39 protein-coding genes are annotated in these 40,540 nt (G+C 68.5%); 17 read left to right on the top strand and 22 right to left on the bottom strand.

Annotated elements, in window-relative coordinates; genetic code table 11:
- The first annotated feature begins 265 nt into the window (after positions 1-265).
- Positions 266-616, top strand: coding sequence for a hypothetical protein (locus P3W85_RS26325; RefSeq protein ID WP_276266912.1), 351 nt, complete (start codon positions 266-268; stop codon positions 614-616).
- Between the two features lie 200 nt (positions 617-816).
- Here P3W85_RS26325 and P3W85_RS26320 read toward each other — a convergent pair whose 3' ends face one another.
- The 8 genes from P3W85_RS26320 to gcl form a co-directional block, all read right to left on the bottom strand.
- Positions 817-3,915: a multidrug efflux RND transporter permease subunit gene (locus P3W85_RS26320; RefSeq protein WP_276266911.1), complete on the bottom strand. Its 3,099-nt coding sequence runs from the start codon at positions 3,913-3,915 to the stop codon at positions 817-819.
- Positions 3,916-4,066: 151 nt separating this feature from the next.
- On the bottom strand, positions 4,067-4,795 hold the full coding sequence (locus P3W85_RS26315; RefSeq protein WP_276266910.1) for a TetR/AcrR family transcriptional regulator: 729 nt from the start codon (positions 4,793-4,795) through the stop codon (positions 4,067-4,069).
- 168 nt (positions 4,796-4,963) lie between these two features.
- Positions 4,964-5,857 (bottom strand): KPN_02809 family neutral zinc metallopeptidase, encoded by an 894-nt coding sequence (ypfJ, locus tag P3W85_RS26310; RefSeq protein WP_017223829.1) that lies wholly within the window; start codon positions 5,855-5,857, stop codon positions 4,964-4,966.
- A gap of 101 nt (positions 5,858-5,958) precedes the next feature.
- Positions 5,959-7,437, bottom strand: a complete 1,479-nt coding sequence (gene pyk / locus P3W85_RS26305; protein ID WP_276266909.1) for a pyruvate kinase — start codon at positions 7,435-7,437, stop codon at positions 5,959-5,961.
- A gap of 83 nt (positions 7,438-7,520) precedes the next feature.
- On the bottom strand, positions 7,521-8,834 hold the full coding sequence (locus tag P3W85_RS26300) for a glycerate kinase type-2 family protein (protein ID WP_276266908.1): 1,314 nt from the start codon (positions 8,832-8,834) through the stop codon (positions 7,521-7,523).
- A gap of 75 nt (positions 8,835-8,909) precedes the next feature.
- A complete protein-coding gene (gene glxR, locus P3W85_RS26295) occupies positions 8,910-9,833 on the bottom strand; it encodes a 2-hydroxy-3-oxopropionate reductase (RefSeq protein WP_017226332.1) in 924 nt (307 codons plus the stop codon).
- A 66-nt stretch (positions 9,834-9,899) separates the two neighbouring features.
- Positions 9,900-10,682 (bottom strand): hydroxypyruvate isomerase, encoded by a 783-nt coding sequence (hyi, locus tag P3W85_RS26290; protein WP_017226331.1) that lies wholly within the window; start codon positions 10,680-10,682, stop codon positions 9,900-9,902.
- Between the two features lie 133 nt (positions 10,683-10,815).
- The gene (gene gcl, locus P3W85_RS26285; RefSeq protein WP_276266907.1) at positions 10,816-12,591 is read right to left on the bottom strand and encodes a glyoxylate carboligase; all 1,776 of its coding nucleotides are present in this window, start codon (positions 12,589-12,591) and stop codon (positions 10,816-10,818) included.
- 352 nt (positions 12,592-12,943) lie between these two features.
- Here gcl and P3W85_RS26280 point away from each other — a divergent pair, with 352 nt between their 5' ends.
- Positions 12,944-13,858, top strand: coding sequence for a hypothetical protein (locus P3W85_RS26280; protein ID WP_276266906.1), 915 nt, complete (start codon positions 12,944-12,946; stop codon positions 13,856-13,858).
- On the opposite strand, the gene P3W85_RS26275 is transcribed toward P3W85_RS26280, so the two are convergent.
- Together P3W85_RS26275 and P3W85_RS26270 are read right to left on the bottom strand one after the other, a co-directional pair.
- Positions 13,843-15,054 (bottom strand): M20 aminoacylase family protein, encoded by a 1,212-nt coding sequence (locus tag P3W85_RS26275; RefSeq protein ID WP_276266905.1) that lies wholly within the window; start codon positions 15,052-15,054, stop codon positions 13,843-13,845. The genes P3W85_RS26280 and P3W85_RS26275 overlap by 16 nt on opposite strands.
- 58 nt (positions 15,055-15,112) lie before the next feature.
- Complete coding sequence (locus tag P3W85_RS26270) at positions 15,113-16,426, bottom strand: MFS transporter (RefSeq protein WP_017230591.1); 1,314 nt, start codon at positions 16,424-16,426, stop codon at positions 15,113-15,115.
- A 343-nt stretch (positions 16,427-16,769) separates the two neighbouring features.
- On the opposite strand from P3W85_RS26270, the gene P3W85_RS26265 reads away from it, so the two are divergent.
- From P3W85_RS26265 to P3W85_RS26255, 3 genes are all read left to right on the top strand, one after another.
- Positions 16,770-17,708, top strand: a complete 939-nt coding sequence (locus P3W85_RS26265; RefSeq protein WP_017230590.1) for a LysR family transcriptional regulator — start codon at positions 16,770-16,772, stop codon at positions 17,706-17,708.
- Between the two features lie 109 nt (positions 17,709-17,817).
- Entirely contained in the window at positions 17,818-18,735 is a 918-nt protein-coding gene (locus P3W85_RS26260; RefSeq protein WP_017230589.1) for a LysR family transcriptional regulator, read from the top strand.
- Positions 18,732-19,103 (top strand): DUF2784 domain-containing protein, encoded by a 372-nt coding sequence (locus tag P3W85_RS26255; RefSeq protein WP_276266904.1) that lies wholly within the window; start codon positions 18,732-18,734, stop codon positions 19,101-19,103. Before P3W85_RS26260 ends, P3W85_RS26255 begins: the two co-directional genes overlap by 4 nt.
- 24 nt (positions 19,104-19,127) lie before the next feature.
- On the opposite strand, the gene P3W85_RS26250 is transcribed toward P3W85_RS26255, so the two are convergent.
- From P3W85_RS26250 to P3W85_RS26220, 7 genes are all read right to left on the bottom strand, one after another.
- A complete protein-coding gene (locus P3W85_RS26250) occupies positions 19,128-19,946 on the bottom strand; it encodes a crotonase/enoyl-CoA hydratase family protein (RefSeq protein WP_276266903.1) in 819 nt (272 codons plus the stop codon).
- Positions 19,943-21,622, bottom strand: coding sequence for a long-chain-fatty-acid--CoA ligase (locus P3W85_RS26245; RefSeq protein WP_276266902.1), 1,680 nt, complete (start codon positions 21,620-21,622; stop codon positions 19,943-19,945). The genes P3W85_RS26250 and P3W85_RS26245 overlap by 4 nt, the downstream gene beginning before the upstream one ends.
- A 131-nt stretch (positions 21,623-21,753) precedes the next feature.
- The gene (locus P3W85_RS26240) at positions 21,754-22,530 is read right to left on the bottom strand and encodes an enoyl-CoA hydratase-related protein (RefSeq protein WP_276266901.1); all 777 of its coding nucleotides are present in this window, start codon (positions 22,528-22,530) and stop codon (positions 21,754-21,756) included.
- Between the two features lie 80 nt (positions 22,531-22,610).
- Positions 22,611-23,432, bottom strand: a complete 822-nt coding sequence (locus tag P3W85_RS26235; protein WP_276266900.1) for an SDR family oxidoreductase — start codon at positions 23,430-23,432, stop codon at positions 22,611-22,613.
- A 69-nt stretch (positions 23,433-23,501) separates the two neighbouring features.
- Complete coding sequence (locus tag P3W85_RS26230; protein ID WP_276266899.1) at positions 23,502-23,627, bottom strand: hypothetical protein; 126 nt, start codon at positions 23,625-23,627, stop codon at positions 23,502-23,504.
- 355 nt (positions 23,628-23,982) lie between these two features.
- Positions 23,983-24,672, bottom strand: a complete 690-nt coding sequence (locus tag P3W85_RS26225; protein ID WP_035813265.1) for a GntR family transcriptional regulator — start codon at positions 24,670-24,672, stop codon at positions 23,983-23,985.
- Between the two features lie 44 nt (positions 24,673-24,716).
- On the bottom strand, positions 24,717-26,129 hold the full coding sequence (locus tag P3W85_RS26220) for a C4-dicarboxylate transporter DctA (protein ID WP_276266898.1): 1,413 nt from the start codon (positions 26,127-26,129) through the stop codon (positions 24,717-24,719).
- A 424-nt stretch (positions 26,130-26,553) separates the two neighbouring features.
- Here P3W85_RS26220 and P3W85_RS26215 point away from each other — a divergent pair, with 424 nt between their 5' ends.
- The 6 genes from P3W85_RS26215 to P3W85_RS26190 all read left to right on the top strand — a co-directional run bounded on the left by P3W85_RS26215 (position 26,554) and on the right by P3W85_RS26190 (position 32,207).
- Positions 26,554-27,849, top strand: coding sequence for an allantoate amidohydrolase (locus P3W85_RS26215; protein ID WP_276266897.1), 1,296 nt, complete (start codon positions 26,554-26,556; stop codon positions 27,847-27,849).
- A 62-nt stretch (positions 27,850-27,911) separates the two neighbouring features.
- Entirely contained in the window at positions 27,912-29,180 is a 1,269-nt protein-coding gene (locus P3W85_RS26210) for a M20/M25/M40 family metallo-hydrolase (RefSeq protein ID WP_276266896.1), read from the top strand.
- A 500-nt stretch (positions 29,181-29,680) separates the two neighbouring features.
- On the top strand, positions 29,681-30,157 hold the full coding sequence (locus tag P3W85_RS26205; protein WP_430869623.1) for a carboxymuconolactone decarboxylase family protein: 477 nt from the start codon (positions 29,681-29,683) through the stop codon (positions 30,155-30,157).
- The gene (locus P3W85_RS26200) at positions 30,154-30,609 is read left to right on the top strand and encodes a GNAT family N-acetyltransferase (RefSeq protein ID WP_017228079.1); all 456 of its coding nucleotides are present in this window, start codon (positions 30,154-30,156) and stop codon (positions 30,607-30,609) included. Before P3W85_RS26205 ends, P3W85_RS26200 begins: the two co-directional genes overlap by 4 nt.
- 32 nt (positions 30,610-30,641) lie before the next feature.
- Positions 30,642-31,298 (top strand): FMN-dependent NADH-azoreductase, encoded by a 657-nt coding sequence (locus P3W85_RS26195; protein ID WP_276266895.1) that lies wholly within the window; start codon positions 30,642-30,644, stop codon positions 31,296-31,298.
- Positions 31,299-31,364: 66 nt separating this feature from the next.
- Positions 31,365-32,207, top strand: a complete 843-nt coding sequence (locus P3W85_RS26190; RefSeq protein WP_276266894.1) for a hypothetical protein — start codon at positions 31,365-31,367, stop codon at positions 32,205-32,207.
- Positions 32,208-32,240: 33 nt separating this feature from the next.
- Here the strand turns inward: P3W85_RS26190 and P3W85_RS26185 are convergent, their stop codons facing one another.
- Entirely contained in the window at positions 32,241-32,876 is a 636-nt protein-coding gene (locus P3W85_RS26185; protein WP_276266893.1) for a GNAT family N-acetyltransferase, read from the bottom strand.
- A 189-nt stretch (positions 32,877-33,065) separates the two neighbouring features.
- On the opposite strand from P3W85_RS26185, the gene P3W85_RS26180 reads away from it, so the two are divergent.
- Complete coding sequence (locus P3W85_RS26180) at positions 33,066-33,974, top strand: LysR family transcriptional regulator (RefSeq protein WP_276266892.1); 909 nt, start codon at positions 33,066-33,068, stop codon at positions 33,972-33,974.
- A 153-nt stretch (positions 33,975-34,127) separates the two neighbouring features.
- Entirely contained in the window at positions 34,128-34,487 is a 360-nt protein-coding gene (arsC, locus tag P3W85_RS26175) for an arsenate reductase (glutaredoxin) (protein ID WP_017226370.1), read from the top strand.
- Between the two features lie 112 nt (positions 34,488-34,599).
- On the opposite strand, the gene P3W85_RS26170 is transcribed toward arsC, so the two are convergent.
- From P3W85_RS26170 to P3W85_RS26160, 3 genes are all read right to left on the bottom strand, one after another.
- A complete protein-coding gene (locus tag P3W85_RS26170) occupies positions 34,600-34,827 on the bottom strand; it encodes a hypothetical protein (protein WP_017226369.1) in 228 nt (75 codons plus the stop codon).
- 181 nt (positions 34,828-35,008) lie between these two features.
- Positions 35,009-35,656, bottom strand: coding sequence for an exonuclease (locus P3W85_RS26165; protein ID WP_276266891.1), 648 nt, complete (start codon positions 35,654-35,656; stop codon positions 35,009-35,011).
- A 37-nt stretch (positions 35,657-35,693) separates the two neighbouring features.
- Positions 35,694-36,344 carry an MBL fold metallo-hydrolase gene (locus P3W85_RS26160; RefSeq protein WP_017226367.1) on the bottom strand — a complete coding sequence of 217 codons (651 nt, stop codon included), beginning with the start codon at positions 36,342-36,344 and terminating at the stop codon, positions 35,694-35,696.
- A 328-nt stretch (positions 36,345-36,672) separates the two neighbouring features.
- Between P3W85_RS26160 and P3W85_RS26155 the strand changes: the two genes are divergently transcribed.
- Positions 36,673-37,488, top strand: a complete 816-nt coding sequence (locus tag P3W85_RS26155; protein ID WP_276266890.1) for a septal ring lytic transglycosylase RlpA family protein — start codon at positions 36,673-36,675, stop codon at positions 37,486-37,488.
- Positions 37,489-37,595: 107 nt separating this feature from the next.
- Here the strand turns inward: P3W85_RS26155 and rsmI are convergent, their stop codons facing one another.
- On the bottom strand, positions 37,596-38,522 hold the full coding sequence (rsmI, locus tag P3W85_RS26150) for a 16S rRNA (cytidine(1402)-2'-O)-methyltransferase (RefSeq protein WP_276266889.1): 927 nt from the start codon (positions 38,520-38,522) through the stop codon (positions 37,596-37,598).
- A gap of 39 nt (positions 38,523-38,561) precedes the next feature.
- Here rsmI and P3W85_RS26145 point away from each other — a divergent pair, with 39 nt between their 5' ends.
- The 3 genes from P3W85_RS26145 to P3W85_RS26135 all read left to right on the top strand — a co-directional run.
- Complete coding sequence (locus P3W85_RS26145) at positions 38,562-38,930, top strand: YraN family protein (RefSeq protein ID WP_276266913.1); 369 nt, start codon at positions 38,562-38,564, stop codon at positions 38,928-38,930.
- Between the two features lie 126 nt (positions 38,931-39,056).
- On the top strand, positions 39,057-39,644 hold the full coding sequence (locus tag P3W85_RS26140; protein WP_035813315.1) for a phosphoheptose isomerase: 588 nt from the start codon (positions 39,057-39,059) through the stop codon (positions 39,642-39,644).
- Positions 39,645-39,727: 83 nt separating this feature from the next.
- Positions 39,728-40,540: BON domain-containing protein (locus P3W85_RS26135; protein ID WP_276266888.1), on the top strand; the 813-nt coding region annotated here is incomplete at its 3' end.

Genomic DNA, 40,540 nt, shown 5'->3' with positions numbered 1-40,540 from the left:
CAGGTGGCCTCCAGGCTGGGCTGGCGGCATTTCAGGCAAGGCCTCGGCCACACGGATCCCGCCTGTCGCCCCCCGATCCCCGCCATTCGTCCTCACTTCCAGCGTTTCACGACTCGCAACGCACCATTCGTCGCAGTGGTATTTCTCCTTGCAAGCCCAGGCACTAATCTTCAGTCCGTGCCTGCAGCGCAACATAGATTTGCCGGGGCAGCTTGTACCGCAGTTCAAAAGAAAAAAGACGAATAATCAGTTGAAGGAGTCCCAAATGAACGCCAAACGCATCATTGGCAGCGCGGTAGCTATGCTGATCGTCGCCTCATCGGCCGCAGCCCTGGCCGCCCCCGCCAACAGCAAGGTCGGCAAGTTCGACGTCTATGCCGACGCGCTGCGCGCCGGCAAGTTCGACCCGTACACCGATGGTGCCAAGCAAGGCAAGTTCGACACGTTCACCGACGGCGCCAAGCAAGGCAAGTTCGATACGTTCACCGATGGCGCCAAGCAAGGCAAGTTCGATACGTTCACCGACGGCGCGCGCGCTTTCCGTGGCGAAATCGCTGCCAGCTCGCTGGACAACTCGCGCTCGGGCGACGGTTCGCTGTACGGCTACAGGGTCTGATCCAGACCTGATGTTACCCGGCGGCCACTCGGGTGTTCGCCGCGTATCACTGTTTCTACCGCTTTATCTCCCACCTGCCCGGCTGACCTCCTCCTCCTTCTCTCTCCCGCCGGGCGGGTGATTTTTCCCCGCTTCTCCCCCGCCTTTCCGTTTTTCCCCCGGCAGTCCCGTTACGCCACGCCCTGTCCGTGCACCGGTCGTCATGCCCGCTCGCGCCGGCTACGCCTGCGCCCGATCAAGGCATAGAGCAAGGGGATGGCCAATGCGCCGATCACGGTGGCGCCGAGCATGCCGCCCAGCACGCCGGTGCCGACCGCGCGCTGCGCCGCCGCGCCGGGGCCGGTGCTGATCGCCAGCGGCACCACGCCAAGGATGAAGGCCAGCGAGGTCATGACCACCGGGCGCAGGCGCTGGCGCGCGGCCTGGCCGGCGGCTTCGGCCAGGTCCATGCCGCCGCGGCGCAGTTGCTCCGCGTACTCGACCACCAGGATCGCGTTCTTGGCCGCCAGTCCCATGATCACCACCACGCCCACCTTGAAGTAGACGTCGTTGGGCATGCCGCGCAGCCAGATGGCCGCCAGCGCCCCGAGCAGGCCCGCCGGCACCACCAGCAACACGGCCAGCGGCAAGGTCCAGTTCTCGTAGAGCGCCACCAGGCACAGGAAGATGAACAGCATCGACAGCGCGAACAGCCACGGCGCCTGCGTGCCGCTTTGCAGCTGTTCGAAGGCGCGCCCGGTCCAGCGCGTGTCATAGGCAGTGCCCAGTTCGCCCACCATGGCAGAGAGCCGCGCCATCGCGGTGCCGGTGCTGTGGCCCGGCGCCACATCGGCGTTGATGCGAACCGAACTGAGGCCGTTGAAGCGCTCCAGCGTGGCCTCGCCCCGGCCCCAGACCAGCTCTGCGAAAGCGCCCAGCGAGACCATGCCGCCCTGCTCGTTGCGCACATGCACGCGCGCCAGCTGTGCGGGCGCCATCCGGTAAGGCGCATCGGCTTGCAGGATCACGCGGCGGATACGGCCTTCACGCGCCACTTCGTCGACATAGCGCGATCCCAGCGTGGTCGACAGTGCATGGTGGATGGCTTCGGGCGCCACGCCAAAGCTGCGGGCGCGCTCATAGTCGATGCGCAGGTCGAGCGCCGGTGCCGGCTGCGCGGTGGTGGCGCGCACCTCGCCCAGCGAAGGTTCATGCGCGGCGGCCTCCAGCAGGCGGTCGCGCGCGGCAAACAGGGCATCGCGTCCGGTGCCCGGTTGGGCCACCAGCCGCATGTCGAGCCCGCTGGTGCTGCCGAGTTCCGGCAGCGCGGTACCGTTATAGGCGTACAGCTGTGCCCGGCCGCGGCCAGGCCAGTCCTCCAGCCCGGCCGACAGCCTGGCCAGCACGGCATCGGCGCGGTCCTTGCGCCCACGTTCTTCCCAGTCCTTGAGCGTGAGGTACAGGCTGGCGCGTTGCTCGCCGCTGCCCGAGTTGCTCCAGCCCAGCACGGCGAACACCGAGCGCAGCGGGTAGCCGCCCGCCTGCAGCCATTGCTCCAGGTCCGCCACCATCGCGCGCGTTTCCGCCTGGGTGGCGCCGGCCGGCAGCTCCACGTCGATCACCAGCTCGCCGGTGTCTTCCTCCGGCAGGAAGCCGGCCGGGATCTGCCACAGCATCACGCCGCCGGCGACGGCCAGCGCCAGGTAGATGCCGAGCCAGCGCAGGCGACGGCGCTGCATCGCCTGCACCCAGCCGGCGTAGCGCCCGGTAAAGGCAGTGAAGCGCCGCTCGAACCAGGCCAGCGGGCCGCGTTCGGGCGGCGGCATATGACGCAGCAGGCTGGCGCACATGGCCGGTGCCAGCGACAGCGCGAAGAACAGCGAGAAGGCAATCGAGATCGCCAGCGTCACGGCAAAGTGCCGGTAGATCACGCCCACCGCGCTGCCCATGAAGGCCATCGGCACGAACACCGCGCACAGCACCAGCGTCACCGCCAGCAGGGCACCCGAGACTTCGCGCATCGAACGCTGCGCCGCCTCCAGCGCGCCCACGCCGTCCTCGCGCATGATCCGCTCCACGTTTTCCACGACAACGATGGCATCGTCGACCAGGATGCCGATCGCCAGCACCACGCCGAACAGCGTGATCACATTGAGCGACAGCCCCAGCGCGTACAGGCAGGCCACCGTGCCGAGCAGCGAGACCGGCACCACGATCACCGGGATCAGCGTGGCCCGCAGGTTGCCCAGGAACAGGTACAGGATCAGGAACACCAGCACCGTGGCTTCGGCCAGCGTGGTCAGCACGCGCCAGATCGAGCGCTGCACGAACTGCGCGTTGTCGGTGGAGATCTCGTAGCGCACGCCGGCGGGGAAGCTGCGCGCGGCCTCGTCGAGCGCGGCGCGGACCGTGCGCGAGGTGGCCAGCACATTGGCGCCGTCGGCCAGCTTGAGGCCGATCGAAGCGGCCTCGCGCCCGCCCAGCCGCGAGGCATAGCGGTAATCGCTGGCGCCCAGTTCCACCCGCGCCACGTCGCGCAGCAAGACCACCGAGGCGTCCTTGCCCGCGCGTACCACGATGCGCCCAAAGGCGTCGGGGTCGGACAGCGGCCGCGGCGGGCGCACCAGCGCCTGGAAGGGCTGGCCCGGCACCGCGGGCGCGCCGCCGAGCTGGCCCGGCGTGACGTCGCCGTTGCGCGCCTTGATGGCCTGCTCGACATCCTCGGGCGTCAAGCCGTGGGCATGGAGCTTGTCGGGGTCGAACCAGATGCGCAGCGCGTATTCGGAGCCGTAGGGCTCGGCCTTGCCGATGCCCGGCAGCCGCCGCAGCATCGGCAGCACCGAGCCGGCGGCGAAATCGCCCAGCGCGGTTTCATCCATCTGGCCGGTGTCCGAGACCAGCGAGACGTACATGAAGGGGCTGCTGCTGGCCTGGTCGACGTAGATGCCGCCGCGGCGCACCGTCTCCGGCAGCAACGGCTCGGCTTGCATGACGCGGTTGCGCACGTTGACCTGGGCCAGCTGCGCATCCGTGCCCTGGCGGAAGCCCAGCGTGATGGTGGCGCTGCCGCCCTCGCTGCTGGCATCGAGGTAGAGCAGGCCGGGGATGCCGTGCATCTGCTGCTCCAGCACCGCGGTGACGGCATCCTCCACGGTGCGTGCGGAGGCGCCGGGATAGTCCGTGTAGACGATCACGGTGGGTGGTGCCACCGCCGGATACTGGGCGATGGGAATGCGGGTGAGCGCGATCAGGCCCGCCACCATGGTGAGGATGGCAATCACCCACGCAAAGGCGGGACGGCGAAGGAAGAAGGACGCCATGGCAAGTTGGTTTTCTGGCGCCGGCGCGGCAGCGGGCCGCGGCTCCGGTGCAATGGAACGTGGGACGGCGCGCTAGCTGGACAGAAAGCGCCGTCAGGCGGAACAGCAGAAGCAACAGGAGGGGGAAAGGGGGCTGTGGGGTCCGGCGACCCTAACGCGCCGGCGGCGCGAAGCCGCGCAGCAGCGCCGCCAGCAGCACCCGCTGGCGATGCGCCAAGGGCTGCCATTGCTCGCGCGGCAGGTGCTCGAACGTGATGTCGAGCGCGGCCAGCCCGTGCACGGCGGTCCACAGCGCATCGGTGACGTCGCCAGGCTCGTGGCTGGCGTCGATCAGCGCGGCGGCCTGCCAGTCGGCCACGCAGGCCTGCAGCACGGCGCCCACCGGGTCTTGCGGGAAGCGCTCGCGCCAGCGCTGGTCGATCGCGCGTTCGGCATCGGCCGGCAGGCCCATCATCATCATCAGGTGGTAGCTGTGACGGTTCGCCAGGGCCCAGGCCACATAGGCATCGAGCACGGCGGGCAGCGCCTGCGCCGGCGCGCCGGCGCTATCCCGGGCCTCGGCCAGCGCTGCCGCCAGCCGTACCCAGTCCTGCGCGCACAGCTCGAACAGCAGTGCGGTCTTGTCCTCGAAATGCCGGTAGATGGCGGCCGCGCTATATCCGCACAGCTCGCCGACGCGCCGTAGCGTGACACCGCTGAAACCGGCTTCGGCAAACAGCGCGCGGGCTGCGTCGAAGAAGGCCTGGCGCACGCTCTCGCGGCGCAACGCGGCCCCGCCGGCACGCCCCACGGCGCGCCGGGCCGCACCCGCGTGCGCGGCGGCGCTGGCGATGGCGGGTGCGACTGGCAGCGCGGGCTGCAGGATTCGGGTGGCGGGCATGTGCGCGATTATAAACACCGATCATTTTGTGAACAATGTTTACGTGATGATTCGTGCACGCGCGCATACCATCCCGACGAGGGGTGGCAGGCCGCGGGCGGCCGTCGGGCCGCCCGGGACGCATGGGGAGCGCGCAAAGGCGGAAGCGAGGCCTGTGGCCTCAGGCGCTCACAGCTGCCGGGCCGCGAAGGTGTCGCACTTGCGGATATCGCCGCTGGTCAGGCCCTGGCGCAGCCAGCGCACGCGCTGCTCGCTGGTGCCGTGGGTAAAGGCTTCCGGCACCACATAGCCCTGGGCCTGCTTCTGCAGGCGGTCGTCACCGATGGCGGCGGCGGCCTTGAGGCCTTGCTCGATATCGCCGGGCTCCAGCAGTTGCTGGTTGGCGCGCTCGGCGGTGGCGGCCCACACGCCGGCCAGGCAATCGGCTTGCAGTTCCACGCGCACCGAGAGCTGGTTGGCCTGGGCCTCGCCCATGCGGCGGCGCGCGGCGTCGACCTTGCCCGAGACGCCGAGCAGGTTCTGCACGTGATGGCCGACTTCGTGGGCAATCACATAGGCCTGGGCAAAGTCGCCGCCGGCGCCGAAGCGCTTGCGCAGTTCGTCGTAGAAGGCCAGGTCGATATAGACCTTCTGGTCGCCCGGGCAGTAGAAGGGCCCCATGGCCGACTCGCCGGTGCCACAGGCGGTGGGCGTGGAGCCGGTGAAGAGCACCAGCCTGGGCGGCGCGTACTGGCGGTTGAGATCGGTCTCGAAGATGTGCGACCAGGTACGCTCGGTATTGCCCAGCACCTTGCGCACGAATACCGTCATCTGGTCGTTGGCCGGCGGATGGCTCGGCACATGCTGCTGCTGCGGCGCGTGTTGCTGCGAACCCTGCAGCACCGAAGCGCCCTGCATGATCACCGAGGGATCGATGCCGAAGAAATACGACGCCGCCAGCGCCACCAGGATGGTGCCGATGCCGAGCGTCTTGGGTCCCGCGCCAAAGCCCCCGAAACCGCCGGAACCGTCTCCCCGGCGATCTTCTACATTCTGGCTTTCGGCTTCGTCATCGAGACGCATGGTGGCTCCGCATTGCTGATTGATGGCCGCCGCCAGAGGGTGGCGACGGCGTGCCGATCAGTATAGCAATGGCGGTGCCACCAGCGGATGCGCCCCTTGTATCAGGCGGTAACCGCCGGCACCGCGCTGGCGGCGCCAGCCGCAAGCGCCTTGCCCGGCTCCGCGCCGCCGATTTCGGCCACGCGCAGCAGGTTGGTGGTGCCACCCTGGCCGAACGGCATCCCCGCCGCAATGGTGATCTGGTCGCCCGGCGCGGCATAGCCCTCGGCCAGCGCGGCGCGGGTGGCCGCATTCACCATCTCGTCCACGCTCTGCACATCGGGGCTGACGGTGGAATGCACGCCCCAGGCAATCGCCAGGCGCCGCGCGATCTCCAGGTTCGGCGTGATGCTGACGATGGGCGCATGCGGCCGCTCGCGCGCAGCGCGCAGCGCAGTGGAGCCCGACGAGGTGTAGGTCACGGTGGCGGCCGCGCCGATGATCTGCGTGACCTCGCGCAGCGCGGCGCAGATCGCGTCCTGGCGGGTGGACAGCGGCGTTTCGTGCTGCGCGTCCAGCAGGTTGCGGTAGAGCGGATCGCGCTCTACCTCGGCGATGATGCGGTCCATGATCGCCACCGCCGGCACCGGATGGCGGCCGTTGGCCGATTCGGCCGACAGCATCACCGCATCGGCGCCGTCGTAGATGGCGCTGGCCACGTCGGATGCCTCGGCACGCGTGGGCACCGGCGAATCGATCATCGACTCCAGCATCTGCGTGGCGATGACGATGGGTTTGCCATGCTGGCGGCAGATGCGCAGGATGCGCTTCTGCACACCCGGCACGCGCTCCGGCGGCAACTCCACGCCAAGGTCGCCGCGCGCCACCATCACCGCGTCGGACACGCGCACGATCTCCTCCAGCTGCTGCAGCGCGGCGGGCTTCTCGATCTTGGACAGCACGCCGGCACGGGTGCCGATGATCTCGCGCGCCTCCACGATATCGGCCGGGCGCTGCACGAAGGACAGCGCGATCCAGTCGGCGCCGAGCGCCAGCGCGAAGTCGAGGTCCTTGCGATCCTTCTCGGTCAGCGCCGGGATGGGGATCACCGCATCGGGCACGTTGACGCCCTTGCGATCGGACAGCGTGCCGTGGTTCACCACGCGCGTGGCGATGCTGCCGCTGGCCACCGCCTCGATCTTCAGCTGCACCTTGCCGTCGTCGATCAGCAGCGACTGCCCCGGGGCCGCCACACGGAACAGCTCCGGATGCGGCAGGTGGACGCGGCTGGCGTCGCCCGGGCTGGGATCGCTGTCGAGCACGAAGGCATCGCCGGCCTTGACCGCGACCTTGCCCGCGGCAAAGGTGCCGATGCGCAGCTTGGGGCCTTGCAGGTCGGCCAGCACGGCGATGGGGCGGCCGGTTTCGGCCTCGACCTGGCGTACCGCGTCGTAGCGGCGCTTGTGGTCCTCGTGCGAGCCGTGGCTGAAGTTGAGGCGGAACACGTCCGCCCCCGCTTCGAACAACTGGCGGATCACCGCGATGTCGGTGCTGGCCGGTCCGAGCGTGGCAACGATCTTGGCTTTGCGCTGGCGTCTCATTTTGTCTCCTCTTCCAATCTCGGGCGGCGCGCCGCAACGGACGCGCCTGTGTTCAATCATTGGCCTTGCGCGATTCGCATCGCTTACGCAATCAGGATCGCGCGGAAATCATTGACATTGGTACGGGTCGGGCCGGTGACGATCAGGTCGTCCAGTCCGGCAAAGAAGCCGTAGCCGTCGTTGTTGCCCAGGTGCGCGCGGGCGGACAATCCGCGTGCCGCGGCACGGCTCAGCGTATCGGGCGCCAGCAGGGCGCCGGCGTTGTCCTCCGAGCCGTCGATGCCGTCGGTGTCGCAGGCGAGCGCATGCACGCCGGGCAGGCCGTCGAGCGCCACGGCCAGCGCGAGCAGGAATTCCGCGTTGCGGCCGCCGCGGCCGCTGCCGCGTACGGTCACCGTGGTCTCGCCGCCGGACAGGAGCACGCAAGGCTTCCTGAACGGCTGGCCGAGCCGCGCGATCTGCCGGGCGATGGCGGCATGCACGAGCGCCACATCGCGCGACTCGCCCTCGATGCTGTCGGACAGGATGTGGGCTTCAAAGCCCAGTTCGCGCGCACGTGCCGCCGCGGCCTCCAGCGATTGCTGGGCGGTGGCAAGCGTGACGCTGCGATGGCCATCGAAACGCGCATCACCGGGCTTGGGCGTTTCGCCCGCGCCGCTCGCCAGGTGCGCGTGCACATTGGCTGGCACCTCGATGCCGTACTTGGCGATCACCGCCAGGGCGTCGGCGCAGGTAGTGGCGTCCGGCAAGGTCGGGCCGCTGGCGATCAGCGTCGGGTCGTCGCCGGGAATATCGGAAATCAGCAGGGTCTCCACGCGCGCCGGCGCGCAGTGCAGGGCGAGCCGTCCGCCCTTGAGCGCCGACAGGTGCTTGCGCACGCAGTTCATCTCGCCGATGTTGGCGCCGCTGCGCAGCAGCGCCTTGTTGACCGCCTGCTTGTCGGCCAGCGAGATGCCCGGCGCGGGTGCGGCCAGCAGCGCGGAGCCGCCGCCCGAAATCAGGCACAGCACCAGGTCGTCGGCGCTCAGGCCCTGGACCAGTTCCACCATGCGCTCGGCGGCGCGCTGCCCGGCCTCGTCGGGTACGGGATGCGCGGCCTCCACCACCTCGATGCGGCGGCACGGCGCGCCATGGCCGTAGCGCGTCACCACCAGCCCGGAGATGTCGCCTTGCCAGTGCGCCTCGACCGCCTGCGCCATGGCGGCGGCGGCCTTGCCGGCGCCGATCACCACGGTGCGGCCCTTGGGCGGCGGCGGCAGTTGCGGCGGCAGGCAATGGCTGGCGCTGACAGCGGCCACGGCGGTGTCGAACAGGTCGCGCAGCAGGGCGCGCGGATCGGAAAGCCCGGCAGGGCGCTGGGGCACCAGCGGGGCGGCGTTGGAATCGGTGGCGAGCATGACGGGATCCTGAAAACTGCTTCCCCGGCCGCTTGCGGCCGGGGAGTGTTGCCGGCCTCCGGGAGGCCGCGTTGCTTACTTGGCGCTCTTGGCGATCTCGTGGTTCGACATGATCTCGATGGCGCGGCACAGCGCCGAGTGATCCTGCTTGCCGAGGCCGTTGGCGGCGCAAGTGTTGAACAGCTCCTGCGCGGTGGCGGTATTAGGCAGCGCCACGCCCAGCGCCTTGGCGCCCTGCAGTGCCAGGTTCAGGTCCTTCTGGTGCAGCTCGATGCGGAAGCCCGGGTCGAAGGTGCGCTTGACCATGCGCTCGCCGTGCACTTCCAGGATGCGCGAAGCCGCGAAGCCGCCCATCAGCGCCTGGCGCACGCGCGCCGGATCGGCGCCCGCCTTCGAGGCGAACAGCAGCGCCTCGGACACGGCCTGGATGTTCAGCGCCACGATGATCTGGTTGGCCACCTTGGTGGTCTGGCCGTCGCCATTGCCGCCGACCAGCGTCACGTTCTTGCCCATCAGCTCGAACAGCGGCTTGACCTCGTCGAAGGACTCCTGCGGACCGCCCACCATGATGGTCAGCGACGCGGCCCTGGCGCCCACTTCGCCGCCCGAGACCGGCGCGTCCAGGTAGGCTGCGCCGAGCTTGTTGATGCGCGCGGCGAAGTCCTTGGTGGCGATCGGCGAGATCGAGCTCATGTCGACCACGATCTTGCCGTGCGCGGCTTCCTTGCCGGCGCCCTTGAGCGCGGCGGCCACGCCCTTCTCGGCGAACAGCACGGCTTCCACGTGCGGCGTGTCCGGCACCATGATCACGATGATGTCGGCGCGCTTGGCGACTTCCTCCGCGCTGGTGCAGACCGTGACGCCGGCATCGACCAGCGCCTGCGGCGCCGGATTGACGTCATGCACGAACAGCGTGTGGCCGGCCGCGCGCAGGTGGCCCGCCATCGGTGCGCCCATGATGCCCAGGCCGATAAAGCCGACGTTGCGTTGGTTTGCCATGTGATGTCTCCTTGATGAGATGATGAGTATTGGTTTGTTGATGCGTCGGTGCGACGCGCGCGTGGCTTACTGCACGCCGTGCGCCGCGCGCCAGCCGAGGCCTTCGACCGTGGTCGTGCGCGGCTTGTACTCGCAGCCGACCCAGCCGTCGTAGCCGATCTGGTCGAGCCACTGGAACAGGAAGCGGTAGTTCAGCTCGCCGGTGCCCGGCTCGTTGCGGCCCGGGTTGTCGGCCAGCTGCACGTGCTTGATCTTCGGCAGGTGCGCCTTGAGCGTGGCGGCGATTTCGCCTTCCATGCGCTGCATGTGATAGATGTCGTACTGCACGTAGAGGTTGGGTGCGTTGACCTGCGTGATCAGGTCCAGCGCCTGCTGCGTGCGCGACAGGAAGAAGCCGGGAATATCGAAGGTGTTGATCGGCTCGACCAGCAGGTCGATCTGCTCGGCGGCCAGCGCCTGCGACGCGAAGCGCAGGTTTTCCACCAGCGTTTCCTGCGCCTGTTCACGCCTGGCGTTCTGCGGCTGGATGCCGACCAGGCAGTTGAGCTGGCGCACGCCCAGCACCTTGGCGTACTTGATCGCCTCGCCCACGCCGTCCTGGAACTCGCTCACGCGGTCCGGGTGGCAGGCGATGCCGCGCTCGCCCGCTTCCCACTTGCCGGCCGGCAGGTTGTGCAGCACCAGGTCGAGCTGGAAGCGGTTGAGCCGGTCGGCGATCTGGTCGGCGTGGAAGGCATAGGGAAAGAGGAACTCCACGCCGCGGAAGCCCGCGCGGGCGGCGGCTTCGAAGCGGTCCAGGAAGGCCACTTCGTTGAACAGCATGGTCAGGTTGGCGGCAAGTTTTGGCATAGAAGTCTCCGGACGACTTGTCTTGTGATTCCGCTCGCGCGGATGCGGTGATTGGGGGCGCGTTACCGAGTCGGCGATGCGGGAAGCGCGCGGGCTGGTAGCCCACGCTTGTCAGCCCGCATCGCCTGATTGCTTACGCCGTTTCCACTTCTTCCTTGAGGATGGCTTCCTCGATGTCCTCGATCGGCTCGAACTCGTTGATGTTGTCGATCTCGGTGCCCATCGCGATATTGGTCACGCGTTCCAGGATCACCTCGACCACCACCGGCACCGAGAACTCGGCCATCAGGTCGCGCGCTTCGGCAAAGGCGGGTGCGATGTCTTCCGGCTTGAACACGCGGATCGCCTTGCAGCCCAGGCCTTCCACCACCTTCACGTGGTCCACGCCGTAGCCGTTGAGCTCGGGCGAGTTGACGTTGTCGAAGGCCAGCTGCACGCAGTAGTCCATCTCGAAGTTGCGCTGCGCCTGGCGGATTAGCCCGAGGTAGGAGTTGTTCACCACCAGGTGGATGTAAGGCACCTTGAACTGCGCGGCCACAGCCAGTTCCTCGATCATGAACTGGAAGTCGTAGTCGCCCGAGATGGCCACCACGTCCGATTCCGGCGAGGCCACCTTCACGCCGATCGCGGCGGGAATGGTCCAGCCCAGCGGGCCGGCCTGGCCGCAGTTGATCCAGTGGCGCGGCTGGTTGACCGACAGGAACTGCGCGGCGGCGATCTGCGACAAGCCGATGGTCGACACGTAGCGCACATCGCGCGGGAAGTACTGGTTCATCTCGCGGTACACGCGTTGCGGCTTGACCGGCACGTTGTCGAAATCGCTCTTGCGCTGCATGGTGCGGCGGCGCTTCTGCACGTCCGCCACCCAGCTCTTGCGGCACGGCAGGCGGCCGGCCATCTTCATCTCGCGCGCCACTTCCACGAACTGCTCCAGCGCGAGCCTGGCGTCGGACACGATACCCAGGTCCGGGCCGAACACGCGGCCGATCTGGGTGGGCTCGATGTCCACGTGCACGAACTTGCGGCCCTTGGTGTAGACGTCGACGCTGCCGGTGTGGCGGTTGGCCCAGCGGTTGCCGATGCCGAGCACGAAGTCCGAAGCCAGCATCGTGGCATTGCCATAGCGGTGCGAGGTCTGCAGGCCCACCATGCCGGCCTGCAGCGGGTGGTCGTCGGCCAGCACGCCCCAGCCCATCAGCGTGGGCACAACAGGCACGTTGACCAGCTCGGCGAATTCCACCAGCAGGTCGGCCGCATCGGCGTTGATGACGCCGCCACCGCACACGATCAGCGGGCGCTCGGCAGCGTTGAGCATGGCGATGGCCTTCTCGATCTGCGGACGCGACGCGGACGGCTTGTAAGGCTGCAACGGCTGGTAGGTCTCCGGATCGAATTCGATCTCGGCCACTTGCACGTCGAACGGCAGGTCGATCAGCACAGGACCCGGGCGGCCCGAGCGCATCAGGTGGAAAGCCTGCTGGAACACCTGAGGCACCAGCGCCGGCTCGCGCACGGTCACGGCCCACTTGGTCACCGGCTTGGCGATCGATTCGATGTCGACGGCCTGGAAGTCTTCCTTGTACAGACGGGCACGCGGCGCCTGGCCGGTGATGCAGAGAATGGGGATGGAGTCAGCCCAGGCCGAGTACAGGCCGGTGATCATGTCGGTGCCCGCCGGGCCCGAGGTGCCGATGCACACGCCGATATTGCCGGCTTCGGCGCGGGTGTAGCCCTCGGCCATATGCGAGGCGCCTTCCACGTGGCGGGCCAGGAAATGGTCGATGGTGCCGGCGCGGCGCATGGCCGAGTAGAACGGGTTGATGGCGGCGCCGGGCACGCCGAACGCGGTGGTGATACCTTCTTTTTCCAGTACGGCGATGGCCGCGTCGACTGCTCTCATCTTCGGCATGTCTGTCTCCAATCGTTATGCGACGTTTCGTGAAAGGCGATGAATGGCTAATTGCTGCGAATCACTGTTGGAGGCCATGCTATGCCCGCAAGCGGGTTGGGATAAAGGGAAGGGAGATCAGTTGATTCGATACCTGCGATATCGAATTGACCATGGCGAGCGGTATGGCCACTGCTGTCGCACTGCAGCATCGACCGACGTTGTGTGACGGCAACGATACGTGGGAATTTGCAGCAAATCGTAGGTTGCCGGTCGCGCGGCACCCCCTCCGGCGCGCCAAATGGCGACAATATGCAGTCGGCACGCCAATGCCTGGCTGCCGCAGGAACCACCCATTGCCGACCGAAACGCCATGCTGACCAGGCTCCCTCCCACCCGCGAACTGCTCGATGCGCTCAGGCGGAAGCCGCCCGCCGCACCCGATACCGCTGGTTCGGATCCGGCCGCCACCAAGCTGAAGCGGCTGCAGCGGGGCCTGCTGGGGCTGTTCTGGGCCTGTTCGCTGGCAGCGCTGCTGGTGACCGGCGCGGTGCTGTTCGCCAGGTACCAGTACCGGCATGCGCCGGCGCCATGGCTGCCGCGCCTGGTCTATAGCCTGCTGGCCGGCAGCGTGGCCGGGCTGGCGGCGCTGCTGCTGTCGCACCTGCCCGCGCTGGCGCGCAGGGTGCGCGACCCGCTGGCGCCGCTGGCCGAGCGCATCGACCGGCACGACGAAGCCGAGAGCGCGCTACTGCGCACGCTGACGCGGATACCGGCCCCGGCGCTGCGCGCCAGGGCCCGCCGCGTGGATCTGCATTTGCGGATGTGGGAGGGGATGGCGAAGATGCTCGCCCTGATGATCGCAGTCAGTCCGTTCGCGCTGATGCTGGTCGCCGGCCAGCTTGAACTGCCGCGCAAGGGCGCGAGCCTGGTGCCGCTGCTCTCGCTGTACGGCGTGAGCTTTGTAGCGGGCGGCGCCCTTGCGGTCTTCCTGCAACTGCAGGTCAGCCGGCCATTGCGCCGGCTTGCCTGTGTGCTGGCCGAAGCGGCCGAGATCAGCACGCAACTGGGGCGCGCGTCGATGCCGGCCGCCAGCGCGGCGCCGGCGGCTACGGCCGGGGCCGTGGCGAATGCTCGGGCCGTGCCCTCGCCGGCACCGGTGCCGCCGGAGGTCCGGCTGCACGCCGCGCCGCCGGCCGGAGCGACTGCGGCCGCAGAGGGCACTGAGAAGACGATAGCGGGCGATGCGGACCGAGGCCCGTTTCCGCCATCTCAGGCCACCAGGTAGGTCTGCGCCAGACGCACCCAGCAGGCCGCGCCCAGCGGCAGTACCTGATCGTTGAAGTCGTAGCCGGGGTTGTGCACCATGCAGCCGCCGAATTCGCCTTCGCCATTGCCCAGGATCAGGTAGCAGCCCGGCACCTCGTTGAGCATCCAGGCGAAGTCCTCGCTGCCGTTCAGGCCCTTGGGCGCCTGCGTCACCACCTTGTCGGCGCCGACCAGTTCGGTGCAGACCTGTTGCGCCAGCGTGGTCTCGGCTTGCGTGTTGACCATCGGCGGGGTCAGCTGGCGATAGTCGATGTGCGCCTCCACGCCGTGCGCCTGCGCGCTCAGGCTGACGATCTCGCGGATGCGCTGCTCCACCAGTGCCCGCGTCTCCGGGCGCGCCGCGCGCACGTTCAGGCCCAGCGTGACCGACTCCGGAATCACGTTATGGGTGGCGCCGCCGCGGATAAAGCCCACCGACAGCACCGCGGTATCGTCCGGCGCCACGTTGCGCGCCACCACCGTCTGCAGCGCCGTCACGATGGCCGCCGACGCCGCGATCGGATCGCGCGCGCGGTGCGGCATGGCGCCGTGCCCGCCCACGCCCTTGATGGTCACGTCGGCCACGTCGGACGACAGGCTCACCGGGCCGGGCAGCACGCGGAAGGTGCCCGCCGGCACGCCCGGCATGTTGTGCAGGGCGAACACGGCATCGCAAGGGAAGCGCTCGAACAGGCCGTCCTCGATCATCGCGCGCGCGCCGCAGAGGTTTTCCTCGTCGGGCTGGAAGATCAGGTTGAGGGTGCCGTCGAAGTCGCGGCTATCCGCCAGCGCCTTGGCGGCGGCCAGCAGGATGGCGGTGTGGCCGTCGTGGCCGCACGCGTGCATCTTGCCCGGGATCCTGCTGGCATAGGGCAGGCCCGTTGCCTCGACCACGGGCAACGCATCCATGTCGGCGCGGATGCCCAGGCGGCGCCTGCCGTTGCCCAGCTTCAACTGCCCCACCACGCCGCTCTTGCCGATGCCGGTGTGCACCTCGAAGCCCCAGCTCTCCAGCAGGGTGGCCACCAGCTTGCTGGTGGCGCCAACCTCGAAGCCGAGCTCGGGCTGGGCGTGGATCTGGCGGCGGATGCCGATAAAGGTCTCGGCATCGATCTGGATCGCCGGCAGCAGGTGCGGCAGCAACTGGAAGGGCGTCAGGGTAGGTTCGCGGGTCATGTCTTTATCCTTTGCTGCAGGGTGGCCAGCGTGGGCCAGGTATTGGGGGAGGGGGCGCTCAATGCGCTTGGGCGTTTTCGCGGATCGTCAGCACCGCCAGGATGGTCACCGCGCCGCAGGCCATCATGTAGAAAGCGGGCGCCATCGGGTTGCCGGTCTTGGCCAGCATCCAGGTCACGATGAACTGGCAGGAGCCGCCGAACACCGTCACGCCCACCGCGTAGATCACCGACAGGCCGCTGGCACGCACGTTGGCCGGCAGGAGTTCCATCATCATCAGCAGCATCGGGGTGGAGCCCAGGTAGACGCTCGCGGTCAGCAGCGCCGACAGCGACAGCACCAGCGGCACGCTCGGGTAATGCGTCATCAGCCAGAACGCCGGATAGAGGCACACCAGCGTGAAGGCCATCGAGCCCAGCACCAGCGGCTTGCGGCGCGGCAGGCGGTCGGCCAGCGTGCCCGCCGCCAGCGACATCACCAGGCACACCACGCCCGTCACGCAGCCCGACAGCAACGACAGCGACGGCGGCAGATGCAGTTCGCGGATCATGTAGGTGGGCATGAAATACACCACCAGGTAGGTGGCGGTGGTGCCGCCGATGATGGTCAGGATGCCCTTGACGACGATGTCGCCATGCTCGCGGAACAGCGTGCCGAGCGGGCTCGGTGCGTGCGCCTCGGCCGTGTGGGTCTCGTCCAGGTGCGCGCGGATATACAGCCCCACCGGCGCGATCAGCAGGCCCAGCATGAAGGGCACGCGCCAGCCCCAGCTCTCCAGCGCGGCCTGCGGCAGCACGCCGTAGAGAATGGCGGCCGTCAGCGCGCCCAGCGTCGCCGCGATGCCCTGGCTGCCGAGTTGCCAGCTGACGCGAAAGCCGCGGCCCTTGATGCCGCCGGCCTCCATAAGCATGGCGGTGGAGGCGCCGATCTCGCCGCCCAGCGAGAAGCCCTGCAGCAGGCGCCCGGCCACGATCATCAGCGGGCCGAACAGCCCTGCGGCGGCGTAGGTCGGCGCAAAGGCGAGACAGAGCGTGCCGGCCACCATCAGGCCGATGGTCAGCGTCATCGCCGCCTTGCGGCCATGACGGTCCGCGTAGTTGCCGATCACGAAACCGCCCAGCGGCCGCATCACGAAGCCGATGCCGAAGGTGGCCACCGCCAGCAGCAGCGAGCCGTACGCGCTATGGGACGGAAAGAACAGCTTGCCGATCAGCAGGGCAAAAAAGCTGTAGACGGTGAAGTCGTACATTTCGAGCGCATTGCCGATCGAGCAGGCTGCGATCAGGCGGAACTGGCTCTGGCGTGCGGGGCTGGCGGAGCTTGCCTGGGCGGGCGCCAGCGAAGGCGCGCCAGGCAGGGTGGCATCGTTCATGTCGGATCTCCACGAACTGGTTTGGGGGTTGGGGGGCCGTGGAGGCCGGCGGCTGCCTGCGTCCAGCGTAAGGAATGTGGGAATCCCTGGCGATGAAGTATTCAGGCAAACACGGCAAGCCAAAAATCATATATTTTCATCCTGATAACCAAATAGAATCGCCGTCATAACCACGACCGTGCCGCCATCGGTACAAGTACGGAGAAGCCTTGTGGCAGGCGGCATGGCAGCGCAGCGCCGGGTACGCGCAGGAGTGCCTGGAACGCCTCGCACGCACGGCTCCGGGGCAGGGCGCACCGGAGCGGGGCGCCGCTGGAAGCACGAAACGGAGGGAACGGAGACGATGAAACTGCAGCAACTGCGCATCCTGCTGGCGGTGGCCCAGCACGGCAGCATCCACGAAGCCTCGCGCAGCCTCCATGTGTCGCAGCCGGCGCTGTCCAAGGCGATCGCCGAACTGGAGCGCGAACTCGGCGTCACGCTGATGTCGCGCTCGGTGCGCGGCGTCAGCCTGACCGCCTATGGCGTGGCGCTGGTCAAGCGCGCCAGCCTGGTCGAACAGGAGCTGCGTCACGCGCTCGAAGACATCGAAGCGATCCGCGGCCATGCCGACGCGCAGCTCAACATCGGCTTCACCGCGGTGGCCTCGAGCGGGCCGCTGCCCGATGCCATGGCAGCCTTTCGCATGCGCTTTCCCAATGTGGCGCTGCGCGGCTTCGAGCTGCGCCCGCAGCAGATCCTCGAAGGCCTGCGCGAAGGCCGGCTCGATCTCGGCCTGATCTCGACCAACAGCGGCCCCGGCACCGGCACCTTCCAGTGGGAGCCGCTGTTCTCGACCGGCATGTCGCTGGCGGTGCGCGGCGGCCATCCGCTGCGGCGGGTACGGCGGCTGCGGCCCCTGCTCGATGCCGACTGGCTCGTGCTCGATCCGCTCGATGATCCCGGCAGTCCGCTGGCCAGCCTGATGCGCCTGCACCGGCTCGACATGCCCAAGCGCGTGGTGCAGAGCGCCTCCAACCTGCTCGGGCTGCAGCTCGCCACGCGCACCGACCTGATCAGCATGTGGTCGGATTTCGTGTTCGACGGCACCGGGCCATTACGGCTGGATCCCGCATCGCTGGTGCGCCTGCCGATCAGCGACGAGCTGCCGGAGTTCCGCGTGTTCCTGGTCTACCGCTCGGAAGACCTGATGACGCATGCCTGCGCCGAGTTCAGCAAGGAGGTTCGGCATCGCGCCCAGGGCATGCCGCGCGGCCGGCCCGTGCCATCGCGGCGCGCCTGATTGTCGCGCTCGCGGTGCATGCATGCGCCGCGCCGGATCGCGGCCATAGCCTGGCATACATGCAGGCGGGCCTTCGATGCCGCACAATGACGGCCAGGAGACACACAGTATGGACAAACTCAAACAGATCGAAGCCTTCATCGCCGTGGTGGAACATGGCAGCATGGCCGCGGCCGCGCTGACGCAGGGCGTGACGCCGGTGATGATCGGGCGCCGCATCAATGCGCTGGAGGCGCGCATCGGCGTGAAGCTGCTGCATCGCTCCACGCGGCGCATCGTGGTGACGGAGCAGGGCGCGGCATTCATGGAGCAGTGCAAGAAGGCGCTGGCGGACCTGGACCGCGCCGAGATGCTGATCGCCGAGGGCAAGCACAAGGCGACCGGCCACCTGATCGTGTCGGCGCCGGCGGCGTTCGGGCGCAAGCATGTGGCGCCGCATGCGCCGGCATTCCTGGCGGCGAACCCCGAGGTGCAGATCTCCTTCAACCTGACCGACCGCGTGGTGGACCTGGTGCGCGAAGGCTATGACGTGGGCATCCGCATCGGCGGCGCCATCGATCCGAATTTCGTTGCCATCAAGCTGGCGACCAACAAACGCGTGGTGTGCGGCACGCCGGCCTACTTTGCGCGCAATGGGGTGCCCCAGACGCTGGACGACCTGGCGCAGCACAACTGCCTGGCGTTCAACCTGCAGGGCGGCCAGCAGCGCGGCTGGTATTTCCAGCAGGACGGGAAGACGGTGACGGTGCGCGTCAGCGGCAACCTGGATTGCAACGACGGCGAGCTGCTGCATCGCTGGACCGGCGAAAGCCTGGGGCTGGGCTGGCGCTCCACCTGGGAGATCCTGCCGCAGCTGGAGAGCGGCGAACTGATCACGGTGCTGGACGAGTACGCGCTGCCGGATTACGACATCCTGGCCGTGTACCCGCAGCAGCGTCCGGTGCCGGCCAAGATCCGCTTCTTCATCGAGCACCTGAAGGCGGCGTTCGCGGTGCCGGGCTACTGGACCGGCAGGCAAGGCCGATGATGGCGGCGTGGCTGGCGGACGCGATCGTCCTGCTCCACCTCGCCTTCATCGTCTTCGTGATGCTGGGCGGCCTGCTGGTGCTGCGCTGGCCGCGCTTGGCGTGGCTGCACCTGCCGGCCGTGGCCTGGGGCGTGCTGGTGGAGTGGAGCGGGTGGATCTGCCCGCTCACCCCGCTGGAAAACGCGCTGCGCCTGCGCGCGGGGCAGCAGGCCTACGGCGGGGACTTCGTGCAGCGCTACGTGCTGCCCGTGATCTATCCCGAGGGCCTCACGCGCGAGATCCAGGTGGTGCTGGGCGCGGTGGTGCTGGCGCTGAACCTCGCGGTCTACGCCACGCTTTACCGGCGCATGCGGCGCCGGCGCGCATGAGCGCGCAAGCCGGCGCCGCGCACGCTACGACGCCGGCTTGAACGCGGGTGCCCGCTTTTCCATGTTGGCGAGCACGGCTTCGCGCTGGTTGGCGCCGCCGATCAGGCGGTCCTGCTCCACCGATTCGGCCAGCAGGAGGGCGGCGCCGTCGCCGTCCTCGCTCACCTGCATCAGGCGCTTGGCGGCGCGGATCGCGTCCGGGCTGCGGCTGGCGATGTCGCGCGCGAAGGCCAGCGCGGCGGCGCGCGGGTCTTCCACCACGGCGCTGGCCAGGCCCAGCGCGCAGGCTTCTTCGCCGGTGACGATGCGGCCGCTGTAGATCAGTTCGCGCAGGCGGTCGGGACGCACCAGGCCGCGCATCAGCAGCATGCCGGCCATGTCCGGCACCAGCCCCCACTTGATTTCCATCACCGACATGCGCGTGTCCGCGGTGACGTAGCGCAGGTCCGCGCCGAGCGCGACCTGCAGGCCGCCGCCGAACGCCACGCCGTGCACCGCGGCAATCACCGGCACCGGTAGCTCACGCCACACCATGCAGGCGAACTGCGGGCGGTTGGAGATGCCATGGGTGCGCGCCGCGAGGCGGCCGGCGGCGATGGCGTCGCCCTGGCCGCCGCCCAGCCCGGCCATGCTCTGCATGTCGAGCCCGGCGCAAAACGCGCGGCCTTCGCCCGACAGCACCACCGCGCGCAGGTCGGGCTCGCGCGCGAGCTGCTGGCCGGCGTCGATCAGCGCGTCGAACATGGCCGGGTCGAGCGCGTTCATCTTGTCGGGGCGGTTGAGCCTGACCTCGGCCACGCCATCTTCGAGGGTCAGGACGATGCGTTCGCTGCTGATACTCATGTTGCATTGCTCCTTGCTTGAATCGGGTCCTGCGCGGTGGGCAGGACATAGTCCTTGAATTGTTCGCGCAACTTCACCTTGAGCAGCTTGCCGGTGGCCGTGTGGGGCAGCGAGTCGACAAAGGCGACGTCGTCGGGCACCCACCATCTGGCGACACGCGCCGCGAGAAAGTCGAGCAGCTCGGCGGCGCTCACGTCCTGGCCGGGACGGCGCACCACCACCAGCAGCGGGCGCTCCTGCCACTTGGGATGCGGCACGCCCACGACGGCCGCCTCCGCCACGGCCGGATGGCCCATGGTGGCGTTCTCCAGGTCGATGGAGGAGATCCATTCGCCGCCGGACTTGATCACGTCCTTGGCACGGTCGACCAGTTGCACATAGCCGTCGGCGTCGATATTGGCAACGTCGCCGGTATCGAACCAGCCGTCGGCGTCGAGCGCGCCATGCTCGGCCTTGAAGTACGCGGAGGCGATCCATGGCCCGCGCACCTTGAGCCGGCCGAAGGCCTGGCCGTCGTGCGGCAGCGCGTTGCCCTGGTCGTCCTCGATGCGCAGGTCCACGCCCCACAGCGCGCGGCCTTGCTTGAGCTTGATCTTCAGCTGCTCCTGCGTGCCGAGCGCCTGGTGCTTGGGCAACAAGGTGCTGATCACGCCGATCGGGCTGGTCTCCGTCATGCCCCAGCCCTGGACGAAACGCGCGCCGAACTGCTGCTCGAAGCGCTGGATCATCGCCGCCGGCGCGGCGGAGCCGCCCACGCCGGCCAGCTTCAGCCCGAGCGAGCGCGGATCGAGCTCGGGATGCGCATCGAGGTACTGGAACAGCATCATCCACACCGTGGGCACCGCGGTGGAAAAGGTCACGCGCTCGTCGCGCAGCATGCGGTAGACGTTTTCGCCATCCAGGTGCTGGGCCGGCAGCACCATCTTGGCGCCGGTCATGGCGCAGGCGTAGGGCATGCCCCAGGCGTTGGCATGGAACAGCGGCACGACCAGCAGGATGGCGCTGTCCGCGCTCACGCCGAAGGTGTCGAAGGCGCAGGCCTTGAGGCTGTGCAGCACGGTGGAGCGATGCGAATACAGCACGCCCTTGGGGTTGCCGGTGGTGCCCGATGTGTAGCACAGCGACGATGCGGTGCGCTCGTCGAATTGCGGCCACGCATAGTCCTCGCTGCCGGCCTCGACCAGGTCTTCGTAGCACAGCAGGCTGGGCAGCTGGCCGGCAAGGCCGAGCGCATCGGTGCCGGCGCGATCGGTCATCGCCACGTAGTGCGTGACGGTGGACAGGCGCGGCGCGAGCTGCGCCACCAGCGGTGCGAAGCAGGGATCGAAAAACAGCACGCGGTCCTCAGCGTGATTGATGATGTAGTCGATCTGCTCGGGGAACAGGCGCGGATTGACGGTGTGCAGCACCACGCCCGCGCCCGACACGCCAAAGTACAGTTCCAGGTGGCGATGCGTGTTCCACGCCAGCGTGCCGACGCGCTCGCCTTGCGCCACGCCCAGCCCGGCGAGCGCGCTGGCCAGCCGCCTGGCGCGGCGATGCACCTGCGCGTAGTTGGTGCGCACCGTGCCGCCATCGATCGTGCGCGACACGATCTCCTGCTGCGGATGGTATTGCGCGGCGTACTCGATCAGTGAGGAAATCAGCAACGGACGGTCCTGCATGAGGCCTAGCATGATGCGCGTCTCCTGGTTTCGAAATGGTGGTGCGATGCGTGGTTGGCGGTGGCTGGAGGCGGATTCCCCCGGCTTGCTCTCCCACAGGTGGTGCAGGGGAGCAAACGGACGGGCTCGGAGTGCGAGTATCCTCAGCGGCCCTTGAAGGCCGGCTTGCGCTTTTCCAGGAACGCCGCCACGCCTTCCTTGAAATCCTCGCTGCGCGACGCGCGCGACTGCAGCGTGGCCTCGCGCTCGAGCTGCGCCGGCAGGTCGCTCTCCAGGCTGGCGTTGAGCGCTTCCTTGATCAGGCCATAGGCGAAGGTGGGCATCTGCGCCAGATGGGCGGCCAGCTTGGCGGTCTCGGCGGCCAGGGCGTCGTCCTCATGCACCTTCCACACCAGGCCGATGCGCTGCGCTTCTTGCGCGTCGATTTTCTCGGCCAGGATAGCCAGCGCGCGGGCCCGCATCTCGCCCGCGTAGCGTGGCAGGAAGTAGGTGCTGCCGGCGTCCGGCACCAGGCCGATCTTGGAGAATGCCTGCAGGAAGGACGCCGAGCGTCCGGCCAGCACCACGTCTGCGGCCAGCGCCAGGCTCATGCCGGCGCCGGCTGCCACGCCATTGACCGAGCTGATGACAGGCTTGGGCATATCGCGCAGCGCCAGGATGATCGGGTGATAGCGCTCGCGCAGCAGGGTGCCCGAGTCCTGTATCTCGGACTGGCGCCCGGCCAGGTCGGCGCCGGCGCAAAAGCCGCGGCCGTTGGCGGCGAGCACCACCGCGCGCACCGCTTCATCCTGCGCGGCGCGCTCGATCGCGGCGCGCAATTCAACCATCAGTTCGGCATTCAGCGCATTGAGCACGTCGGGGCGGTTCAGCGTGATGGTGGCCACGCCTTCGGCGGCGTGATAGAGCACGGGTGACGTCATTGATGTCTCCTTGTCGTAGGTGTTCTGATGCGGGAATACGGGAATACGGGAACGCAGGAATGCCCAGGGGCGCGCGGCGCTCAGGCCGCCTTGCCCGGCGCCTCGGGCGGATGCAGCGCATCGGCCGAGGCGTCGCCCAGCTTGCTGCCGCCGTCGCAGTCGACGATGGTGCCGGTGATATAGCGGGCGTTGTCGGTGGACAGGAACAGCGCGGTGTTGGCGATGTCGTCCTTGTCGCCGTAGTCGCGCAGCGCCAGGCGCGCCTTGAAGCGCGCCTCCATCTCCGGCGTGGGCGCGAGTCGCGCCATGCCTTCGGTGCCGGCGATGGGGCCGGGCGAGATACCGTTCACACGCACGCCGGCCGGGCCCCACTCCATCGCCAGGCACTTCACCAGCATATTGATGCCGGCCTTGGCCGCGCATACGTGGGCCTGGAACATCATCGCATTGACCGCCTGCGGCGCGGTGATGGCGATCAGCGAGGCGCCGGGCGCGTTGAGAAAGGCAAAGCAGGCGCGGAAGACATTGAAGGTACCGATCAGGTCGATATCCACCACGGTCTTGAAGCCGTTGGCGGACATGCCCAGCGCCGGCGCGACGAAGTTGCCGGCGGCGCCCGAGATCACGATATCGATCGGGCCGAGTTCAGCGCGCGTGCGCGCCAGCGCCGCCTCCACCGCGGCGTAGTCGCGCACATCGGCGGCCATGCCCAGCGCGCTGCCGCCGGCATCGTTGATGGTGGCAGCGGCGGCCGCGATGCGCTCGGGGTCGCGGCTGACCAGCGCCAGCCTGGCGCCGGCCTTGGCGAAGTGCCGGGCGATGCCCAGGTTGATGCCGGACGAGGCGCCGGCGATAAACACGACCTTGCCGGCCAGTACGTTGTCTTTGAATGCGTTGGACATGGGTTTCCCTCCCTGGGATGGGTTGGATGATGGATTCGGCTGGCCCGGCACCGGAGTCGGGCGGGAAGATCAGTCGTGGCAGCGCTGGCGCACGGATGGCGGCGCTGCCAGGGGCGGCAAGGCGGGCAACGGCATGGCGCGGGCAGGCTCTGGCGATGCCGCGAACGTTGCCACCGGCCGGCTGGAACGGGTCATGTCTGTCTCCTGTCTTCTGCTATTTTTTTATGCGGCCCCTTGATCCGGGCCTCCGACATCCTACTCCGATGCCGCGATTCGATCACGTACGGATCCGGCAATGATGGCGGCCAGGGCGTGCAATAAGCTGGAGGGGACGCGGAACAGGAAAGGAGGGGAAGCAGCGCGCGAAGCAGTGCGCAAACATGGTGCGGCGCAATAGAAAAAGCCCGCACCCAAGCCGGCGTGCGGGCTGCCGTCCGGGGAGGACGGGCCAGTGTGCCATGAAGCGCGCCCCCGCAGCTTCATGACGGGTCCATGATGAGGCAAAGGCGCGCCGCGCGCCTTGACCCAGGTCAAGCGCGATGCGGCAAGCTCAGGCCAGCAGCGCCGTCACCAGGTCCTTGCCGCGCGCCGCCGGCACCTGTTCGAAATGCAGCGCCGCCTCGACGTGGTTCAGGTGTTCCACCATCAGCGTCACGGCACGCTCGGTATCGCCGGCGCGGGCCGCTTCGATGAACTCGCGATGCTCGTCGGACGAACAGGCCGCATCGCGCCGCGACTGGTAGAGCATGGTGATCACCGCGCTGCGCATCGACAGCTCCTGCAGCATCCCGGTCAGCACGCCATTGCCGACCACCTCGGCCAGGATGATGTGGAAATCGCCCAGCAGGCGGGTACGCACCTGCGCATCGGTGCCGGCCAGCGCTTTTTTCTCGGCGGCCAGGTGCCGGTCGATGCGCTTGTAGTCGGCGGCGCTGGCGCGGGCCACGAATTCGCGCGCCAGCGCGGCTTCCAGGATGCGGCGCACCGCGAACACCTCGCGCGCTTCCTCGGCGCTGGGCTTGGCCACGAAGGCGCCCTTGTCCGGCACGATCTGGATGACCTTGTCCTTGGACAGCATCAGCAACGCGGCCCGCACCTTGGTGCGGCTGACGCGGTAGACGCTGGCCAGTGCTTCCTCGCGCAGCTTGGTGCCGGGCGGCAGGCGGTGCGAAACGATGGCCGCGACGATGTCTTCGGCGATCGCTTCGGCGGTCATGTCAGGGTCGATATGCTCAGGCATGGTTGCGCGCTTGCGCGGGTCTCTTTATGAGGAATGCCGAGATTCTAGCGCCCCGCGACCGCGCCGGGCAGCGGGGATGCCCCGGAGCTGGCCGGCGCGGCTTCGTGGGAGGCCGGCGCCAGGCCTGCGTCGAGGTCGCTGGCATCGATCCTGCCGTCGAGCACATCGTGCGCGCGGGCACGGTCGATGTCCTTCTCCCAGGCGGCCACCACCACCGTTGCCACGCAGTTGCCGATCAGGTTGCCGACCGCGCGGGCGATGCCGATGAACCAGTCCACCGACAGCACCAGCACCAGGCCGATGGCGGGAATGGCGGGGTGCGCCGACAGCGTGGCCGCCAGGATCACGATGGCCGAGCCGGGAATGCCGTGCGCCCCCTTGGAGGTCACCAGCGCCACCGCCAGGATGCCGAGCAGGTCGCCCAGCGCCAGCGGGGTGTTGGTGGCCTGGGCGATGAACACCGCGGCCAGCGTCAGGTAGATCGAGAAGGCATCGAGGTTGAACGAGTAGCCGGTGGGAATCACCAGGCCCACCACCGATTTCTTGATGCCCATGAACTCGAGCTTCTTCATGATCTGCGGCAGCACACTGTCCGACGAGGCGGTGCCCAGCACCACCAGCAGCTCGGCGCGCAGGTAGCGGATCAGCTTGATCACCGAGAAGCCGCACAGGCGCATCACCGTGCCCAGCACCACCAGCACGAACAAGACCACCGCGCCGTAGAACACGATCACCAGGTAGCCCAGCTGCTTGAGCGAGCCGATGCCGTACTTGCCCACGGTGAAGGCCACCGCGCCCAGCACGCCCAGCGGCGCCAGCTTGATGATGAAACCCATCATCTTGAACAGCGTGTGCGAGAAGGTATCGATGATCGACACCAGCGGCCGTCCGCGCTCGCCCACCAGGGACAGCGCGCAGCCGAACAGGATCGACACCAGCAGCACCTGCAGCACGTCGCCGCTGGCGAAGGCGCCCATCACCGTGTTGGGAACCAGCTTGAGCAGGAAGTCCGCCATGCCTTCGCTCTTGACCTTGGCGGCGGTGTCCACGTAGGCCGCCATCGCCGAGGCGTCGAGCGAGGCCGGGTTCACGTTCATGCCGGAGCCAGGGTGGAAGATATAGGCCAGCGCAATGCCCAGCGCCAGCGCGATGGTGGTGACCACCTCGAAGTAGAAGACCGCCTTGATGCCGACCCGGCCCACCTTTTTCAACTCGCCGGCGCCGCAGATGCCGGCCACCACCACGCAGAACACGATCGGGCCGATCAGCATCTTGATCAGCTTGATAAAGGCATCGCCGAGCGGCTTGAGCTTGGCGGCGAACTCGGGGAACAGCAGGCCGAGTGCGGTACCCAGCACCAAGGCGATCAGTACCTGACCGAACAAGGAACGCGTGAAGCGGGTGAAGGCGGATTTCGGGCGGCCGGAAGCGGGCCCTTGCTGAACTGCTGGGTGCATCGTTGTCTCCATGCGGGCGCGTCCAAGCCGGCGGCTGGCGCGTCCTGTCATCGCTGCAGGAATGCCGGTTGCCCTCGTGACGGAGCGGCCGGCCTGATTTACCGAGCACCGTGCCGGGTAAGGGCAACGGCGCTTCGTGGATTGGCCCTTCTGTTGGAGCGGAATCCACGCAATTCGCTGTCCGGATCGGATTGTCCGCAGCGCATTGTCGGAACGTGGAAGCCAATATAGTGCATATCATTTTTGTATGCAATTTTTGAATTCACTGTGCTACCATGAATCGCACAGAATAGCGCTCTCGGACGAGAGTCACGGCGCCCCGGGACCGTCCCGGCGGCACCCTCCGGCCTGCCCATGGCAGCGCTGGCGCGGTGCTTGCATGATCCGGCGCCTTCGCATCCGCGCACATCAGCAGGAGACACGCATGGCAGCTTCACCCTCTTCTTCCGTCGCCGAGGCCGCGGCGCCTTCGCCCGCCGCCGAGGCCGGCGCGCGCGTCATGGCCTGGGCCGACGCCCTGGCCGTCCACACCGAGCAGCCCGGCATGCTCACCCGCACCTATCTCACCCAGGCCCATCACGGCGCCGCCGCGCAGCTGACCGAGTGGATGCAGGCTGCCGGCATGACGGTGCGCCGCGACGCCGCCGGCAACGTGATCGGCCGCTACGAGGCCGATACGCCCAACGCGCCCGCGCTGCTGACCGGTTCGCACTTCGACACCGTGCGCGACGGCGGCCGCTACGACGGCAACCTGGGCGTGATCCTGCCGGTCGCCTGCGTGGCGGAATGGAACCGCCGGGGCAAGCGTTTCCCGTTCGCCATCGAGGTGGTGGGCTTCGCCGAGGAGGAGGGCGTGCGCTTCAAGGCCACACTGCTGGGCAGCCGCGCCATCGCCGGCACCTTCGACGCCAATGTGCTGGACAACGTGGACGAATCCGGCAAGACCATGCGCGAAGTGATGCGCGCGGCCGGCTTCGATCCCGCCGGCCTGCCCGCCGCCGCGCATGCGCGCGAGCAGGTGCTGGCCTTCGTGGAAGTCCATATCGAGCAAGGCCCGGTGCTGCTCAATGACGGCCTGCCGCTGGGCGTGGTCACCGCGATCTCCGGCGCCACCCGCTTTATCGTCGAGCTCGAAGGGCTGGCCGGCCACGCCGGCACGGTGCCAATGGACCTGCGCCGCGATGCGGCCATGGCCGGCGCCGAGATCGGCCTGTTCATCGAACGCCGTTGCGGCGGCCTGCCCGGCCTGGTCGGCACGGTGGGCCAGTTCAATGTGCCCAACGGCGCCGCCAATGTGGTGCCCGGCCGGGCGGTCTTCTCCATCGACATGCGCGCCGGCGACGACGCAGTGCGCCAAGCCGCCGTAAACGACGTGCTGGCGGAGATCGAGCGCGTGTGCGCCCGCCGCAATGTCCGCGCGAACGTGCGCAAGACCCACGAAGCCGTCAGCGTGCCGTGCGCGCCCTGGCTGCAGCAGCAATGGGCGGATGCCATCGCCCGCCAGGGCCTGGCGGTGCGGCACCTGCCGTCCGGCGCCGGCCATGACGCCATGGCCATCGCCGCCATCGCCGACGTGGCCATGCTGTTTGTGCGCTGCGGCAACGGCGGCATCAGCCATCACCCCACCGAGACCATGACCACGGAAGACGCTGCCAGCGCGGCAGCCGTGTTCAGCGATTTCGTCGAACACTTCGACCCGCATTCCGCGCGGCAGCAATAAGCGCCACGACCCGGCGCCCGCGCCTCCACTCCTGATACTGAAGACACCATTCGAGAACAGACATGACCGCACGAGACAATGTGAACCCGCTGCAGACCACGCTGACCAACTACATCGACGCGCAGCGCCCCGCGCAGGAATCCTTCCTGGCCGAACTGGTCAAGGTGCCGTCGGACAATCCTCCCGGCGATTGCAACGCCCACGGCACGCGTGCCAAGGCGCTGCTGGAAGGCCTGGGCTTCCAGGTCGAAGCGCACAAGGTGCCCGACGAACTGGTCAAGGCGGCCGGCATGATCAGCGCCACCAACCTGCTGGTGCGCAAGACCTTCGGCACGGGCGGCCCCACCATCGCCATGAATGCGCACGGCGACGTGGTGCCCCCCGGCCTGGGCTGGACCAAGGACCCGTACGGCGGCGAGATCGCCGACAGCGAGCACGGCCCCGTCATGTACGGCCGCGGCGTGGCCGTATCGAAGTCGGACTTCGCCACCTACACCTATGCCGTGCTGGCCCTGATGGAAGCCGAGAAGCAAGGCGCCAGGCTCAACGGCACGCTGGAACTGCAGTTCACGTATGACGAGGAAACCGGCGGCGACATCGGTCCCAAGTTCCTGCTCGACCAGGGCCTGAGCAAGCCCGACTACGCCATCTCGGCGGGCTTCTCCTATGGCATCACCTCGGCCCACAACGGCTGCCTGCACGTGGAAGTGACGGTCAAGGGCAAGCAGGGCCACGCCGCCATGCCGCATACCGGCGTGGACGCGATCGAAGCCGCCACCCACATCCTGCAGGCCATCTACGGCCTGCGCGCGGAACTGGCCACGCGCAAGTCGAAGACGCCGGGCATCGATACCGCCACGCTGAATGTCGGCCTGATCAAGGGCGGCATCAACACCAACGTGGTGCCGGACCTGGTGACCTTCCGCGTCGACCGCCGCATGATCCCCGAGGAAATCGGCTTCGACGCCGAAGGCGAGCTCCGCGCCGTGGTCGAGAAGGCCGCCAGGGACCGTCCGGGCATCGAGGTCAAGGTCGAGCGCATCATCCTGGCCGAACCGCTGTCGGAACTGCCCGGCGTGGAAAAGCTGATCGGCGCCCTCAAGGGCCGCGCCGAGGAAGTGTTCGGCGTCGACATCCCGGTGCAAGGCGTGCCGCTCTACACCGACGCCCGCCACTACACCAAGTACGGCATCCCCACCGTGCTGTACGGCGCCGGCCCGCGCACGCTGATGGAGGCGCGCGGCCATAACTCGGACGAAAACCTGCGCCTGAACGACCTGAACCGTGCCACCAAGGTGGTGGCGCTGGCGCTGTCGGATCTGATGGCTTAAGGCCTTGCATGCCGCCGGGGCCTCGATCCCGGCGGTTTTGCCGCAAGCGGGTGCGCGGCTTCCGCTGATCCGCCCGTAAAATTCATGGAATCGATTCTTTTCTGCATAAAATTTGCAGATGAATTCTTTCCATGAATTTTCTTTTTGTGGACCCGCAACCAAGCGGGAACTATATTTTCCGCAAGGATAGTGTCTTGCAATAAATTGACATGATCATTCATATTGGGAATTTTGTGCGCATCCTTGCACCTGAATTACCAGCATCATTCGCGAAACAAATTTACTCTTGAATGAATCGATCAACACAATTCTTATTCTGAATTCCTGAGGCCGCAGTTTTGAGGGCCGCCTCCCTCCGCATACCTTTCGCCCGCCACGGCCCAGCGTCCCTTGCGTCTGCCTCACCGTAAACCCTTGCTCACAATATCAGTGCTCTTATATTATGTTCGTGCACTGATAACAAATGGACGAATCCGCCCGTGACGCAAGGAGAAACACATATGCAGACCCACGCCCGCATGGAGTACGCCGACTTCAACCAGACCGCGCCGGCCGTAGCCGCCGCCTTGCGCTCGCTCTCCAAGGCGGTGGACGACTCCGGCCTGGACAAGGCCCTGACCGAGCTGATCAAGGTGCGCGCCTCGCAGATCAACGGTTGCGCCTTTTGCGTGCAGTTCCATCTGAATGCGGCGCGCGGCCTGGGGCTGGACCAGCGCAAGCTCGACCTGGTGGCGGCGTGGCGCGACGCGGGCATCTTCAGCACGCGGGAACTGGCCGCGCTGGCCTGGACCGAGGCGCTGACCGGACTGGGCACGGAAGGTACCGACGCCGCCTACGCACAGGTAAGCGAGCAGTTTTCCGACGCGGAAACCGCGCATCTGAGCGCCGCCATCGCCAACATCAACGCCTGGAACCGGATCGCGGTGGGCTTGCGCTTCTCGCCGCCGGCACCGGCCCAGCCCAGGAGCAGCGCGTGAGTACCCGCACGCAACCCGCCACGGCGGAGCCGATCGCCTACGTGGACGATGAGGCCGGGGTGCTGGCCTGTTTCCCGCTGATGCACCAGTTGCGCCCGCAGCTTGCATCGCCCGAGGAATTCGTGGCACGCTGGCGCCGCCAGGTCGCGGCCGGCTATCGCTTGCTGGCACTGTGGCAGGGCGGGCGGCCGGTGGCGCTGGCGGGCTTCCGCCTGCAGGACAACCTGGTGCACGGCGTGCATTTCTATGTGGACGACCTGGTGACGGACGAAGCGGCGCGCAGCGGCGGGTACGGCCATCTGCTGATGGACCGGCTCAAGGACGAGGCACGCGCGCTGGGCTGCGCCAAGCTGGTGCTGGATACGCCGCTGACCAATGTGCTGGGCCACCGCTTCTACTACCGCAACGGCCTGCTGGCCTCTGCGCTACGGTTCAATATCCCGCTGGCCTGACGCCAATGCGACCCCCCGGCAACCCAAGAACCATGACCAGGCTCCTGCATATCAGCGCCAGTGCGCGCGGCGAATCCTCCTTCAGCCGCCAGGCCGCGCAGCGGCTGCTGGCGCAGGTCGCGCGGCAGCATCCGGCGCTGGCGGTAAGCGAGCGCGATCTCGGCCTTGCGCCGCCGCCGCATCCGCCGGCGGCGCTGGTCGAGGCCAGCCTGATGCCGGCGGCGCAGCGCGGCGCCGCCGAGACCGCCGCGCTGGCGCAATCGGAGGCCTGGAGCGCCGAACTGGAGGCAGCCGACGTCGTGCTGATCTCCACGCCCATGCACAACTTCACCGTGCCGTCCGCGCTCAAGGCGTGGATCGATCATGTGGTGCGCATCGACCGTACCTTTCGCAGCACGCCCGGCGGCAAGATCGGCCTGCTGGCGGACCGGCCGGTCTGGCTGCTGCTTGCCTGCGGCGGCCCGCTCGGCGACGGGCCCGCGGCCCAGCGCGACTTCCTCACGCCATACCTGCGATACGTGCTGGCCTGCACCGGTATCGGCCTGGCGCGTTTCGAGGCGCTGCGGCTGGACCAGTTGCGGCGGGGCAGCGAGCATGTGGCGCAGGGCATGGCTCGGGTCGACGCCTGGGCCGGGCACCTCGCGCGGCAGCTGCATGGCGCCGGGGCTGACCGCGGGCGTGGCGTATAAGCGCATGAGCGCTGGCAGCGCAGCGACGGGTATGATGCGGCACATTGCTGATGAATGCCGCCGCTCATGCCGTCACACGCGTCCCGCCGCGCCAAGCCCCGCTCCCCCCTGCCGACCCCCGAGCCGCTTGCCAGGCGGCGCGTGCTGGCAACCCTTGCCGACCGCTTCTTTATCCGTTGCCATGTCGCGCTGATCGCGCTCTGGGGGCTGGCCATCGGCATGCTGGCCAGCAAGCTGCTGTGGATGGCCGGCATCGATGCCCTGCCGCTGCGCTACGGCCTCGCCACGGTGGCGGCCTATCTCGGCTTCCTGCTCGGCGTGCGCTGCTGGCTGATCTATGTGGGCCTGTCGTCCTGCCTGGCACAGCCGCGCCGCAACGAGGCGGGCAACGAGAACACGAGCAACGTGGAACTGCCCGATATTTCCATGCCCGGCTTTGGCGGCTCCGGCAGCGCGGGAGGACGCGCCGGCCCGCTGCCGGCCTCCGGCCGGGGCGGCACCTTCGACGGCGGCGGCGCGTCCGGCAACTTCACGCTCGACGATGCAGCGCCCCTGTCCGATGCCGGCGGGAGCGCCGGAGAAGCGCTTGAGGCAGCCGGCGATGCCGGCGACGCACTGGGTCTGATCCTGCTGGTGCTGGGGCTGCTCGCGGCGGCAGTGCTCGGCGCCTTCTACCTGGTCTCCCAGGGGCCGCTGCTACTGGCCGAGGTCGCCTTCGAGGCGTTGCTGGCCGGGGGCATGGTGAAAGTGGCGCGGCGCGCCGACCAGGCCAGCTGGCTGCTGGCGGCCTGGCGCCGCTCGATCCTGCCCGCGCTGATCGTCGGCGCGCTGGCGGTCGGGCTGGGTTTTGCACTCGAACACTGGTTTCCTGGCAAAGAGAGCCTGGTGCAGGTGCTGCATCGGCAATAGGCACGCGGGATCCGGCGTGCCGGCATCCGGAGCCTACGGCCTGGCCGCACGCTCCGCAGGCAGCGTCTCGTCGCCGTCCCCCAGCGCACGCTGCATCAGCACCGTATCGATCCACTGCCCGTGCTTGAAGCCCACGGACTGCAGCCGGCCGATGGTGCGGAAACCCACCCGCTCATGCAGCGCCAGCGAGCCCGCGCCTTCGCCGCTGGCGGTGCAGGCCACCACCGCCACCATCTGCCGCCACGGGCCGCTCTCGCAGCGCGACACCAGCGCTGCCAGCAAGGCCAGCCCCAGCCCCTGGCCGCGGTAGCGGTCATCGATATAGACCGAATCCTCGATGGCGAAGCGGTAGGCGCTGCGCGTCCGGTACGCAGAGGCATAGGCATAGCCGAGCACCTGGTCACCGCGCGCGGCCACCAGGTAAGGCAGGCCCTGCCGCTTCACCTCGGCATGGCGCAGGCGCATATCGTCCACGCCCGGCTCGACTTCCTCGAACGACGCGCGGCCATGGCGCACATGGTGCGCATAGATGGCCTGGATGGCGGGCATGTCCGTGGCGACGGCATCGCGGATCGACGGGCTGGCGCAGGCTTGCACCGCGGCGGTGGCAGTGGCCACGGCCAGCGGTGTGGCGGAGGCGGCGGAGAGCGTGGCGAGAGAGGCTTTCATGGTGCTGGCGCGGCGGGCGGTCGAGGGCAGGTGGAACGGATCAAGGCAAGCGGGGGCAGAACAATGGCAAAGCGGGCCTGCGGCGGATTTCCCCGTCAAGAGCGCGGGGCCGATGCCACAACCTTACCCCGCCTCGATGCTATAAAGGAAGCTTCGCTGACTTATGCAAAGCATAAGAAATTCTTTGCCATGCGCAACCTGAATCCGGATTTCCTGCAGGCCTTTGCCCTGGTCTGCGAGCTGGGCAGCTTCTCCGCGGCGGCTGAACGGCTCGGCCTGAGCCAACCAGCGGTCAGCCTGCAGGTGCGCCAGCTTGAGCAGCGCTACGGGCTGCGCCTGCTGGAGCGGGTGGGGCGGCATGTGCTCCCCACCGCTGCCGGCGACGACCTGCTGGCCCACGCGCGCGGCGTGGCCGGAGCGCTGGCCGCGGCCGACGACAGCATGGCGCGCCATGCCGGCGGGGTGGTGGGGCGGGTCCGCCTGGGCACCGGCGCCACCGCCTGTATCTACCTGCTGCCGGCGGTATTGCGCGACCTGCGCCGCGCCATGCCGGCGCTGGAGATCGTGGTCAGCACGGAAAACACCGGCGACGCGCTCAAGGCAGTGGAAGACAATGCGCTGGATCTGGCCTTCGTCACGCTGCCGGCCAGCGGCCGGATGTTCGACATCACGCCCGTGCTGGACGACCCCTTCGTCGCCATCGGGCCTCCCGATGACGACGATCCGCTGCCGGCCATCGTGTCGCCCGCCGATCTGGCCGGCCGGCCGCTGGTGCTGTTCTCGCCGGGCGGCAATACGCGCCGGCTGGTGGACGAATGGTTCCTGCGCGCCGGCGTCAGCGCGCGCCCGGTGATGGAGCTCGACAGCGTCGAGGCGATCAAGGAACTGGTCGGCGCCGGCCTGGGATACTCGGTGCTGCCCGGCATGGCGCTGCCGCCCGGCGCATTGCCGACCCCACCGCGGGCGCGCCTCGCGGTACGTCCGCTGGCCCCGCCGCTGGCGCGCACGCTGGCGCTGGTGCTGCGCCACGACAAGCCGCTGCGCGCCGGCCTGCGCGCCACCGTGGCCGCCTTGCTGCGGCTGGCGCCGGCCGCGTGAAGCCGCGCGCCACCCCTGCCAGGCTGGCACGGCGGCTTGTATAGTGCGGATTTGAACCTGGGGCGGGATCTGACCGGCGGGCCATCGCCACGCCGGCGCAGGCCCGGGCCGCTCGCTGCATGGTTACAGCGCTACAGAACAAGGAGTACCGCCATGATCACCATCTATCACAACCCCCGCTGCTCGAAGTCGCGCGAAACCCTGGCGCTGGTCGAGGCCGCCGCCGCCCGGCTGGGCGAGCCGCTCGAGATCGTGGAATACCTGAAGACACCGCCTACGCTGGCCACGCTCAAGCGGCTGCACACCATGCTGGGCGTGCCCGTGCGCGAGATGGTGCGCGACAACGAGGCGCCCTACAAGGAGCTGGGGCTGGCCGACCCGGGCCTGACCGATGCCGAGGTCCTGGGCGCGGTGGCCGACCATCCCATCCTGCTGCAGCGCCCGGTGGTGGTACGCGATCGCCGCGCCGCGATCGGCCGGCCGCCCGAGAACGTGGCACCGTTGCTGGCCTGAGCCGCAGCCCTGGCACTGCTTCATGGAAACCGGCGGCCCCAGATAAAACCGGCCCCTACGCAAGGTAGGGGCCGGCCCGGTCAGACAGACTGAATTGCTTCAGGCGGATCGTCTAAGGAACACCCAGCCAGTGCATGGCCTCCTGACCGAAAGCGATGGCCGCCAGGATCACCAGCAAGACCACCAGCGTCACCACGCTGACATACACCGTGGCCTTGGCGACCTCGGCGTCTTCCTGCAGGGAGTGCGGGTGCGAGGGCTCGCGCCGCGAATGCGCTACATGCGGCCAGTGCAGGCGGCCGGCGATTTGCTTGAGGTGCAGGTCGGGATGGAAACGCATGGTCGACACCTCCTGGGCGTGGCACGCGCCAGCCGGGCACGCGAGGCCGTATATGGCATGGCAGCGCGGCAGCCCGCAGCTCGGGTTGGTACGTCGCCATATACGCTTTAACTATAGCCGGCGCGGCGCAGGATGCGAGCCCGACGCAAGCGGGCAGGGCGGCGAATCCCGCCAGGCCGGCTCAGCCTCCGCCTGCCGGATGCGAGCCGTCGCTTTCGGCGGCGGCTTGCGCGGCGGCCAGCGAGGCTTCCCGCGCGCGCAGCTCGGCGAGCATATTGCAGAACAGCGCGCCCTGTTCCAGCGCATCGTCCAGCGCCACATGGGTGTGCGGCAGCGGATCCTTCCACGCGGCCGGCAGCGCGGGTTTGACGGTCTTGCGGTAAGGCAGCCCGGTCAGGGCGAAACCGAGCGTCTTGATGTCGAGCGCGGCCCAGCCAAACGGCGAGCGGCCGGCAAAGCGCATCATGTACCAGAACATCCAGGTAAAATCGAAGCCCGCCGGGAAGGCCACGAAGACCGGTTTGCCGGGCAGGCTTTCCACCCAGTCCACATAGCGCACCATGGCCTGCGCCGGCGGCTCCAGGTTTTGGCGGCAGGCCGTCCAGGCTTGCGGCTGGGTTTGCCACCATTGCATCTGCGCCGGATGCCCCGCCGCGCCCGGCAGCGTCTCCAGGTTGGCCGAGAACGTGCTCACCACGGTCTTGTCCGCCAACATGGCGGCGGACGCGAACGACAGCATGGAATGCGGCCCGGGGATCGGGCCGTCGGCTTCCACATCGGTGCTGACATAGATCTCGGGACGGGTGTCGGGAGCCTGTCGTTTGGCCATGGCGTGTCTTGTTCTTCCAATAGGAGGAGGGCGGGATTCAGCCTGCGTCGACCAGGTGGTCCGCCACATACGGGTTGTGCTTGCGCTCCTCGCCGAAGGTCGAGACCGGGCCATGGCCAGGGACGAAGGTGACGTCTTCGCCCAGCGGCCACAAATGGGTGCGGATCGAGCGGATCAGGTCAGCGTGGTTGCCGCGCGGGAAATCGGTCCGGCCGATCGAGCCGGCGAACAGCACATCGCCCACGATGGCGAAGCGGTGGGCGCGCGAGAAAAACACCACGTGGCCCGGCGTATGGCCAGGGCAGTGGTAGACCTCCAGCGTTTCGCTGCCGAACTGCACGGTGTCGCCCGTGTCCAGCCAGCGCTGCGGCTCGAATATCTCGGCATGGCCAAAGCCAAAGCGGCGCGTCTGCTCCGGCAACTGCTCGATCCAGAAGCGTTCGTCCTGGTGCGGCCCCTCGATCGGGATGCCAAGTTCACGCGCCAGCGACGCCGCCCCGGCGCAATGATCCACATGCCCGTGCGTAAGCAGGATCTTTTCCAGGGTCACGCCGTGCTCCTTGACCGCGGCGTGGATGCGGTCGAGGTCCCCACCGGGATCGGTTACCGCGGCGCGGCCGGTGGTCTCGTCGATCAGCAGCGCGCAGTTCTGCTGGAAGGGCGTCACGGGAATCAGGAGGACTTGCATGGAGCGTTGAGGGCCAAAGAGAGGGACGAAGAGGGACGAAGAAGCCGGGTGCCTGAATAAGCACAGACAAGAGCGAAGGCACACGCCGTAACGCGATGAGACATCCGGAACAGTGCTGGCATTGTAGCGTCGGGCATAGCGGGGCGCGCCGCACCAACGTGCCTCCGCAAAGCTGCAGGCATGCCCGGCATCACACCGTCAAAGCCTTGCCAGGACTGGCTCCGCGCCCCGCCGCCGCCGATTCGGGTACGCCTTTTGCGGCTTGTTACAGACAATTCGTAACAAAATCAAGGCCATAGCTCCAACTACCTGATGCTAGACTCGCGCGATGTCTAGGTTACCCCCCCACTTTCCCCGCCCCGGGCGGATCCTGCGCCTGTGCGTGCACGCCACGTGCGCGCTGGCCCTGGCCGCCTGCGCAATCCCCCCGGGCGGCGAATCACAGGAGGGCGTGCCCACCGCAGCCACGCCTGCGGCGCGGGCCAGGCAGCCCAAGCCCGCCAGCGTGGCCAAGGGCGAGAAGGGCCACGGCAAGGACGGCGAAACCAGGCGCGATGCGCCGGAACAAGCCCAGAAGGATGGCGGCAATGGCTGGGGCCTGTTCCGCTGGGGCAACGATTCGCTGGGCGAAGGCGCCACCAGTCAGGGCTCGCTCGAGGGCCTGCGCCCCGACCTGGGCTCCTTCGAGCAGCGCGGCGTCGCCTCCTGGTATGGCAAGGGCTTCCATGGCCGCAGGACCGCCAACGGCGAGCGCTTCGACATGCGCGCGATGACCGCGGCGCATCCCTCGCTGCCGCTCGATAGCTGGGTGCTGGTGCGCAATCTGCGCAACGACAAGGTGGCGGTGGTACGCATCAATGACCGCGGGCCCTATCACAGCAACCGCGTACTCGATGTTTCATATGGTGCCGCCCGGCAGCTCGGCTTTAGCGAGCGCGGCTCGACCCAGGTGGAGATCCGCCGCCTGTCGCGCTCCGAGGTTGCCGCGCTGAATCCGCAGATGGCCCCGGGCGGGGACGATGCCGGGGACGGCGGCGACGATGCCCTGACCGCAACGGATCTGGCCGAGAACACCTCCAAGCCGGCCCGGCGCAGCCAGGCCCGCAAGACGCGCAAATCGGCGCCCAGGCGCAAGAGCCGCTGAGCCGGGCGCGGGCCGTGCAGGCATGCCGGGCTCATGTCCTCGCCAGCTTACCGGCCTGCCTGGACGCTGGCCCGGTCGCCGGCGCCTTCCCCATGGCGCGGCGCCGCTTATTCCTCCCCGGCCTGGTCGCCGGCCCCGTCCCCGGCGCGCTGTGCCAGCGCCAGCTTGTAGAGGGCGTCGGTCGGGGCGCCGGTAATGGCGGAAGCCAGCTTGGCAGCCCGCTTGGCCGGCAGCTCGGCCAGCAGCAGCGCCAGCACCTGCTGGGCGCGGGCATCGGGCTGGCCGGCATCCTGCGCCGCGGCCGGCGCGCCTTCCACCACCAGCACGAATTCGCCCTTGGCGCGGGAAGGATCGGCGGCCAGCCAGGCCGGCGCTTCGCCGACGGCCAGCACCGGCGTCTGCTCGAACAGCTTGGTGAGTTCGCGCCCGATCAGCAGCCGCCGGCCAGGTGGCAGCGCGGCGGCCAGCGCCGCCAGCGTATCGGCGATGCGGTGCGGCGCCTCGTAGACCACCCAGGCATGGTCCAGCGTGGCCAGCGCGGCGATGGCTTCGGCGCGGGCGCGTGCCTTGGGCGGCAGGAAGCCGGCGAAGGTGAAACGCCCGCCACCGCTGTCCAGCATCTCGCCCGCGACCGACAAGGCGGCCACCGCGGCGCTCGGGCCGGGCAGCGGCACCACCGCGTGGCCCGCGGCGCGCGCCGCTTCCACCAGCCGCGCACCGGGATCGGAGATGCCAGGCGTGCCGGCATCGGACACATAGGCGATACGCTCGCCCGCGGCCAGCCGTTCGTTGATGCGCGCCGCCGCTTCACGCTCGTTGTGCTCGTGCACGGCCAGCAGCGGGCGATGCAGGCCCACGCGCGCGAGCAGCTGGCCGGTGTTGCGGGTGTCCTCGCAGGCGACCGCATCGGCCAGGCCGAGCACATGCAAGGCGCGCAGCGAAAGATCGGCCACGTTGCCAATCGGGGTTGCCACCACATACAGGGTACCGGGCGGGTAGGACTGGCCGGCTGCCAGGGAGATCCAGTCAGTCATGCTTGAGAACTTCCGTTGAATCCATCATTCAAATCCACGATGTCGCCCGCGCAGGCGCGGGGAGCCCGCGCCGAGGCGCGCGCGCTGGCCTACCTGGAGGGGCAGGGCCTGGCGCTGGTGGTCCGCAATTATCGCTGCAAAGGCGGCGAGATCGACCTGATCATGCGCGCGGCCGACGGCACCCTGGTCTTTGTGGAGGTGCGGCAGCGCGCCAGCCGTGCCTTTGGCGGTGCCGCGGCCAGTGTCACGCCGGCCAAGCAGCGGCGCATCCTGCTGGCGGCGCAGCACTACCTGGCAGTGCAGGCGGGGCCGGGCGGCGAGCCGCGCTGCCGGCTGGATGTGGTGGCGCTGGAGCCGGGCCGGCTCGAGTGGATTCGCGATGCCTTCGACGCCGGCGCCGGGCCATGAAAAGCGCGTGGCAATGTCGCGGCAAGGCCATGCGGAGAAGAGCAAGGCAGCCCCGGCGCCTGCGTCATAATGCGCAGTATCTTGCGGCACGCGCCGCGTTTGGACAACAAGAAGGCCAATCGAGCCATGCATATCGATAGCATCCAGCAACACTTCCTTGACAGTGCCGAGACCAAGCGCCAGGCCGCACCGGTGATGGCGCCCCATATCGCTGCGGCGATCGAGCGCATGGTGGGCGCGCTCACCAGCGGCAACAAGATCCTCGTGTGCGGCAACGGCGGCTCGGCCTCCGATGCCCAGCGCTTCGCGGCCGAACTGATCGGCCGCTTCGAGCGCGAGCGCCCTGGCCTGGCGGCCATTGCGCTGACCACCGACAGTTCGATCCTCACCGCCATCGGCAACGACTACGATTTCAGCGTGGTGTTCTCCAAGCAGGTGGAAGCCCTCGGCCAGCCCGGCGACGTGCTGCTCGCCATCTCCACCTCCGGCAACTCCGCCAACGTGATCGCCGCGGTGATGGCCGCCAAACAGCGCGACATGAGCGTGGTGGCGCTGACCGGCAAGGGCGGCGGCGAGCTGGCCCGCCTGCTCGACGAGTTCGACGTCAGCCTGTGCGTGCCGAGCGAGCGCACCGCGCGCATCCAGGAGGTGCACCTGCTGACCCTGCATTGCCTGTGCGACGGCATCGACGAGGCGCTGCTGGGCGAGGGCTGAGCCCGCCCCAGCAGTGCCGCGCGGTGCCGCCGCCTCCCGCCACCCCGTTTCCATTTTCGTCTCACCGCTACAGCAAGGACCACATGACGACTCTGCCCAACCTGCGTGAATCCCGCGCCGCCCGGCCGGCCGGGCGCCTGGCCCGCCTGGCACGTACCGCTACCACGGTGGCAGCGCTGACGGTGGTAGCCACACAGCTCGCCGGCTGCTTCCCGGTGATCGCCGCCGGCATGGCCAGCGGCGTGACCGTGGCCACCGACCGCCGGCCCACCGCCACCCAGACCATCGACCGCGGCCTGCAGCTCGAGGCCGAAAGCACCATCAACTCGCGCTACAACGACCAGGCCCGCGTGAGCGTGACGGTCTTCAACCGCAAGGTACTGCTGACCGGCGAGGCCAAGGACAACGCCATCAAGCAGCAGATCGACCAGTACGTGCGCGGCCTGCCCAATGCCCGCGAGGTCATCGACGAACTGGAGATCCTGTCCTCACCCTCGTTCGCCACCCGCAGCGAGGACGCCTTCATCACCAGCAAGGTCAAGACGATGCTGGTCACCGCCGAAGGCGTGCCTTCGAACTCGATCAAGGTCACCACCGAGAAGGGCGTGGTCTACCTGCTGGGCGTGGTTACCCCGGCCGAGGGCGACCGCGCCACCGATGTCGCGCGCAATGCCAGCGGCGTCGCCAAGGTGGTCAAGGCGTTCGACTATGTGAGCGAAACCGAGCGCGCCAGGCTCGATGCCGGCGCTACCGGGCGGACCACGACGGCGACCGACAGCGCGTCCGGCACGCCCGCGCCGGTGCAGCAGGCACCGGCCGCCCCGGACGCCGCACCCGGCGCCACCACCAGCCCGGTGACGTCGCCGGTGGCATCGCCCGTGGCACTGCCGCCGGGC

This window comes from Cupriavidus basilensis (assembly GCF_029335485.1).
In the GTDB taxonomy this organism is placed as follows: domain Bacteria; phylum Pseudomonadota; class Gammaproteobacteria; order Burkholderiales; family Burkholderiaceae; genus Cupriavidus; species Cupriavidus basilensis_E.
Note: the sequence above shows the minus strand (reverse complement) of the source record. Positions and strands in the feature narration are given on the sequence as shown.

Excerpts from the sequence above, each read along its gene's own strand:
- P3W85_RS26325 (WP_276266912.1), top strand. The coding sequence starts at position 266 with ATGAACGCCAAACGCATCATTGGCAGCGCGGTAGCTATGCTGATCGTC.
- P3W85_RS26320 (WP_276266911.1), bottom strand. The coding sequence starts at position 3,915 with ATGGCGTCCTTCTTCCTTCGCCGTCCCGCCTTTGCGTGGGTGATTGCC.
- P3W85_RS26315 (WP_276266910.1), bottom strand. The coding sequence starts at position 4,795 with ATGCCCGCCACCCGAATCCTGCAGCCCGCGCTGCCAGTCGCACCCGCC.
- ypfJ (WP_017223829.1), bottom strand. The coding sequence starts at position 5,857 with ATGCGTCTCGATGACGAAGCCGAAAGCCAGAATGTAGAAGATCGCCGG.
- pyk (WP_276266909.1), bottom strand. The coding sequence starts at position 7,437 with ATGAGACGCCAGCGCAAAGCCAAGATCGTTGCCACGCTCGGACCGGCC.
- P3W85_RS26300 (WP_276266908.1), bottom strand. The coding sequence starts at position 8,834 with ATGCTCGCCACCGATTCCAACGCCGCCCCGCTGGTGCCCCAGCGCCCT.
- glxR (WP_017226332.1), bottom strand. The coding sequence starts at position 9,833 with ATGGCAAACCAACGCAACGTCGGCTTTATCGGCCTGGGCATCATGGGC.
- hyi (WP_017226331.1), bottom strand. The coding sequence starts at position 10,682 with ATGCCAAAACTTGCCGCCAACCTGACCATGCTGTTCAACGAAGTGGCC.
- gcl (WP_276266907.1), bottom strand. The coding sequence starts at position 12,591 with ATGCCGAAGATGAGAGCAGTCGACGCGGCCATCGCCGTACTGGAAAAA.
- P3W85_RS26280 (WP_276266906.1), top strand. The coding sequence starts at position 12,944 with ATGCTGACCAGGCTCCCTCCCACCCGCGAACTGCTCGATGCGCTCAGG.
- P3W85_RS26275 (WP_276266905.1), bottom strand. The coding sequence starts at position 15,054 with ATGACCCGCGAACCTACCCTGACGCCCTTCCAGTTGCTGCCGCACCTG.
- P3W85_RS26270 (WP_017230591.1), bottom strand. The coding sequence starts at position 16,426 with ATGAACGATGCCACCCTGCCTGGCGCGCCTTCGCTGGCGCCCGCCCAG.
- P3W85_RS26265 (WP_017230590.1), top strand. The coding sequence starts at position 16,770 with ATGAAACTGCAGCAACTGCGCATCCTGCTGGCGGTGGCCCAGCACGGC.
- P3W85_RS26260 (WP_017230589.1), top strand. The coding sequence starts at position 17,818 with ATGGACAAACTCAAACAGATCGAAGCCTTCATCGCCGTGGTGGAACAT.
- P3W85_RS26255 (WP_276266904.1), top strand. The coding sequence starts at position 18,732 with ATGATGGCGGCGTGGCTGGCGGACGCGATCGTCCTGCTCCACCTCGCC.
- P3W85_RS26250 (WP_276266903.1), bottom strand. The coding sequence starts at position 19,946 with ATGAGTATCAGCAGCGAACGCATCGTCCTGACCCTCGAAGATGGCGTG.
- P3W85_RS26245 (WP_276266902.1), bottom strand. The coding sequence starts at position 21,622 with ATGCTAGGCCTCATGCAGGACCGTCCGTTGCTGATTTCCTCACTGATC.
- P3W85_RS26240 (WP_276266901.1), bottom strand. The coding sequence starts at position 22,530 with ATGACGTCACCCGTGCTCTATCACGCCGCCGAAGGCGTGGCCACCATC.
- P3W85_RS26235 (WP_276266900.1), bottom strand. The coding sequence starts at position 23,432 with ATGTCCAACGCATTCAAAGACAACGTACTGGCCGGCAAGGTCGTGTTT.
- P3W85_RS26230 (WP_276266899.1), bottom strand. The coding sequence starts at position 23,627 with ATGACCCGTTCCAGCCGGCCGGTGGCAACGTTCGCGGCATCGCCAGAG.
- P3W85_RS26225 (WP_035813265.1), bottom strand. The coding sequence starts at position 24,672 with ATGCCTGAGCATATCGACCCTGACATGACCGCCGAAGCGATCGCCGAA.
- P3W85_RS26220 (WP_276266898.1), bottom strand. The coding sequence starts at position 26,129 with ATGCACCCAGCAGTTCAGCAAGGGCCCGCTTCCGGCCGCCCGAAATCC.
- P3W85_RS26215 (WP_276266897.1), top strand. The coding sequence starts at position 26,554 with ATGGCAGCTTCACCCTCTTCTTCCGTCGCCGAGGCCGCGGCGCCTTCG.
- P3W85_RS26210 (WP_276266896.1), top strand. The coding sequence starts at position 27,912 with ATGACCGCACGAGACAATGTGAACCCGCTGCAGACCACGCTGACCAAC.
- P3W85_RS26205 (WP_430869623.1), top strand. The coding sequence starts at position 29,681 with ATGCAGACCCACGCCCGCATGGAGTACGCCGACTTCAACCAGACCGCG.
- P3W85_RS26195 (WP_276266895.1), top strand. The coding sequence starts at position 30,642 with ATGACCAGGCTCCTGCATATCAGCGCCAGTGCGCGCGGCGAATCCTCC.
- P3W85_RS26190 (WP_276266894.1), top strand. The coding sequence starts at position 31,365 with ATGCCGTCACACGCGTCCCGCCGCGCCAAGCCCCGCTCCCCCCTGCCG.
- P3W85_RS26185 (WP_276266893.1), bottom strand. The coding sequence starts at position 32,876 with ATGAAAGCCTCTCTCGCCACGCTCTCCGCCGCCTCCGCCACACCGCTG.
- P3W85_RS26180 (WP_276266892.1), top strand. The coding sequence starts at position 33,066 with ATGCGCAACCTGAATCCGGATTTCCTGCAGGCCTTTGCCCTGGTCTGC.
- arsC (WP_017226370.1), top strand. The coding sequence starts at position 34,128 with ATGATCACCATCTATCACAACCCCCGCTGCTCGAAGTCGCGCGAAACC.
- P3W85_RS26170 (WP_017226369.1), bottom strand. The coding sequence starts at position 34,827 with ATGCGTTTCCATCCCGACCTGCACCTCAAGCAAATCGCCGGCCGCCTG.
- P3W85_RS26165 (WP_276266891.1), bottom strand. The coding sequence starts at position 35,656 with ATGGCCAAACGACAGGCTCCCGACACCCGTCCCGAGATCTATGTCAGC.
- P3W85_RS26160 (WP_017226367.1), bottom strand. The coding sequence starts at position 36,344 with ATGCAAGTCCTCCTGATTCCCGTGACGCCCTTCCAGCAGAACTGCGCG.
- P3W85_RS26155 (WP_276266890.1), top strand. The coding sequence starts at position 36,673 with ATGTCTAGGTTACCCCCCCACTTTCCCCGCCCCGGGCGGATCCTGCGC.
- rsmI (WP_276266889.1), bottom strand. The coding sequence starts at position 38,522 with ATGACTGACTGGATCTCCCTGGCAGCCGGCCAGTCCTACCCGCCCGGT.
- P3W85_RS26145 (WP_276266913.1), top strand. The coding sequence starts at position 38,562 with ATGTCGCCCGCGCAGGCGCGGGGAGCCCGCGCCGAGGCGCGCGCGCTG.
- P3W85_RS26140 (WP_035813315.1), top strand. The coding sequence starts at position 39,057 with ATGCATATCGATAGCATCCAGCAACACTTCCTTGACAGTGCCGAGACC.